Here is a 57,671-nt window from a genome sequence, read left to right as displayed (position 1 = left end):
GATGGGCGTCATCACCGCGCGGCGGCTGTGCATGCTGTTCGACGATCCTGACGACTATCCCTGGCTCATTCGCGTTCCTACTTCCCTTGTGATCCGAGAGTCTACGTAGCTCCAGGCAAATGGATTTTTGAACGATGCATATTTCACGATTGTTTCATCCGGTCCAGTGATATGAACACTGCACGCACTCCACACTTCAGGATTTCCGATACCCAGTTCGGCATCCTGCTGGCGCTGCCGGCGCTGGCGCTGTTCGCGGCGATCACCATCTACCCGCTGCTAAGTTCGATGTACCAGGGCTTGCTGGACAAAAGCCTGCTCTATCCGGGCCAGGAGTTCGTCGGCCTGGATAACATCCAGGCGATTCTGCAAGACGACTTCACGCCGCTGCTGCGGACCACCCTGACGTTCACTATTTACGCCACCATCCTGCCGTTCGTCGTCGGCTTCGCCATCGCGCTGATCATGAACAGTTCCATTCGCGGGCAGGCGCTGCTACGCAGCCTGTTCCTGCTGCCGTGGCTGCTGCCGACCGTCGTCGTGTCGTTCCTGTGGATGTGGATCTTCAACGCCAACTACGGCGTGCTGAACGGGCTGCTGCGAGTGACGGGGCTTATTCAGGAAAACATCAACTGGCTGGGCCATCCTCAGCGGGCCATGATCGCCGTCATCATCGCCAAAACGTGGAACACCTTCCCGTGGATCATGGTGATGCTGCTGGCGGGGCTACAGACCATCCCCAAGGAGCTGCACGAAGCGGCGGCCATCGACGGCGCGGGACGTATGCGCACCTTCCGGCACGTCACCCTGCCGCAGCTGCGCGGCATCATCGGCACGGTGCTGCTGCTGAGCATCATCTGGAACTTCCAGCACTTCGAGACGATCTACGTCATGACCACCGGCGGACCGGCCAAAGCCACGACCACCTTTTCCGTCGCCGTCTATAAAGCCGCCTTCCAGAAGTTCGACCTGGGAGAAGCGGGCGCCATCGGCATCCTGTGGATGATCCTGCTGTCAGTCGTCGTCGCCATTTACCTGAAATTCGGAACCGATAACGACTGACGCCGGAGGAACGATCATGCTTGCATCAAAAGCCGCCGAAACATCATCACAAATGGCCAGCTCCCAGCAGCAAAAATGGGCCGACCGCCTGCTGCTCTACGGCAGTTTTGCCGTCGTCGCCCTGTTCGGGTTCTTCCCGATCTACTGGATGCTGGTGACGTCGCTGACGCCGACCGACAGCGTGTTCCAGTTCCCGCCGCGTTTCTTCCCGGCGCACATCACGCTCGAACACTACAAAGGCTTCTTCGATAACCCCGAGCTGCTGCGCTACTTCCGCAACAGCCTGATCGTGTCGCTTTCGACCGCCGTGGGCAGCATCTTTATCTCCTCCTACGCGGCCTATTCGTTCTCCAAGTTCCGCTATGCGGGGCGGCGCGCGCTGATGTTCCTGATCCTATCGGCGCAGATGTTCCCCCAGGCGCTGCTGCTGATCGCGCTCTACCTGATGTTCGACGAACTGGGCCTGCTGAACAGCTACTGGTCGATGATCTTGGCGTTCACCACGTTCACGCTGCCGCTGTGCATCTGGATGCTGAAAAGCTACTTCGACACCATCCCGAACGATCTGATCGAAGCGGCCAGGGTAGACGGCGCGAACCAGCTTCAAATCATTCACCGCATCATGCTGCCGATCTCGGCTCCGGCGCTCGTATCGACCGGGCTGTTCGCCTTCATTCGCGGCTGGAATGACTTCATCTATGCGCTGACACTGGCCGGGCCGAAGAAAATGACTCTGCCGCCGGGCCTGGTGCTGCACTATATCGGAGAGTTTCAAACGTCGTGGCCCGAGCTGATGGCCTCCTCGTTCATCGTATCGCTGCCGATCATCATCGCATTCCTGTTCATGCAGCGTTACATCGCGGGCGGGCTGGCAGCCGGGGCCGTCAAAGGGTAATTGTGTGCACAACGGTGGAGTTCTCCACCCGCAAAGTATTTTTCGTCTTATGGAGGATACAGGATGTCTCGCAAATCACTTAGCAGTCTGGTCATCTTGATCGTCGTGTTGGCCTTCGGGCTTGCTCCGGTCCTCGCACAAGGGGACGGGGGAAAGTTCACCTTCACCGGCTGGTCGCTGCAAGAAGGCTCCACCCGTGACGTGATCATGGGCGCGGTGGATGCCTACAGCGCGGACACCGGCGCGGAGATTGAGCCGGTCGCGTTCCCCTACAACGAGTACCTGAATCAGGTCCTGCTGCAGGCGCGCGGCAGCAACATCACCGGCCTCGTGCAGCTCGACATCGCGTGGCTGGCCCCGATGGCCGCGATGGGCGTGCTGAAGGATCTCGGCCCCGTCGCGTCTGAGGTCGATTACACCGATGCGGCCCTCAGCAGCGGTCAGGTCAACGGCGTGCAGTACGGCCTGCCCTGGACCACCGCCTCGATCGGCATGGTCGCCAACATGGGCCTGCTCGAAGAAGCCGGTGTGACCGAAATCCCGACCACCATCGAAGAATTTGAAGCGGCTCTCGAAGCGCTGAAGGCCTACGACCCGGACGTGATCCCCTACGCCGCCATGACCGACACCGCCCAGTTGAAGGACATCATCCCCTGGATCTGGACCTTCGGCGGCACGGTGATCGATGACGAAGGCAGCGTGGTGCTGAATGACGAAGGCACCATCGCCGCGGTAGAATGGTACGCCAGCCTGCTCGACCGCGGCCTGATCGCGGCGGACATGGACCGCTTCGACGCGCGCCAGCTCTTTGCCGAAGGTCGCGTTGGGTTCTACGAAGACGCGATCGTTGCGCGCGCGCTGGCCGCCGGAACCGCCCCGGACAGCGGCATTGCTGAAAACGTCGTGCCCGTCCCGCGCCCGGTCCTCAACGAAGGCGATGCGCCCCAGGCGCTGCTGTGGGGCCATATCCTGGTCGTGATCGATGACGAAAACGGCGACGATGCCGCCGCGTTCGCCAAGTATCTCACCTCCGACGAAGACACGGTGCTGAACTACTTCTCGCAGCTGGCCCTGCCGCCCACGACCGAAAGCGCCCTGGCGAGCGACACCGTCCAGAGCGATGAGTACGTCGCCCAGTGGAGCAGCGGTATCACGGCCACGGCGCGCACCAACCCGTTCTGGCCCTACACCGAAGCGGCTGCGATGGAAACGGCGATGAACGAGCAGGTTCAGGCCGTCCTGACCGGCTCCGCCAGCGCTGAAGACGCCATGAACGAAGCGCACGACGAAATCAGCGATCTGATCGACTGATCGCCCAGGCACACACCAGGGGCGAAGGCTGACCTCCGCCCCTAATAGATCCCGGCAGTAAAAGGGGCGATTCACGGATCGCCCCTTAACCAAACATCCGCCTGACCTGAATACTGAGGTTAACCATGCGTATCGAACCGCCCGCCGAACAGCGTCCTTTGTTTACCCGGCACATCGACTGCGATCTGGCGATCGTCGGTGGCGGCATGGCAGGCTCGTGCTGCGCCATCACCGCCGCCCGCGCCGGAATCCGCGTCACGCTGATCCAGGACCGCCCCGTGCTGGGTGGCAACGCATCGAGCGAAGTCCGCCTGTGGATTCTGGGCGCAACCTCGCACATGGGCAACAACAACCGCTGGGCGCGCGAAGGCGGGGTCATTGACGAGATCCTCGTCGAAAACATGTACCGCAACCCGGAGGGCAATCCCCTCATCTTCGACACCATCATGCTCGAAAAAGTGCTCGACGAGCCGAACATCACGCTGCTGCTCAATACGATGGTGTTTGACGCCGAAAAATCCGCGCCGGACATGATTCGCTCGATCCGCGCGTTTTGCAGCCAGAACTCGACCATGTACGAGGTCACCGCGCCTCTGTTCTGCGACGCCTCCGGCGACGGCGTGCTGGGCTTCATGAGCGGCGCCGCCTTCCGGATGGGCGCAGAAAGCACGGACGAGTTCGAGGAAAAGCTGGCCCCCAGCCACGAATATGGCGAGCTGCTGGGGCACACCATCTACTTCTACAGCAAAGACGTGGGCAAGCCGGTGCGCTTCGTCCCGCCCCATTACGCCCTGGACGACATCACCAAGATCCCGCGCTTCCACAGCTTCAACGCGCGGGACTACGGCTGCCGCCTGTGGTGGATCGAGTACGGTGGGCGGCTGGACACCGTGCACGATTCGGAGCGCATCAAGTGGGAGCTGTGGAAGATCGTCTACGGCGTGTGGGATCACATCAAAAATTCGGGCCAGTTCCCCGAAGCGGAGACGCTCACGCTCGAATGGGTTGGCTACATCCCCGGCAAGCGCGAAAGCAGGCGCTTCGAGGGCGATTATATGCTGCGCCAGCAGGATCTCATCGAGCAGCGCTCGCACCCCGACGCGGTATCGCTGGGCGGCTGGGCGCTCGACCTGCATCCCGCTGACGGTGTTTACAGCGAAAAACCGGGCTGCAACCAGTGGCACTCGCGCGGCGTGTACCAGATCCCCTACCGCAGCTTCTACAGCCGTAACGTCCGCAACCTGTTCCTGGCGGGACGTATCTTCAGCGCGACGCACGTCGCGTTCAGCTCGACGCGCGTCCAGGCGACCCTGTCTTCTGCCGCGCAGGCAGTCGGCATGGCGGCGGCAATGTGCATCCGCGAAAATCTGCTGCCCGCCGACCTCTCGCGCGCGCCGCACATTCAACAGCTTCAGCGCGATTTGCTGCGCGCGGGCCAGTTCATTCCGCGCGTGCGGTTGGACGACCCCGACGACCTCTCGCGCCGCGCCACTGCGATCGCATCGAGCACATTCAAGCTCGGCGTTTTGCCCGACGGCGGCCCACTGGTGTCTCTCGATCAGTCCTGGGCGCAGATGCTTCCGGTCACGCCGGGCAAGATGCCGCATGTGACGTTCACGCTCGATGTCCGCGAAGCAACCACCCTGAACGTCGAACTGCGCACAAGCGACCGTCCGGACAACTACACACCCGACGTGATCCTGGGGCGCAAAACCGTCGCGCTGGAAGCAGGCCAGAATCAGGACGTCACGCTGCAGTTCGACGCCGCGTTTGACGAGGCGCGCTATGTGTTCGTGTGCTTGATGAAAAACCCGGCGGTCGCGGTCCACACCAGCGAACAGCGGGTCACAGGGATCCTTTCGGTCAGCAACACGCAGAATCCAGCGGTGTCGAACTACGGCGCGCAGACGCCTACGCAGGACATCGGCGTCGAAGCGTTTGAGTTCTGGGTCCCGCTGCGCCGCCCGAATGGGCAAAACCTCGCGGTGCGCGTCGAGCCGCCGCTGGTCGGGTTCGGCCCATCCAACGTGACGAACGGCTGGCTGCGCCCCACGACCGGCCCGAACGCCTGGGTCGCCAGCCCCGACGATTTGCAGCCGGGGATCACGCTCGAATGGGAGCAGCCACAGACGATCCAGCGCATCGAGCTAACGTTCGACACCGATTTCGATCACCCGATGGAATCGACGTTGATGGGCCATCCCGAATCGGAAATGCCGTTCTGCATCCGGCGCTACCGCGTACGCGATGCCGCCGGGCGCGTCCTGGCGGAATGCAGCGACAATCACCAGACGCGCAACGTCCTGACGTTCGATCCGCCGGTCGTGACCGACTGCGTGCAGTTCGATCTGCTCGAAACGCACGGGCGCGCGCCCGCCGCGCTGTTCGACGTGCGCTGCTACGCGCCCGCCGAAAGCTGAACCACTCCGCCCTGATGCACCAACGCCCGGCGCTGTGGGATGGCCGGGCGTTTTTGATCCTCTCCGCGCGCCGGAAGCCGCACGACGCGACATCACATGAAACAGGCGGGGCATCCTGTGATATGATGCGATTGCGCGTTGTATTCACAGTGGGGAGAAGTACACATGAAACGTATGCTGCACATCGCTGTCGCAGTCGCTGCGTTGTGGATCGTACTGGCGTCGGGCGCGGTCCTCGCTCAAGGAGGCGAGCAGGGCACACCCACGCCAACTCCGTCAGGCCTGGAATCGTTCCTATCCGCCACAGCCACCCCCAACACCGCCCTGAACTTGATACCCCGTCAGACTGGCACAGCCTTCACGTTCGGAGCCTACCAGTTTACTGTTCCTGACGGTTGGTTACCCTGGCAGTACGATGCCGCCTTGAGCGAAGCCGCCAACGAACAAGCGCTTGAGGCGATGGTCGTCCAAATCGACCCGGAGCTGGTCGAAGATGCCAGCGGGGTGATCGAACAGATCGTGCCACCGATGATCGCCGCGGCCCTCGCGCCGGATACGCCGGGGGGCGATCTGATTTTCGTGAGCGTGCTGGAGTTCGGCTATCAGGCGACTCTGGACGATATGCAGCTCCCCGCGACGACCGATCCCGCCCAGGTCATGACCACGTTGGGATTCCCCGAAGCGCGGACCCAAAACGGACTGACCGCCGGGTTCTCGCTCGAAGAAGACAGCGATCAGGTGAGCTATATAGGCGGCTTCGCCCTACCGGAGCACGATCGCTTCATCCTGCTCAACGGCACCTGCGATCCCGCCAGTTGGGAGACCTACGGCCCGCTTCTGACCGGAATTGTCGACTCGTTCCAGTTGAGCGAAGCGGACGGCAGCGCGCCTACTCCGGTCAAGCCCACGCCCGGCGCGTCCGACGCGCTGCCCGCCGGGTCTTACGATCTGTCCCAACTCCCCCTGCTCACGCCGATCAACATCCTGTACCAGCAGCCGTATCACTTCAGCCTGCCCCTCGTGCAGACGGGAACGATCGATCTGGCCGGGCTGGAACTGGATCCCGTGCTGGAGAAAATCGAGGGCACGGATTATTATCCCCCCGTCACCGGCTACGTTCAGGCCGCACCAGCGGTGGTCTTTTACGCGCAGCCAACCACCACGGTAGGCGTCGTGTTCGCCGGAGTCAACTACGTGGACACCGTGCTACTTGTGCGCGATCCTGAAGGTGGCTGGCATTTTGCCGACGACGTAAAGCGCGCCAATCCCGATCCGGCGCTGGCGGTCAATGCCGCCACCGAAGGCGTCTACGAAGTCTGGATTGGGGCCAAAGTGCCCAATCAGGTGGTCGCGGGCGACCTGTACGTGATCGTCGAGTAAGCCCGCACGGAGCGCGTCAGCATTCTCGGAACCCGACCCGGCGGCGGAACCGTCGCCGGGCCTTAGCGCAGGACAATCGCATGTCACGTTTTAACTGGATGTACTCCGTTTTATTCCAGTTCGCGTCGCTGATTTACCGCTGGATACTCAGCCTGATCGTCGTGCTCGGCGCGGCGTTCGTCTTTTTGGAACTGGCCGAAGACGTCTGGCTCAAGGAGGGCTTCTCGTGGGATGTCCCGCTGATGCGTGATGTCCACCACCTCAGCGCGCCGTGGCTGGACACTCTCATGCAAGGCGTCACTCTTACGGCGAGCGCTCTTGTCGTCACAGCCGTCGCCGGGATCGCCATATGGTTGTGGCGCTGGCGGCGCAACAAGCTGGACGCGCTGACGATGATCGCCACGCTGGCGGGTTCCGTGATCATCAATACGCTGCTCAAGCTGGTCTTTGCGCGCCCACGTCCGGATGTATTCCAGCCGCTGACGGTCGAACACAGCTACAGCTTCCCCAGCGGCCACACCAGCACCGCGATCGCGTTTTACGGCCTGCTGGCGGTGCTGCTGTGGCGCGCGAATCACCGTGGAGCGGCGCTGCTGCCCGGCCTGTGGGTGCTGGCGGTCGCTTTCAGCCGCGTTTACCTCGGCGTGCACTACCCCAGCGACGTCCTGGGATCGCTGGCGCTGGGCCTGATCTGGCTGTCCGCCGTGATGTACGTCCACGACCGCTACTGGGACAGAGCACGGCGCAGAGCGCTCGCGGCCTAACCGCACAAAAAGAGCCAGAGGATCGCTCTGGCTCGGCTGTATTACGGTAAGGCTCAGAAAGCGCGCCGCTCACCCTTGCGCGTATGCTTCCTTCAGGCGTGCGATGTCGAGCTTTTTCATATCGAAGATGGCCCCCATCACCCGGTTAGCCTGTTCCGGCGTCGAATTGAGCATCAGGTCGTCCAGGATGGACGGCACGATCTGCCACGACAGGCCGTACTTATCGGTCAGCCAGCCGCACATGTCTTCTTTGCCGCCGTCGGTGAGCGTTTTCCAGAAGCGATCGATCTCGTTCTGCGAGTCACAGTGCACCATGAGTGAGATCGACGGGTTGAACTTGAACTCCGGGCCACCATTGAGGGCCACGAAGCGCTGCCCGTCCAGCTCGAACGTCACCGTCAGCACGGTTCCGGCGGGCATCGGCCCGGCCTCTGTGTAGTGTGAAACGCCGGTGATGCGCGAGTTCTCGAAGATCGAGACGTAAAACTTGGCTGCCTCTTCGGCCTGGGTGTCGAACCACAGGTGCGGTGTGATGGATGGCATGTCAGTCTCCTTTGGTTATCGACAGTAGTTTGCAGTGCAGTACGATTTCACTTGTTTTTTGCAAGCAAACATAGCATAATCATAAACGAATTCCGAACAAGAGTCAAGAACATATTTTCTAATTTTCCCCTTGCCTATAGCGATGATCGCAGACAATGATGATGAAAAACAACACGTCCAGACGGTCTGACTGCCCTATCAATTTTTCTCTGGAGACGTTCGGAGATATGTGGTCGCTGCTCATCGTGCGCGACATCGTGTACTTCGGTAAGCGGACGTACGGCGAGTTTCTGGCATCCGACGAGGGCATTGCCACCAACATCCTCGCCCGGCGTCTGGCGCATCTGGAACAGAACGGCATCCTCATCAAGACGCCCCACCCAACGGATCGGCGCAAGGAAATTTATACGCTGACGGAAAAGGGGCTGGACCTCATCCCCGTGCTGCTGGAACTGGCAAACTGGGGGGCGCAGCACGATCCCGATACGTCCGCGCCGCCAGAGTGGATCGCGCTGGTGCGCGCCGAGCGTGACAGGGTGATCGCGCTGGTGCGCGCCACGGTGCAGCGCGGCGGCTCGATTTTCGCCGGGGCGGGCAGCGTTATCGAGCAGATCGCTCAGGGAAGATAACGTACCACCGGGCGACACCCTGTTCAGCCAAACGACCGCACCATTTCAGCAAAAGCGCTTGACTTAGAGCGCGCTCTAAGATGTAGACTTAAAATGATTTAGTGGGCGGCAGCCGCCAGATGGCCTCCGCCCGCTCGCGGATACCGCAAGCTCGAGGAGGAGCGCACGGTTTCATCGCAGCCCGCCGGACGCAGTGGTGTTCGGCTTTTTCCGCGTATTACTTTTGAGGAGAGCACACATCATGCCAAGTATCGTTTACTGGGGATCGCCCCGTCAGGCGCAGTTAGCGGCCAACGAAACGCTGCCCGCCAAGCTGGACCTGATTCTGGAAAAGCTCAATATCCGCGAGCGCGTCAAGGATCGTCAGGTGGCGATCAAGATGCACCTGGGCACGAATGTCGGCTATTCGGTGATTCATCCCGTACTGGTGCGCCGGGTGGTCGAGGCGGTAATCGAGGGCGGCGGCAAGCCGTTCGTGACCGACCTGCCCTGGTGCGTGGAAGGCGCGCACACACGCGGCTACACCACCGAGACACTCGGCTGTCCGCTCTATCCCAGCACCGGGTTCAACGACAGCATGGCCGTTTCGAAGCCGTTTTCGTTCCGCAACTTGGAAGCGTTCGAGATCGGCACGCCCATCGTCGAGGCGGACTTTCTGATCGATCTGGCGCACGTCAAGGGCCACCCGATCTCGGGCTACGGCGGCGTGATCAAGAATCTGGCGCTGGGCTGCATGACCGGCACCACGCGCGGGACCATGCACGACGTCGTGCACCAGGACCCCTCCTTCTTCAAGGATCGCTGCCCCGACGAAGCGACGCGCGTCGCCATCCGCGACTCATGCCCGTACGGCGCGATCGTGGACGATCACGATGATCCGGACGGGCTGCACCTGCACGACTACAAGTGCAACCAGTGCATGCGGTGCACCGAGGTCGCGCCGGGCGTCTTCGAGCCGCAGATGAGCAACTTCCATGCATTCCTGGAAGTGGTCAACTTTGCCACGCAGCAGGTCATGGCGACGTTCGAGCCGGGCAACATGACGTTCATCAACATCGCCAACAACATGACCCCCGTGTGCGACTGCTTCGGGTTTACGGGCATGCCGGTCATGCGCGACGCGGGCGTATTCGGCTCGGACGACATCGTGGCGGCGGAACAAGCCGTGCTCGACCTGACGGCCAACTCGCCGCTGATTGAAGACGCGCTGCCGACCATGATCCAGGTCGTGCGCCGCGAGGGGCATCCCTGGCAGTGGATTCACGGCCAGTACAAAGACCCCTACTACCAGACCGAGCACGCCGAGAAGATCGGCATGGGGTCGCGCCAGTACGAACTGGTGGACGTGCTGCCGGTCGCCATGCCCGACTTCAAGCAGGACACCTACGTGCCCGCCTCGGCCTAACGGCCCGGTCCGGCGATCCGCCAATTTACGCACTACAACAGCTCCGGCATCCAACCGCCGGGGCTGTTTTCGTTGATCCGGTTCCCGCGATGACCCGATAGCAGATCGCCCGCATGGCGCGTTACAATGACGCGGCACGCGCTTTTGATGGTCTCCGGCGCACAAGGAGCGGTCACGGTGACAGCACTTCAGCTCAGCATCTTCCACACGAACGACATTCACGGCCACGTCGAAAATCTGCCGCGCCTCAGCGCCTTCGCACGGCGGCTGCGCCAGGACGCGCGCGACGCGGGCCGCGAGACGCTGTTTTGGGACGCGGGCGACGCCGCCGACCGGCGGATTTTGCTGTGCAGCCTGACCAAGTGCGCCGCGTTTTATCCCATCCTGAACGCGATGGACTACAGCCTGCAAACGCTGGGCAATGCGATCGCGCTGCCCTACGGGCCGCAGGTGCTGCCCGCCGTCGCACAGCGCGCCGCGTTCCCGATCCTGGCGGCGAATCTGCGCGACGGGCGCGACGCCCCGCTGGCGGACGGCGTGATCGAATCGGTCCTCATCCCCCTGCCCGGCGGCGTGACGATGGGTGTGTTCGGCCTCACCGCGCCGTGGGGGCCTGTGTACGAGAGCTACGGCTATCACCTGCCGGACTCGATCGAGACGGCGCGCGACATGACGGCGGATCTGCGCGCGAAGGGTGCGACGCTCGTGATCTTCCTCTCGCACCTGGGCCTGGAAGACGACCGGGCCGTGGCGCAGGCTGTGCCGGGCATCAGCGTCATCATCGGCGCGCATTCGCACGATCTGCTGCCGGAGGGCGAATGGTGCGGCGATGTGCTGATCGCGCAGGCAGGCGAGTATGGGCAGCACGTGGGCCGCGTCGATCTGACCATCGACCCCGCATCCGGCGCGGTCAGCGACCGAACCGCGCGCGTGTTCCCGGTCCCCGCAGACGAACCGGACGATCCGGCAGTGCTGGCAGCGCTGGCCGCGGCGGACCAGGAAATCGAGAGGGTCAAAAACCAGGCGATCGGGGAGTCCGAGGCGGCGCTCTCGCTCGATTACTACGCGGAATGCGGCATTGGAGACCTGACGGCAGACGCCTTCCGCGAGCGTATGCACGCCGAAGCCGCGATCCTGATGAGCGGCCTGTTCCATACCGGGCTGCCCGCCGGGACCATCACGCGCGGCGCCCTGGCGTCCGCGTGTTTTTCAGCGGCGAATCCCTATGCGTCCGATCTCACCGGCGCGCAGATCGTGGAGGCGCTGGAACGCGGGTTGATCCCCGAACGCGCCAGCTACCACCACCATGCGATGCGCGGCGCGCCCATCGGCACCCCGCAGGTCAGCGGATTGAAGGTGTTTTACGATCCCGATGCGGCGGACGGCCAGCGCATCCGGCGCGTTTTGATCAACGGCGAGCCGCTCAACCCTGCCCGCACGTACCGCATCGCACACTCGGACGCGGAATGGATGCGCGAGCGCGGCTATCTGGTGAAGGCCGAGGCGCAGCGCTACGAAGGCGAAGTGCCGACCATCGTCAACGAGGTGATCGAGGACTACCTGCGCGCGCATACGCCGGTCCAACCGCCGGAGGGCGACCGCTGGGTGCGCGTCAACCACGCCTGACACGACAGCGCCGCGCCGCCAACCGGATCAGCCGCCTGCGGGTGCGGAGAACGCTGCCGGGACTGCCAGCGCCAACCGCGCCCGGACCGGATGGTGATCGGATGTGCCCGCGTCCGGCCAGACATCCGCGTCAAGCGCGGTGAAGCCGGACGTATACCACACATAGTCGAGCCGCAGCATGGGGAACGGACGGACCGGGTGGCTCAGCCCCAAGCCCCACCCCTGCGCGCCAAACGCATCGTCCAGCACGCCGTCCAGCACGTCGTACTGGCGGCTGTGAGGCGTGCTGTTGCAGTCGCACAACACCAGCGCTGGCATCGCCTCCGCCGCCACGAGATCCGCGATATGCCGCATGTGCGCAAGCTGCAACCCGTCGTCGTACTCGAACAACGCGTAACGCAGACCTTGCAGGTAGCCCGCCAGCGAATAACTGTCGATATAGTGGATGGGCAGCGGGGTATGGATCACGTATACGGCCATGCGCTGCCCGTCCACATCCAGCACGGCGCGCAGGTAGCCCGGCACGCGGCGGCCAGCGGGGTACCAGTCTACGTCCATGACGACGCTCGACTCCACAACGGGGAAGCGGCTTAACAGCCCGAAGCCCTCGTACCCCTCCACGGCCTCCATCACCTGATACAGATATTGATCGTGAAGCGTGGCATCGAGCCGGGCCTGCAAAGCGGGATGTAGCTCTTGCAGCCCGACGACATCCGCATTCATCGCAGCGATGACCGGGACGATGCCGGCGGGGTCCGCCGCGCCCCACATATTGACGTTGTACGTCGCGGCGGTGACGGTCGTGCCGGAGACGTCCGGCGCATGGCGCGGCCACCACGCGGGCAGAAACCAGATCGTGAAAGCGATCGCGCCGGGTGCAAGCCACATCCGCAGGCGGGTGGAACCATTCAGAAAGACCCCCGCCGCGAATGCCAGCAGGCCCAGCAGCGTGATCCAGTGCGCGGCCTGATTCATCGCAATAAACGGCGCGTGATAGGGTGCGATCAGAGTGCCCGCCAGAAACAGGTTGGTGAAAGCGCCGTATAACACCAGTTCCAGGATGACCATTCCACGGCACACGCGTAACCAGCGCTGCATCCTCTGCTCCTGACTTGTCCTCACCCCCCGGACACTTCCCCCGGCTTCATTGAAACGCAGCCCGGCCCCACCTGCTCTACCGCTCGATAACGCTTCCCTGACGGCAGAGTCAACAAAATCTACCCGGCGGCACGATTCGGCGTTCTTTAGCGTACCGTCTATACTCAGCCGTACTGTGACTCACACCGGACGAGACAGCCCCACGCCTTCATCCCCGACGCTCGCACTCGTCCCAACGCAGCGCTCATTTACCGCTCATGAGGGAGACATGCACGCCACACCAATCATCCAGATCCGCGGCCTCAAAAAACAGTTTAACCCGCCGGAAGGACCGGTCGCCGTCAACGGCATCGACCTCGACATTTACGAGGGCGAGATCTTCAGCCTGCTCGGCCCCAACGGCGCCGGAAAAACGACCACTATCAGCATGATCAGTGGGCTGCTGACACCCACTGCGGGGGAAGTCCACATCGCGGGGCACTCGATCCGCGAAGATCCCATCGCGGCCAAACGCGCGATCGGCATCGTGCCGCAGGAACTCGCGCTGTATCCCACCCTGAGCGCGCGCCAGAACCTGACCTTTTTCGGCAAGATGTATGGCCTTGCCGGGAAGGAACTCAAGCAGCGCGTGGCCGAGGTGCTCGACTTCACCGAGCTGAACGACCGCGCCGACGATCCCGTACAGGAGTACAGCGGCGGCATGAAACGCCGCGTCAATATCGGCGTGGGACTGCTGCACCGCCCGCAGGTGATCATGCTCGACGAGCCGACCGTCGCCATCGATCCGCAGTCGCGCCGCAACATCCTCGACGCGGTGATCGAACTCAACCGGCGCGGCACGACCGTGCTGTATACGACGCACTATATGGAAGAGGCGCAGGAGCTTTCGCACCGCGTCGCCATCATCGATCACGGCGAGATCATCGCGCTGGGCACGCAGGAGGAACTCACCCGGTTGGTGGGCGAAGAAGACACGCTCATTCTGGGCGTGCCCGACGCGCCCCAGGCGGTGATCGACCGGCTCGCGCAGGTGGACGGCGTACACAGCGCCACGCTTGAGGACGGCGAGATCCGTGTGCTGGCGAAAAACGGGCGCAGCGCCCTGGTCGAGCTGATCGGCGTGATCAATGCGGCAGGGTTGGCCCTGCAAAGCGTCGAGGTCCGCGAGCCCACGCTCGAAGCGGTGTTCCTGCACCTGACCGGGCGCGCGCTGCGCGACTAAAGGAGCCAGGACCATGCTCGCCAAGATTTATGCGATCGCCTGGAAAGACATCTATACGGCCTTCAAGGACCGCAACGCCATCCTGCTGATGCTGGCGATGCCGCTGATACTCAGCGTGATCATCGGCCTCGTATTCGGGTCGGGCGGCGACGTGAGCATCAACCCGATCCGCGTCGGCGTGGAGAACGAAGGCGGCGCGCTGGGCGCGATGATGCAGTCGGCCTTCGTGCCCGGCGACGGCGCAGCGAATGCGGACTTTCAAACCATCCACGACCTGACCGACGGCGAAGTCGTGACCGACCCCGACGCGGCCCGCCAGCAGGTCGAAGACGGCGACCTGACCGCCCTGATCACCGTGCCCAACCTGGACGCCTATCTGAGCGCGACTCCCCCCGACGCAGCCCCGCCGCCAATCACGGTCTACTACGACAGCGGCAGCAGCATCGGGTCCAGCGTGGTGCGCAGCATCGTGCAGTCCATCGCGGACGGCTGGAACACCGTTTTTCTGGCGCAGCAAGTCGGAACGGACGCGCTCGCCAGCCTGGGCGAACAGTCCGGCATCGACACGCAGAACGCGCAGCAGGCGCTGGCCGATACACTTCAGAACAACCCGATGGCTGTGGCGCAATCCACCACCATCACGCTCAACGAAACCGACCTGCAAGGCGAAACGCGCGACTATGACGCGCTGCAATACTTCGCCCCGTCGATGGCGATCCTGTTCATGACGTTCACGATGGCCGCGGGTGGACGGAGCATCCTCAACGAGCAGAAAGACTGGACGCTCCAGCGCATCATGACTACCGCCACCCCGCGCGGAACCTTCATGATCGGCAAGCTGGCCGGGACGTACCTGACCGGCGTGATCCAGATGGTGATCCTGATCGTCGCCACGACGGTCGTCGCCAAAATGATGGGCCGCGAAGCGTCCGTCTGGGGCACGCACTACGTCGGGATCGCGCTGCTGGTGCTGGCCGTCTCGTTCGCCGCCACCAGCCTGGGGCTGCTCATCGCGGCGGCGGCAAAAACGGCGGAACAGGCCGACGCCTACAGCACGGCGGCGCTGTTCGTGCTGGGAATGCTCGGCGGCTCGTTTGTCCCGATCGAGGGCCTGCCCGACGCGCTAAGCTGGCTGCCCAAGATCACGCTCAACTACTGGGGCATCCGGGGTTTCTTCGCGCTCGCCTACGACAAAGCGCAGCTTTCCGACATCAGCACGCACCTGCTGGCGCTGGCCGGTATGGGCATCGTGCTGTTCGCCATCAGCCTATGGCGCTTCAACAAGCGCCTGGACATCTAGGGGAGGCATGGCGACATGAAATCCATCATCACCATCGCGCAGTACGATCTACTGCGCAGCGTCAAAGAGCGCGAATCTTTCCTGATCGGCCTGCTGATGCCTGCCCTCATGATGCTGCTGTTGGGTCTCGCGCAGAGCAATAACAGCGCCACGATTTACATCGACGTGGTGGACAACGACCACAGCGACCTGTCGCGGCGGCTGGTCGCGCTGTACCAGGAGCAGATGAGCGGTGAAGATGCTTCCTTCGTGATCTGCCCCTATGACGGCGGCGCGCCGGATGGCTGCGGTCTGCCGGAAACCATCACCAGCTCGACCGCGAACGACCGCCTGGAAAACATCGAATCATCCGGCCTGCTGGTCATCCCTGCCGGATTTGGCGATGCGCTGAAGGCGGGCGAGGATGCAGCCGTGGAATACCGGCGCAGCGGCGACCTCAACGCGCCGACTCTGGCCGAGCAGCAGATCCAGTCCGTGCTGAGCCAGATGAACGGATCGCTTGCCATCGCGCGCGTCACGCTCGACACGCTGCCCGCCGATCAACACGACGCCGCTTTCGACATCGTGCTGGATCGCGCCGACGCGGCATGGCAGCAGCGCCCGGTGGCCGTGCAAACCGAAGCAACCACCGAGGACGCCACCACCAACGGCTTCAACCAGAGCGGCCCCGGCATGGCGCTGATGTTTGTGTTCATCTTCGTACTGAACGCCGCTACGATGCTGGTCGCGGACCGCGAGATTGGCACGCTGCAGCGCCTGTATACCCTGCCGATGGGCAAGTGGCACATCATCGCCGGGAAGCTGCTGGGGCGCTACCTGTTCGGCGTGCTCCAGTTCACGATCCTGATCGTCGTCGGCACGATGATGGGCGTCGAGTGGGGCAGCAACGTGCCGGGCATCGTGCTGATCGTGATCGTCTTCACCTTCACCTCGACCGCGCTCGGCCTGCTGCTGGCGACACTCGTGAAGACCTCCGCCCAGGCGGGTAACATTGCCCTGCTGATGGGCCTGACGCTCGCGCCGTTGGGCGGCGCGTGGTGGCCGATGGAAATCGTGCCGAACTTCATGCAGATCGTCGGGCATCTCTCGCCGATTGCATGGGGCATGGACGCCTTCGGGGAATTGATGTATTACGGCGGCGGCGTGATCGACATCCTGCCGCAGATGGGCGCGCTGCTGCTGATGGGCGCGATCTTCTTCGCGCTGGGCGTGCGCAGCTTCCGTTACGAGTAACGCCCCGCGCCCACACGACACAAAAAAAAGCCAGGAGCGCATCCTGGCTTTTTGCTGTACCGCGAACGCACGGTTTACAGCAAGCGCTCGTCGCAGCGATCGAAAAAGCCGCAGGACGCGCACACGCGGGGATTCTGGTGGCTGCGATGTGCCTCGGACCGGGAGCGCTGCTGGCGCATGGCGTTCAGGGTATCCGCGAGCACCTGCTCGTAGTCGCGCGTGAAATCGATCTCGAACGACTTACCGGATTCTTCAAACAGGATCACGCCGTAGGGCGGCCTGATGCCGGTGTTCTCCTCCACCAGCGCACAGTACGCGATGACCTGCATGATCTGGCTCCAATAGGGCGACTGCGGCGTGCGGCCCGTTTTGACCTCGACCGGGATGTAAAACCGCCCGTCCCAAAAGACGTGATCCGGTCGCCCGGTCAGGTGATAGCGGCGCGAATAGAGCGTCTTGTCCAGCCGCGCGGCGGTGTCCTGGTAGACCAGATCGCCGGACGGAATGCCGCGCTGTTCGCGGCGGCGGATCGCCTGCCGTTGAGCTACCAGGAGCAGCACCAACAGCAGCACCAGCGCGGCCAGAACCGGCGCGCCGTTCACAACAGCCCCGTCGCAAGCCCGATCGCCGCCAGGACGATTGCGGCCAACACGAGCCAGATCAATACGCGCAGCCCGGCGCGCACCCGTTCCGCCAGCCGCACTTCCCCGGCGAAGGCTTCGTGCCGCTGCGCCCCGCGCTCCAGCGCCTCAAGATGGCTGCTTTCCTCGCCCTGCACGCCGTACCACCACGCGCGCTCGCAGTATAAAAAGCGGCCCAACTCGCTGGCGGAGATTGGTTTCCCTCGTCGCTGCTTGCGTTCCACGGCCTCTATCCTGGCGAAACTCCGCGTATCAACCACGTGCGGAGATTTTAACAGCGACGGCGGCGCGGAACACCTGTGCTATGCCATTTGCGGCGCGCGAGCAGCACTGCATGGGTGCATGCAGCCGCTCGAAGACGCGACTGGTCGAGGAAACAGGCGCAGAAACGGATGACCGCGCAGCGCCGGATTTGGGCTGCGCGGTCATTTTTGTTTTTCGCGGGAGACCGGATCTATCCGCGCTCGTAGGTCGCGCGCAGATACGTGTCGATCAGGTAGGCCGGATAGCCGATCGTGCGCAGGTTGTTCTGGCAGTCTTGCAGCGTCGCGCCGTGGTCGCGCCAGAAGGGAACACGCTTGATCAACGTCTCCACGCGCTCGCGCGGGGTGATGATCCAGGTGTCTTTTGGCACGATCCCGAAGAAGATCACGTCCATCTCGTCAACGGCTTTTTTGAGGTAGGGCGCGATCAGGATGATCTTGCGTGCCTTACGTTCTTCCATGAGGTACTGCGACACGAACCGGGCCGTGCCGCCCAGATCGACCAGATCCTCGACCACACCCACCACGCGATCCTCAACCTCGATGGACAGCGGGTGGATGATGCGCGGCTGGTCGAGCGGCTGCCCCGGACCGGCATAATACTTGACGCCCATCGTGCCGAACTCGATCGGCGGGATGTTTTTGTTGAGCGTCCACGCCAGATGATCGTGCAGCAGCACGCCCGGCAGCAGCCCGCCCATCGTGATCATCACGGCATGCGTGATCTGTTCTTTCGTGCTGATGTTGTCGATCTGGTAGCGATAAACTTTATGGGCCAGCCGGGCGGCGATATAAGCGGAAACGTGGTCGGGAATCAGCAAAAACTTAAGCGTGTCGTACTCGACATCAACGCCAAAAGGCTCTTTCCAGAACTCCGGCTCGATGTGCTCGTCATGGCACTGGATTTGCTCGCTATATGAAAACATTCTCTTGTTCTCTCGTCGAGTTAGGCGCTCAAACAAGCGTGCTGCGCTGTACGAAGGCAAACCGGGTATAGAGTAGCATTGAAGCGGATCAGAATCTATGAGTGAACTGCACCAAATCACGGTTTAATGTCTATCATATCAGACTATCGCCATCCGCACTTGTCGGCATAAGAAACAGAAACCCGCCCCGCCCACCGGGCACGGATCCATACATACGCCTGTGGGAGTGCGTGGGCAGAGGCTGCGGCCTTGTCGAGTTGGGATCAGGTGGATTGGGAGGCGAGCGCAAGCTGCTGCGCGGGTGTCATCCCCACAAAACGCTTCATCGCGCGCGTCAGGTGCGGCTGGTCGAAGTAGCCCAGCGTATACGTCACATCGAGGATCGGCACGCCCTGCGCCAGAAGCCCGGCGGCTCGCTCGGCGCGGATCGCCTGCCGGATGTGATTTTGCGAAAGACCGGTCGCCCGCAAAAAGTGATCGCGCAATGTGCGCGGCGAGATATCCTGCGGTCGATCGTCCAACGCGGACGAGATCACCGGATCGTGCACCAACACATCCTCACGCACGAGCCGGTCGACAAACGTCTCGACGTTGTCGTAGTCGGGATACTGCCAACTGATGCCGTCGAGCCAGAAGGTCCGCCACGCCCCGTTGGGCAGGGTCGTTTCCAGATTGAGGATGCGCCTGACCGGCAGATGAGGCATAAACGTGCCGAGCGGAAACCGGACCCACAGCAGCTCGGCGTCTTTCAGGTATGACGTCACCCCGGCAGCGGACCACGGCCCGACGACCAGCGCCTGAACGCCGCCCGAATGCCGGACGATCACCATGTACCAGTGCGTTTCGGCAGGCCGGATCGCAGGCCCGTCCGCCACCGTCCAGCCGCGCATGACCGTATCGACATAGGGGGAATCCGACGTTCTGGCTTTGAAGAGGATCGTCACGCGTCTGTTCTCCCGACTCGGTTGCAGGCCGCACGTCCGTTCGATCTGTCCAGGTTCTAGCAAACACGCGGGGGCAGAGTCAAGTCTTGAGGCGGCGCGGGCCGGAAGCATTTGCCGCCCCGGCCCGCAGATCATTCAACATCCACTCGTGGCAGTACGCCCGGTTACGGAACCTCGGTCGCCTCGACCGCCATGGTCTCCTCACCGGACGGAACCGGCAGATCGGTGTCGAGCGACACCGGCTCGCCAAAATTGGGCGTGCCGTCCTCGTTCCACGTGAACGGCTGCGCGCGCGTCGTGCGTTTATTGTCGCATCCGCCGAAGATCACGTCGTTCGCATGGTAGACGATCCAGTTTTCGCTGCCGTCGGGTGAGGTGAAAAATCCGTTGTGGCCGGGGCCGAACACGCTGTTTTCCACGGACTGCCTGAAAACCGGATCCTCGTTTTTCGTCCACGCCGCCGGATCGAGCACATCGTCGCCTGTCAGCGTAAGCATCCCCAGCGCGTAATCGGGCGTCGCACAAGAGCTGGCCGAATACGTAATGAATAGATTGCCATCATGCTCCAGCGCGACGGGGGCTTCGTTAATAGCCGAATCCATCTGCTCCCACGGCAGCGTTGGCGACGAGATGCGCACCTGATCGCCGCTGATCGTCCAGGGATCGCTCATCGGCGCAATGTAAATGCTCTGCCCGAACTCATCCCACACCGACGCCAGGAAGTACAGTTCGTCCTGCCACTGCATGACGCTGGGATCGAGCTGCCCCATATCGTGATCGGGATCGTATACGCGCGCCTTGTACGTATACGGCCCCAACGGATCGGTCCCTTCGCTTTCGAGCACGTGCGTATGCTGCGTCGCGTGCGTATCCTGCGACACCGGGCCCGCCGTGTAATACAGGTACCAGCGCTCGCCATCCGGCCCGTCCAGCAGATGCATCTCCGGCGACCACATGTTGCAGCAGCGATCGGGCGTCTCGTCCTGCCATACCTGGACCGGTTCCGCGTCCTTCAGGCCCGCCAGCGTTGGGGATTGGCGCATGAGCAGCCCGGAGCCGCCGCTCGTGGTGGTCAGATAATAGCTGCCCTCGTAGTAGACAAGCCAGGGGTCGGCCCCGTCAGACAACTGGATCGGGTTGTGGAAGGTAGGCGTGTCTTCCTGCGCGAGAGCCAGCGGCACGGCGACCACCAGCAGCGCGATCACCACTGGAGCCGCCAGAACCCTGCGAACGGATCGGTGAAGTTGGAGCAGGGCTGGAATAACGTGGGCGAGCTTCATGGTCATCAATCCTTTCCTAGCCGAAAAATCGCTCTACGGGTGGACAGACACGGCACAGCGGCGCGCAGGCAAATCAAATCCGCTCCAGCGGCAGCGGCAAACGAATGTTTCTGGTTCAAACAATGAGCACCCGCGCAGTTAAAGATACCACTGGCCCCCACGACCCGCGCCTTGATTCAGCGGTTACCTGCTCTCATACACTACTGTACACCAAGTCCGCCACATCGCACCAATCATTCTTTCAGATCGGCGCGCTCAGCCGGGAAAAAACGCGAGGAGAACAGGCGCCCTCCTCGCCGCACCAGATCCGAATCGAGTTGCGCGGCGGCGCGATCAGGTGATCACCTTCAGCCAGCCGCCATCCACGTAATACGACGAGCCGACACAGTAGCTCGCGCGCGGCGAGCACATGAACACGAAGAAGTGCGCCACTTCTTCCGGCGATGCGAACCGCCCGATCGGCGCGTTGCCTTTGGCGATCTTGTCCAGGTACTGCTCCGGCGTAATCGGCTCGTTTTCGGTCAGCAATGTGGCCGTTTTCATCCAGTCCGGCGTCAGGACGAGACCGGGGTTGATCGTGTTCACGCGGATATTGTCGCCCACCAGCTCGTTCGCAAGGCACTTCGAGAACATCACCAGCGCGGCCTTGGTCACGTTGTAGATCGGCTCGTAGTACAACGGCTGCGTGGCACAGATCGAGGCGTTGTTGATGATCGCCCCACCGCCGCGCTTGCGCATCAGCGGCACAAGCCCGCGCGACAGCCGCACCGCCGCCATGACGTGTAGATCCCAGTAGTACTGCCAGCGCTCGTCGGACGCGTCCATGATCGTTTCTTCGCTGCCCGTGCCCGCGTTGTTGATCAGGATATCCACGCCGTCGCTGAACTCCGCGCCGATAGCCGCCACCAGCCGGTCGATGTCGTCGCCATTGGCGACATCCGCGTGAATGCCGACCGCTTTCACGCCATACTGATCCGCGATCTCCTGCGCCCTGGCCTTGACGCGCTCCTCGTTGCGCGCGCACAGCACCAGATGAACGCCTTCGCGGGCCAGCCCTTCCGCCACCGCGAGGCCGATGCCAACGCTGCCGCCTGTAATCACGGCCACTTTATCTTTCAGTTCGAGGTCCATAAGTTTTAGCTCCAAAGAAGTGATTTGTGGGCAAATATCCGATGTCCCTCATTGTCAGGTGGAATGGGTTTGCGGTCAAACGGTTAGCGCGGCGCGGAAGAGGTCGCCAAGAGAAAGACGGCGCGGAAATTCACCCCGCGCCGTCTCGATTTTATCCGTACGGGAACTGGCTTTCGTTAGTCCGCGCTGCCGGGATCGCGCGCGGGCACGGCGTTGCGCTCCTGCGTCGAGGTTGCGCGCGGCGTGGGCGCAACCCGCCCCGGCCACCACGTCCAGCGCCCGAACAGACTTGCCAGTGCCGGGTCGAGGATGGTGCGCACCACGAACGTATCGATCAGGATGCCGACGCTGACCGCAAACCCGATCTGCGCCAGACCGAGGATGCTGCCTGCCATCATCGCGCCGAACGTACCCGCAACGATGATGCCCGCCGAGGTGATGATCGAGCCGGTCGACTGCACGGCGTCGTGGATGCCGTCATGGATGCCGCGCCGCCCCACTTCTTCCTTGATACGTCCGAACAGGAAGATGCTGTAGTCGATGCCCAGCGCGACCAGGAACACGAACATGAAGAATGGAACCCACCACGTCAGTTCGTCCGTGCCCCACAGCACGCTCGACGCGAGGCGCGTGATGCCCAGGGTCGTGCCGTAAGACAGCAGGATCGTGCTGATCAGGTAGACCGGGGCGACGATGCTGCGCAGCATCAGCATCAGGATGATGAAGATGCCCGCCAGCACCAGCGCGATCGTGTTGCGCTGGTCCGTGTGCAGGTAGTCGCGGATGTCCGCGTTGACGGCGGTCGAGCCGTACACCGCGCCCTGCCCGCTGAGCACGCCCTTCAGGTGATCGACGGTATCCATCGCCGTGGCGCTGTAGGGCGCGTCCGCCAGGACGATCTCGAAGCGCGCCGCGTTGGTCTGCGTGTTGAGGAAGCTGTCCACAAACGCCGCGGCCTGTTCGCCGCCGAACAGCGCCGCCACGCCCGCCGGAAGCTGCGCGAGGTCGATGTGCTGGTCCGTGCCGACCTGAGCCAGCGCGCCGAGCGCGTTCGCCAGATCCGCCACACTGGCAGTCCCTTCACCGATTCCTGCCAGGGTCGCCATCACCGACGCATATTCATCCGACTGCGCCAGCGCAGGGGCACGTTCCGCCACAAGGGTCAGATAGGCGGGCAAGTCCGCGAAGAAAGCGTCCATCATCGCCGCCTGTTCGGGCGTCGGTTGGGCAGCAGCGCCTTCTGCCGGGGTCAGAATGGCCGCCAACGTGCCAAGCTGCCGGTCGATGCGGGTGATGCCTGCCGTCTGCGCGTTGTCCGCGCCCAGCGGCTGCGTCGCGCTGCGCACCGTCGCCACACCGTCCACGGCCTGAAGCCGCTGCGTCATGGCGTCCACGTCCGCCAGCAGATCGCCGCCCTCGAACACGGACACTGCCGTCAAAGGCTGCATCTCGCCCGCGCCGATGTGCGTTTCGAGCACGCGGAAGCCCTCCACCGATTCGGTGTCGTCGGGCAGGTCCGCCAGGAAGTCATACGTCACCTGCATCCGGCTGCCCCAGTACGCAAAGGGCGACATCAGCAGCGCGATCACGATCACGGTCAGCAGCGGGCGCTCCGCGACCAACTGCGAGGTGCGCCGGTAGAACGCGCCCGCGTTGCGGTGCTGGGCACGCGCCGGCCAGAAGGCCCGGCGTCCCAACAGGCCCAACAGGGCGGGGGTGAGCGTCAGCCCGGCCAGCAGCGAGACGACGATACCGATCGCCAGCGTCGGCCCGGTCGTGTTGAACAGGCCCAACTGCGCCATGGTCATCGCCATGAAGCCGACGACGACCGTGCCCGCGCTGCTCGAAATCGACTCCCCGACGCGCCGCACGGTGCGCCGCACCGACTCGCGCGAATCGTCGCGGTCGGCCATTTCCTCGCGGAAGCGGCTGATCAAAAACAGGCAGTAGTCGGTTCCCGCGCCGTACATCACCACGATCAGCAGCATCGAGGCCGTATCGGTGACGGTGAACACGTCCTGCGCCAGCCACGCGACAATGCCGCGTGCGATCATGAAGGCGATGGTCACCACGCCCAGCGGGATCAGGGGGCTGACCGGCGAGCGGTAGATCACCAGCAGGATAATCACCACCAGCGCCAGCGTGACGAAGATCGTGCGATCGACGCTTTCCGTCAGCGTCGCGTTATATTCCGCGCCGATGGCGGTCTCGCCCGTGCGGTAGACGTTCAGGCTGGCCGGAGCATCCTCGACGCGCTGGCCGATCGAGTCGAGCACGGCCTCGCGCTCGTCAAGCAGGGTCGTATCCAGCGTGACGACGATCATCGCCGCCTGTTGATCGGGCGCGATCAGGCTGCCCGCCGCCTCAGGCGTCAGGCTGGGCGAAAGCACGCTGTGGATATGCGCCGGGGCATCGGGACCGGTCAGCCACGTGCTGATCTCGGCCATATATCCGGCGTCGGTGTCGTTAGTGATTGGGGTTCCGTCGGCGGATTCAAACACCAGGACAAGGCTGCCCTGGTCGGCGTTTTGCGGAAAGTGCTGTTCGATGAGCGCCTGCGCGGTCAGCGCGGACGCGTCGTCGGGCAGGAAGTTGCGCTGGTCGTTGTCAGTGACGTCGTCCAGGTTCGGCGCGACCAGCGTGACAATCACGGCCAGGGCCACCCAGGCGATCAAGAGTTGAAGACGGTAACGATCCGCGAAGCGACTGATGGTAGCGAACATGATCCTTCCTGTGGTATGATCTAAATGAACAGGCATGACTTACTGCCGCGATCCTGGCAGATGGGGCGGTAAGATTGTGCGGAAGCGGGTTGCCCATTGGGCAACCTTTTCGTTTGTCGATGCGTCCCAGCGATCCTGGCAAGATGGTGAGACGTATCGCTCGCTAACTCCTCATGACGTGCAGCACAGCGTCGATCCTATACGCGGGCCTCTTCTTTCGCGGCTATCGCTGCCGCTTTTTTCTCCTGGTCGAAGTTGATTTCGATGTTATCGAACAATACGGTCGCGCATATCGCAGCCATATCGTTCGGGCTGTAATTGTGCTCGTGGCGGCACCACCAGTGCAGAAGCTGGATGATCACGCCCGCAATCGCATTGCCCAACACGGTGGGCGGCAGCGGCGCGTTTTCGTTCCAGAAGCACTTGCGCAGCATATTCTCTTCGAACGCTTGGGCCGTAAAGTCACGCACCATCGCCTGCAAGCGGAACGAGCCGCCCGCGCCGAAGATGATCTGCATCATGTCGCGGTTTTGCTGTGCATATTCGAACACCATCGTCGCGATGCGGGAGAAGCCCATGCGGAACGTTTCCGATTCCTCGTCATGCATCTCGCCTGCTTCGACCCGATCGCGCAGCGCCTGGAACTCACTCAACGCGAGGGCTTCGATGATGGCTTCTTTGTCGTTGAAATGCAGGTAAAACGTGCGCTTGCTGACGTTGGCAGCCTCGGTGATGTCGAGCACAGCAGCATCCTGATATCCCCGCTCGCTGAAGACGCGCTTGGCGGCATCCACCAGCTTGCGGCGGGTTTCTAAGCGTCGCTGCTCACGCCGGTCTACCACAATTACTCCTCTCCATTCACGATATGGATATTATTGCACACTGCGTATACCAATGCCCAGATGGTATACCTGTTTCACATCCCTGTCAATATTACAATGTATAGAAACCCTGTAAAAACTTGTTGCAGCCCGCCCCAGCGCCGCCTGATTCAGCTCGCGCAGCCGCTTGACACGCGATCCGAAGGGGCGTATAACTAGACTGACCGGTCAGTCTAGACTAATTAGTCTACTACAAGGACAGCGTATGAATCCCAAACCCTCCAAAGACGACAGCCGCGAGTTGATCCTGGAAGCCGCGTTCGAAGCCTTCGCAGAAAACGGCTACGACGGCACCAGCATGGACGACATCGTCAAGCGCAGCGGCCTCAGCAAAGGCACGCTCTACTGGCACTTCAAGAACAAGCACGACCTGTTCGTTGCCACGCTGAATGCCGCGATGGGCGGGCTGGACGCGATGACCGCCGACGCGCTGCAAGAGACGGATCGCCCCGTGCACGTGCACCTGCGCGAGCTTTTCATCGCGACCGCCGAAGCCTTCACCGCCGATCTGCGCTGGACGCGCCTGCTTGCCAATGCGTTCTTCCAGTCGGCCCAAAGCGAAGAGGCGCAGCAGATCCTGCTGGAAATGTACCAGCAGTACATCGACATGGTGGCGGACGCGCTTCAGCTTGGCATCGACCGGGGCGACCTGCGGCCCATGGACACGCGCAACGTCGCTATCTCGCTGCTGGCAGGCGGAGACGGCATCGTCTTTCACCGGCTGCTCAATCCCCCCTGGGAGATCGGCCCGGTGATGGAAACGTTTGTGGATTCCATACTCGGTGGGTATGTGAAGGAGCACCCCAATCATGATTCATCTGGAGCACCTGGGGCGGACGTTTAAAGAACGTCTGCGCCACAGGTCGGTTCAAGCCGTGCACGACCTGACGCTGGACATCGCGCCGGGCGAGTTGTTCGGGCTGGTCGGGCCGGACGGCGCGGGCAAAACGACCACGCTGCGTATGCTGGCCGGAATCCTCAAACCGACCGAAGGCCGGGCGGAAGTCGCCGGGCACGACGTGGCGCAAGACCCCGAAGCGATCAAGTCGATCCTGGGCTATATGCCGCAGCAGTTCGGCCTCTACGGCGATCTGACCGTAGACGAAAACATGGCGTTCATGTGCGACGTCTTCGACGTCACCGGGGAAGAACGCGAAGCGCGCATCCGCGACCTGCTGGCGTTCACCGGGCTGGGCGCGTTCCGCGCACGGCGCGGGCGGGCGCTTTCGGGCGGGATGCAGAAAAAGCTCTCGCTGGCAGCCTGCCTGATCCACCGCCCTCGCCTGCTGCTGCTCGACGAACCCACGACCGGCGTCGATCCCGTCGCGCGGCGCGAATTCTGGGACGTGCTGACGACGCTGCACGCGGACGGCTCGACCGTCATCGTCAGCACGCCATACATGGACGAGGCGGAGCGCTGCAACCGGGTCGGCCTGATGTACGACGGCCACCTGATGATCTGCGACACGCCCGCCGCCATCAAGCGCATGCTGCCCGGCGACGTCTTTGCGCTGCAAGCGCCCGATCTCAACCACGCGGCGGACGTGCTCAACGCCATGCCGGGCGTGAGCGACGTGCAGTCCTACGGCGACCGCCTGAGCGTCATCATGGAGCGCGGCAGCGACATCGAGCGGCTGCGGCGCGATCTGGCGCACGAGGGCATCGAGGCGATCGATCTGCGCCCCGTCCCGCCGCGCCTGGAAGAAACCTTCATCTACTTCGTCCGGCGTTACGCGGCGGAGCCGCAGCAGGCGGCAGCCTCATGAAAGCGCGACACGTATGGGCGATTGCCCGCAAAGAATGGCTGCACATCATCCGTGACCCGCTCAGCGTCTTTTTGCTGGGCATCGGCCCGGTCCTGATGCTGATCCTGGTCAGCTATGCGATGGCCGCCGACGTCAAAAACGTCCCAACCGTGATCCTCGACCAAGACGGCTCCCCGCAGGCGGCGGCCCTGATCGAGCAGTTGGACGCCACGCAAACCCTGAACGTCACGGGCAGCGTGCCCGACGAGGGGGCCGCGAACGACAAATTGGAGCGCCGCGAGGCCAAGCTGGTGGCGATCATCGAGCCCGGCTTCGGCGCGCAAACGCAGGACGTTGACGCACTCGCCAGCACGGACGCTCAAGCTTTCCAGCCGCATCTGCGCTTCATCATCGACGGGACCGATCCGGTATCCGCCGAAACCGCGATCGAAGCAGCGCTGAACGAAAGCGAGCGCTTCATCACCGCCCAGATGAACGCCACCCTCGACGCCCGTCTGGCCGCCGGAGCCGATCCCGCCCGGATCGCGGCGCTGCGCCAGCAGCTTCAGGTCCCCATCGATACGACGGTCGAAAACCGTTACAACCCGAATCTCAAAGCGATCTGGAGCCTCGTGCCCGCGCTGATCGCGGTGGTGCTAACCCTGCCCGGCATGAGCATCAGCACCGTCATCGCGCGCGAGCGTACCCTGGGCACGTTCGAGGGGCTGGTCGCCACGCCGATCCACAAGCAGGCGATCCTCCTTGGCAAAGCGATCCCCTACATGGCGCTGGCGCTGGTCAACGTCGCGTTGATGCTGGTCGTGGCGCGCGTGGTGTTTGGCGTGCCGTTTCGTGGCAGCCTGCTCCTCTACCTCGCGCTGTCCGGCCTGTACGCGTTCGCCACGCTGGCGGTCGGCATGCTGTTCAGCATCCTGATCCACAACAGCGAGGCGGCGCTGTGGGCATCCATGTTGTTCTTCCTGTTTCCGGGCATGCTGCTTTCGGGCATGTTTTTTCCGGTCGAGGTCTTCCCCTTCGTGGTACGGATCGAAACGCTTGAGCTGCCCGTCGTCAGCGGGGTGATCATCAACCGTGGCATGTTCCTGCAAGGCACGGGTCTGCGTGAACTGTGGTGGAACATCCTCCTGCTGCTGATCATCGCCGTCGAAGGTTTCGAGATCGCCGGGCGGCTGTTTAAGAAAAGGATCGCGTGATGCTCAGTCGAATCCTCAACATCGCCTGGAAAGATATGCTGCACCTGTGGCACAACCGGCTGCTGCTCATCCTTGCGATCTTCGGCGCGGCCTCGGAGCTGCTGCTGATCGGCTGGGCGACCGGCTCGCAGATGGACGATCTCAAGATGGCCGTGGTCGATCACGACCAGTCCGCGACCAGCCGCGCGCTGATCGAACAGTTGGACCAGACCCAGACCCTGACCCTCGACAAAGACGCCAGCACGAGCTTCGCCGCGAATGTGGAACACGGCAGCCGTGGAACGGCGCTCGACAAGCTGTTCGCGCGCGGCAACATCATTTTCGATCCCGGTCCGGTGCTGCTGATCGAGATCCCGGCGGGCTTTGAAACCGATCTACTGGCCGGGAACCCGCCCGATATCGAGATGACGGCCAACGGCGCGAATTCGCTGCCCGCCTCCACCGCGCGCCGCGCCGCCGAGGAAGAAATCTACGCGTTCGGCGCGATCACCCTGGCGCAGCATCAGGCCACCGCCGCGCTGCCGTCGATCACCGCTGCCGGGCTGCAAACCGTCGCGCAGCAGGTCCGCCAGCAGATCGCGGCCAGCCAGCCGCCGGTCACCGTGCGCTACAACGAAGAACTGGATCGCGCCCACTACACCACGCCCAGCGAAGCGGCCTTCGTGCTGTACATCATCACCATCATGATCGCCGCGTTTATGCTGGCCCGCGAGCGCGAGCTGGGGACCTTCGAGCAGCTTCTGGTGATGCCCGTTCGCCCGCTGGAGATCATCGCCGGGAAAGCCATCCCCGCGATGGCCGTGGGTTACGCGAACTTTCTGCTGGTGCTGGGCATCATGAACGTCGTGTTTGGCATCCCCGTGCGCGGATCGCTGGCGCTGCTGCTGATTCTGGCCGCAAGTTATCTGCTGGTCGAGCTGGGGCGCGGTTTTTTCGTCGCCATGATCGCCCGCACGCAGAATCAGGCACTGTTGATCATCATGCTGATCGCGTTCGTGGATATCACGTTTTCCGGTTATGCCGTCCCCGTCGAATCGATGCCGCCGCTGATGCAGGCGCTCTCGAACCTGTTCCCGATCCGCCACTGGATGATCATCCTGCGCGGCATTCTGCAAAAGGACGTGGGGCTGAGCGTGCTGTGGCCGCAGATCGCGTGGCTGGTGGTGCTCGGCGTGCTGATCAACAGTGGAACGTTATGGTTCTTCCGCCGCAGCCTCAGCGAGCAGCGTTAAACGAGAAGGAGAAGTCCTAATGGTCAAGTCGAGAATACACGGCGTCGTGAGCCTGGGCACGACCGTGATCGCCGCCGGAATCAGCGCGCTGGCGATGGGCCGAGACTCGTGGGCGCTGGCTGCCCTCTACGGCGCGATTTACATCGCGAGCGGGGCCCTGATCATCGGCGCGTTTTGCGCCAAATGCCCGTGCAAAGCCCACTGCGGGCACGTGCTGCCCGGCAAGCTGGCCGCACGGTTTCCACACCGCCAGCCCGGACCGTACCGCCCCCTGGACTATACCCTGCTGGGGATCGGGCTGGCGGCGTGGGTCCTGGTCCCGCAACCCTGGCTCGTCTCCCACCCCGGCCTGTTGATCATCTACTGGGTGCTGATGGGCGCTGCCGGGCTTCAGATTCAACACTTCGTGTGCCGCGCCTGCCGCAACACCTACTGCCCGATCCGCCAGATGCAGATCCGGCAGGCATCCGGCCAGTAAAGAGAGAAGCGTTATGCGCAATCACAACACACACGACGAAACGGTAATCGACGTCCAGGGCCTGACCCGGCGCTTCGGCAGCTTCACGGCGGTCGATCACATCTCCTTCAGCATCCCGCGCGGGCAAATCTTCGGCTTTTTGGGCCCTAACGGATCCGGCAAGACCACGACGATCCGCATGCTGCTGGGGCTGCTGTCCCCGTCGGAGGGCACGGCATTGGTGCTCGGCCACGATGTCCGGCGGCAGGCGCTGAGCATCCGCGCGCGGATGGGCTATATGTCGCAGAAGTTCACGCTCTACAACGATCTCACCGTCGAGGAAAACCTGAAGTTTTACGGCCACGGCTACGGACTGCACAACCGCCACCTGCGCGAGCGTATGGCGAGTGTGCTGGCGATGACCGGGCTGGAAGGGCACGAACATCTCACGCCGCCCAAGCTGTCCGGCGGGTGGCGGCAGCGGTTGGCGCTGGGCGCGGCTATCCTGCACGAACCGGACATCCTGTTTCTGGACGAGCCGACCGCGGGTGTCGATCCACTGTCGCGGCGGGCGTTCTGGGAGCTGTTGTACGAGATCTCCGCGCGCGGCACGACGATCTTCGTCACCACGCACTACATGGACGAAGCCGAGCACTGCGAAAACCTTGGGTTCATCTACCAGGGCAAGCTGATCGCGCAGGGCGCGCCGAGCGCGATCAAAGCCGAGCACCTGCCCGGCGAGGTCGTCCAGCTCACGCCCGCGCATCCCGCCGCCGCGCTGGACCTGTTGAAGTCCGCGCATCAGGCGGGGCGGTTGGGCGCGAGCATGGACGTCAGCCTTTACGGCGCGCAGATCCACGTCACCACGCGCGATGCCGCCGCAACGCAAAGACGCGTGCTGGCGGCGTTGGACGATGCCCACGAAGCCTACAGCGATGCGGACATCATCCCGCCCTCGCTCGAAGACGCGTTCATCCAGTTGGTGCAGGAGCAAAAACGCCAGGCAGCGGCGGGGTAGGATCCGCCGCCTTACCTGGCGATGCTGGCCGCGAAATCATCCTGGAAACTGGCAGGCACACGCATCGGCAGGCCGGTTTCCAGGTTGACGAACACCCACACCGTGCGCGCCTGCGTGATCAGCGCGCCGTCTGAGGCCCGCGTAATCAGGTAGTGGCGCGTGGCGCTGGTATGCCGCACGTTCGAGAGGTAGGTCGTGATCGCCAGCTCCTCGCCGCGCGGGGCCTGCTGGCGATACTCGATCTGGTGCCGCCGCGCGAAGATCGCAAAGCCCTCGCCGCGCATCCGCTCGATCGTCCAGCCAACCGACTCCGCCGCCAGGATGCCGCATTCCTCCATGTAGTTCAGGTACGCGGCGTTGTTGACGTGCTGCGCCGAATCGATGTCGCGCCATTCGACGCGGCGGTGCATGGTAAACGCGCCGGGGGGAGCGGGCAGGGCTTCGGGGAAGTGCTCGCGCGGCATCGTCTCCAGCCGCGTATCGTCGCCCACGCCCGGCGGCGCGAACGCCTCGACCATCTCCGGCGGTACGCCGATGGGCCGCGCGCTGCTGCGGTCCAGGTACACCCAGTCGGTGTTGGCCCGCGCCACGAGTTCGCCCGTCCCGGTATGGCGCATCTCGTAGAAACGGCGCGACCGCACGCGGCGGAAGTCCCCAACCCAGGTTGTGACCTCGACCTGATCGCCATACAGCAGCGGGCGCAGGTACTCGATATCGGTTTCACGGATCAGCCAGAACGTGCCCAGCGCGATGTAGCGCGCCTCGTCATAGCCGACCGTCGCAGAAGCATCCATTGCCGCTTCCTGCATATAGCGCAGGTAGTTGGCGTGATTGACGTGCCCGTACGCGTCGCACTCGTAATGGCGTACGCGGAAGACACGACGGTGCGTTAAAGGCATGGCTCTCCCTCGGAGTGACAGAGTTTGGCGTATTGTAACGCCAACAGGGCCGGATCGGGCGCATGCGGTACAGAAGGACCACAAAGCCGCCCCGTTACCGGCGCTCCCGTTCGCCGCCCGGAAGCAGTTTCTTGGAACGCCCGCGCAAATAAGCCGCTTGACATAACGCGATTAGTCGCTTTACAATGAAACTCAAGAAATCGTTCTCTCAAACACGTAAGATTTTATTCCCTCACCGACCGATCTAGTCGTAAACGTCAGCTAGAAACGAGAAATCGTTCCCAGGGTTTTGCAGCCCATTCCCGTTTCTCCAGGTCGTCCGCTCAGCCAGGTTCACGGGTCAGAACCGGGCATAGATCCATCATCTCGTTCGTTTCACAAAACCATATATCACGTCCGGCAGTCCTTAGAACACGTTTAAAACGTTCCGTTTCCTGTGCCCCTTGCGGCTGGATCGGAATGCCCTAAACAGTCATTAAGTGTTCCCAAGAGACTTTGCTATGTCGGCTCCCACCCTCAAGGATGTTGCGGAACATGCGCATGTATCACGGGCAACTGTGTCGCGCGTGCTGAACAACAACCCCAACGTCGCCAGCGACCTGCGCGATCGAGTCCTCGACGCGATTCAAACCCTGGGCTACCGCCCCAACCGCGCGGCGCGCCGGCTGCGGGGCAGCACCAGTGACGTGTTGGGCCTCATCATCTCGGACATCGAAAACCCGTTTTTTATCTCGGTCGTGCGCGGCGTCGAGGATGCGGCCTACCAGCAGCAGATGAGTGTGGTGCTGTGCAACTCCGACGAAGACTCGACCAAGCAGGCGATGTATCTGCGAGTCATGCAGGCCGAAAATGTCGCCGGGCTGATCATCTCCCCTACCCACGTCAACGAAAGCGCGGAACTGGCCGAACTGAGCGCGGCGGGCATGCCGATCGTGCTGCTCGACCGCTTCACCAAGCGGTTCGATGCCGACGCCGTGCTGGTCGATAACGTCGGCGGAGCCAGCACCGCCGTCAAACATCTGATCGACATCGGCTATACGCGCATCGCCACCATCGCCGGGTCGCCGCAGCTCACCACCGGGCAGGAGCGCCTCGAAGGCTACCGTAAGGCGCTGGAAAGCGCGGGCATCCCGTTCGAGCGCGCGCTGGTGCGGTCGGGCGACTTCAAGATCGAGAGCGGCTATCGCCTGATGCGCGACCTGCTGACCACCGCCTCCCCACCCGAAGCGGTGTTCGTCGCCAACAACCTGATGACGCTGGGCAGCCTGCGCGCCGCGCACGAACTGGGCGTGCGCATTCCCCACGACGTCGCCATCATCGGCTTCGACGATATGCCGTGGTCCGGGCAGTTATGCCCGCCGCTGACCGCCGTCGCACAGCCCACATATGAACTGGGCCAGGAAGCGGTCCGGCTGCTGCTGCGCAGGCGGGCTGACCCCGGCGCGTTTTATCACACGGTGGTTCTCCAGCCCCGTCTCGTCGTGCGCGAGTCGTGTGGCGCGGTTTTGCGCCAGGAGAGGAAATGAATTGGTAGAGCAACCGATGCACATGCAGGCCACTGCTGAGGCACATACCGCGCCGCCCATCCTCAGCATGCGCAGCATCACCAAACGTTTTCCGGGCGTTATCGCGCTCGACGGCGTGACGTTCGACGTCCACCCCGGCGAGGTGCACGCGCTGGTCGGTGAAAACGGCGCCGGCAAATCGACGCTGATGAACATCATGAGCGGCGTCTATACCGACTTTGAAGGCCAGATCGTGCTGAACGGCGAGACGGTTCACTTCCACAACCCGCGCGACGCGCAAAAAGCCGGGATCGTCATGATCCACCAGGAACTCAATCTCGTGCCGGAACTGACCGTCTACGAAAACATCTTCCTGGGCCGCGAGCATAAGTCGTTCGGCTCGATCATCAACCGGCGCAGCATGCGGCGCACCGCGCAAAAGCTGATGTTCGATCTCGGTCTGGACATCGACCCCAACCGCCCCATCAACCGTATGCGCGTGGGGCAGCGCCAGCTCGTGGAAATCGCCAAGGCGCTCAACCTGAACTCGCGCATCATCATCATGGACGAGCCGACCTCCGCCCTCAGCGACGCCGAGGTGGAATACCTGTTCAGCGTGATCCGCAATCTGCGCGCGCACGATGTCGGTGTCATCTACATCTCGCACCGCCTGGACGAAATTTTCTCCATTGCGGATCGCATCTCGGTCCTGCGCGACGGCAAAGTGGTGGGCACGTCAATGGCGAAAGACATCTCGCGCCAGGAGCTGATCAACAGCATGGTTGGCCGAAGCCTCGACGTGCTCTATCCGAAGGAAGCGGTCGAGTTGGGCGACACGATCCTCAAGGTGGATCACCTCAGCTTGCGCCAGGGCCGCACTCAGGTGCTGGACGACATTTCGCTGGAGGTGCGACGCGGGGAAATCGTCGGCGTAGCCGGGCTGATGGGCGCGGGCCGCACCCAACTGCTCGAAACGATCTTCGGTGTCTACCCGCACGGGCAGGCCAGCGGCACGGTCTGGTTCGACGGGCAGCAGCGCGACATCCGCACGCCCAAAGAAGCGATCGAACTGGGCATCGGTCTGATCGCGGAGGACCGGAAGGGCCAAAGCTTGGTGCTCGAACAGCCGGTCACTGAAAACGCGACGCTGGCCGCGCTGCGCGAGTTTTTCTATTTCCTCAACATCATCGATCACCGCGCCGAGCGCAAAGCCGTGACCGAGATCGTGGACGACCTCAACATCAAGACGCCCAGCATCCGCACGATGGTCGCCAACCTCAGCGGCGGCAACCAGCAAAAGGTCGTCATCGCCAAGTTTCTGCTGGCGAAGATCAAGCTGTTTTTGCTGGACGAACCGACGCGCGGCATCGACGTCGGCGCGAAAGCCGAGGTCTACCACTTGATTGGGGAACTGGCGCAGCAGGGCACGGGCTTTTTGCTGGTATCGAGCGAGCTGCCGGAACTGCTAGCCGTCTGCGACCGCATCCTGGTGCTGTGCAATGGGCGCCTGACGGGCGAATTTCCGCGCGGCAGCTTCGATCAGGCGGCCATTATGGAAGCCGCCACACGGTTTAATGACGCTGAGAATGGGCCATCTCAACAACAAGAATAGGGAAGAGAAGCGATGGGAACTGTCACCTCTACGCCCGCCACGCCAAGCGCCACGGATCAGGCGCGGCGCACGCTCAACCGGGTTTTAAGCTTCATTTTTCGCTTTCAAAGCTTTTTTGGACTGATCATCGTCTTCATTCTGGCGATCGTCTATTCGCCCGTGCGCAACGGCGACAACATTTTCATGAGCGAGCGCAACCTGAGCAACGTCGCGCGCGACGTCGCGGAAACGGGCATCCTGGCGACGGGGCAGCTCCTCGTGATCCTGATCGGCGGGATCGATCTGTCGGTCGGCTCGGTCGTGGCGCTGACCGCCACGGGGACGGCCTACCTGCTGATGCGCGAAGGCTCGCTCAGCCTGCCGCTGCTGGGCACGCTCGACGTCTCGCCTATGTCTGCCGAAATGGCGATCGGCGTGATCCTGGTCCTGGGCCTGATCATCGGCTGGTGGAATGGCTGGACCTCGGAGCGGTTTAAGATCCCCTCCTTCGTGACGACGCTCGCCATGCTCAGCATTGCGCGCGGGCTGGCGCACATCTGGTCCGACAACATCGCCGTGCCGATCTCGTACCGCGCGGGCGGGGCCGATCCGTCCTTCGAGATCCTGCGCGAACGGATCTACAACAACATCATCCCCGTACCGGCGATCATCATGTTTGCCGCCGCCTTCGTCATGGCGCTGGTGCTGCGCTACACGTCGTTTGGGCGGCACCTGTACGCCATCGGCGGCAACCAGACCGCGTCGCGCCTATCGGGTATCTCGGTCACGCGCATCAAGATCGCCGCCTTCATGTTATGCAGCTTCTTTGCGGCGATGGCGGGCATCGTGCACGCGGCGCAGCTCAACCAGGGCAGCCCCAACGAAGCCGTCGGCTACGAGCTGAACGCGATCGCGGCGGTCGTGATCGGCGGCGCGAGCCTGATGGGCGGCAAAGGCACGATCATCGGCGCGATCGCCGGGGCGTTCATCCTCGGCATCCTCGATAACATGCTCAGCCTGAACAACGTCGACAGCAATACCCAACTGGTCGTCAAGGGACTGCTCGTCCTTGGCGCAGTTGCCCTTCAACAGTTCCGCCCCCGTGATGTGGAGTAGCCTGGAAGGAGGACGCGCACCCGGTTCCAGTGCAGGCCAAAACGTCAGATCCGCTAAAAGAGTTTTTAGGAGCGAAACACATGAAAATCACCAAAATGATCGGTTTATGCATCGTCATCGCCGCTATTTTGCTTGCGCCGCAGGTCGCCCCCCAACGGACGGCGGCCCAGGACGGCGGCGGCTGGGTTCCCTACACGGACGATATGCTCGGCGGCGGGACGGTCAAGGAAGATGCCCGCGCCGAAGGTCCGCTCCCGGCGGATTGCCCCGTGCCTGAAGCGAAGGATCACTACGTGATCGGCATGTCGCAGGCCAATCGCGCCGAACCCTGGCGCGAGGCGATGGACAGCCAGATCGCCGCAGCCGCGGAAGATTATTCTGACATCGAGGTGATCTTCCAGGACGCCGCGCAGGACAACGCCGATCAGGTCAGCGACGTCGAAAACCTGCTGACGCAGGGCATCGACCTGCTGATCATCTCACCGAACGAAGCCGCCCCGCTGAACGAAATCGTGCGCGAAGCGTGGGAAAGCTGCGTGCCGGTGATCGTGCTCGATCGCAATCTGGTCGATCCCAACTACTCGATGTTCATCGGCGCGGACAACGTCGCCATCGGTCAGGCGGCAGGTGAATACGCGGCCAAGTGGTGCGCCGACAACGGCCACGATCCGTGCGAAATCGCGGAAATCCGTGGGCTGGAAGGCGCACCGCCTGCCAAGGACCGGGGTGACGGCTTCCGCATGGGCCTCGAAGCGCAGGGTATGGACCCCGACGCAACGATCATCTTCTCGCAGAATGCTGACTGGCTGCGCGAGCGCGCGGTCCCGGCTGCAGCAGCGGCCTTCCAGGCGTACCCTGAAGTCAACGTGCTCTACGGGCACAACGATCCGATGGCCGAGGGCGCGTACATCGCCGCGCAGGACGCGGGCGTGGACGTGAGCAGCATCCTGTTCGTCGGCATCGACGCGCTGCCCACACCGGATGGCGGCATCATGTCCGTGCTCGAAGGACGCCTCGGCGTGACGTTCGTCTATCCGACCGGTGGACGTCAGGCCATCGACTGGGCGCACCGCATCCTGGCCGATCACGTCAATCCGCCGCTGTGGGAAGTGCTGCCGTTCGATACCGTCTCGCCGGATAACGCGCAGGACGTGTGCAACGCCTTCAACTGCCCCAACGCCGAAACCGGAACGCCCGCCCCGACCGAAGAGGCTGGTGAGGCGATGGCCCCCGCCGCCGCGGAAGGCTGGACGATGTACACCGCCGATATAGTGGACGGCACGGTGCTCGAAGGCTGGGAATACCCGGCCAACGGCTCCCCGCTGCCCGATGGCTGCCCCGCGCCCGAGGCGAAGGATCACTACGTGATCGGCATGTCGCAGGCCAACCGCGCCGAACCCTGGCGTGAAGCGATGGACAGCCAGATCGCTGCCGCCGCTGAAGATTATCCCGACGTCGAGGTAATCTTCCAGGACGCCGCGCAGGACAACGCCGATCAGGTCAGCGACGTCGAGAACCTGCTGACGCAGGGCATCGACCTGCTGATCATCTCGCCCAACGAAGCCGCCCCGCTGAACGAAATCGTGCGCGAGGCGTGGGAAAGCTGCGTGCCGGTGATCGTGCTCGACCGCAACCTCGTCGATCCGAACTACTCGATGTTCATCGGCGCGGATAATGTCGCCATCGGCAAGGCGGCGGGCGAGTATGTCGCCAAGTGGTGCGCCGACAACGGCCACGATCCGTGCGAGATCGCGGAAATCCGTGGGCTGGAAGGCGCGCCGCCTGCCAAGGACCGCGGCGACGGCTTCCGCATGGGCCTCGAAGCGGGCGGTCTGGATCCTGATGCCGCGATCATCTTCTCGCAGAACGCCGACTGGCTGCGCGAGCGCGCCGTGCCAGCCGCCGCCGCTGCATTCCAGGCGTACCCTGAAGTCAACGTGCTCTACGGGCACAACGACCCGATGGCCGAAGGCGCGTACATCGCCGCGCAGGACGCGGGCGTGGACGTGAGCAGCATCCTGTTCGTCGGCATCGACGCGCTGCCCACACCGGACGGCGGCATCATGTCCGTGCTCGAAGGTCGCCTCGGCGTGACCTTCGTTTACCCGACTGGCGGGCGTCAGGCCATCGACTGGGCGCACCGCATCCTGGCCGATCACATCGTGCCGCCGCAGTGGGTGGTACTGCCGTTCGATACCGTCTCGCCGGATAACGCGCAGGACGTGTGCAACACCTTCAACTGCCCCAACGCGCAGTAACCCGCCTCACCGTTTGACGCAAAAAGAGAGGGTCGCCAGTTGTGCGGCCCTCTCCGTATTTCTATTCCCGGCGCGTACCAGAGTTACGGCATCACCCACATCACCGGACCCCACTGTGGCAAGGGCCGGTGATAGCGTCCCACCTCGATCTGCTCGTCAGCGGACTGCACGATCACCGTATCTTCGTAGTAGCCATTGGCCGGATTCAGCTCGTCGCGGCAGTACGCGGCCCACTGCCCGTCCCGTGAGATCCCGCACGGCACGGTCCGGCTGCCGAGATCCTGTGGAGACTGCCCCGGAAGCGCCAGCATCCACGTTTCGCCGGTGTAATAGAACTGCGCGCCGTCGGGCGCGTTCGGGCTCACCAACCGGGGAGCCTCGTCCAGCGCCTCGATCTCGCCCGTTTGCCAGTCCATCCGCCCCTTCCCGTACTGCGCGTCGAACAGGTAATCCTGATCGCCGTCCTGAAGCCAACTGGCGGAATAGACCCACGAGGGCGTAAAGTCATCGAGATCAGTTTGTGCCAGCACCTCACCCGACGCCGGATCGTAGACGCGCAGCTCGCGCGGATAATCCGCCTGCGGCAGTCCGATCCTCAGCGCAATGCCGGGACGCCCCCACGCCACACCGTAAAAGTCCAGCACAGCATTGTCTTCCGTGAGGGGAAACGACACCACGACGTGTTTGGTCCCACTCGCAAAGTCGTACGTTACGAGCTGCCCCGTGCCTATTGACTGATCCCCTGTGGCGGTGACGGTATCGAGTGCCAGCTCGAACCATGCAACCTGCTGGCCGTCCGGCGACCACGACAGGCCGGTGCGAAGGATATACCGTCCCGGCGCGTCGGGCCCGTCATAAACCGCGTCCGCGGGCTGATCCGCGATGCGGTAGGTTTCGCTGGTGGGGACATCGAGCACCCAGATATTTTCGGGATAATCAAACCCACCCGCGCCGTTGATCGTCTGGAGCCAGTCCACGAAGACCTGCGCCCCCGATTCATATGCCGCGCGGGTTCCATCGGGGGAGAGCAGAGGTGCCCGGTTCAATCCCCACGAGGTCAGCTGCGTCAGCGGTTGATCGGCCCCTTGCCACGACCACAGATCGCCGTCGATATGCAGCAGAAGCGGATCGTCAGGCGGCTGAGCCAGCACCACAGCCCGACCCGGTATTCCCGACAGCAGCAAGACCGACAGCAGCAGTCCTGCGATCCATGCATGACGCACTCGTTGTGCCATAAGATACCGACCCTTTCGCGCCATAGCGCCCGTCATGTTGATGCCATCCGCTAAGAAGCATTGTAAAGGGTAAGCCAGTTTAATAATAGTAAAATCGATATAATTTCTTGTTACGATTCTTGATCGTTCTCCACCGCTTGTGCCCACCGCGTACGGAGCAAATCTCGAGCAACTGCTTGACACGCATCAGGGTTTTGACTATTATGTTGGATAAAGCGCTTTATCACGCTGGTAATGACGTAAATCTTTGGTTATTTGGATTCCGACAGACTTATGCCACCCAAAAAACGCCCGCGTCTGGCCGATGTCGCAAAAATGGCCGGAGTTTCAGAAGCTACCGTCTCCGTGGTGCTCAACAACCGCGTGGGCGAAAGCGTGCGCGTCAGCGAGCAGACGCAGCAGCGCATCTGGGACGTGGTGCGCAAGCTGGGGTACGTCGCCAATCCCGTGGCGCGCAGCCTCGCCGGGGGACGCAACAATATTCTGGCGGTCTTCACCTTCGATCCGGTCTTCCCCATCGGCTACCGCAACTTCTACTACCCGTTCCTGGTCGGCATCGAAGAACAAGCCGCCAGCCTGGGCTATAACCTGCTGCTGGTCACCAGCGCCGACGATCTATCCGGCAAGCGGCACATCTACCGCGACGGCGTAAATACGCTTCAGGCGGCGGACGGCGCGCTGCTGCTGGGCTACGAGAACAAGGCCGAAGTCGTGCGCCTGCTGGACGAGGGCTTCCCGTTCGTGTTCGTAGGACGGCGCGAATCGCCCAACGACACGATCTCGTACGTCGCGTGCGACTACAAACAGGGAACCATCGACGTGATCGAGCACCTGGAATCCTACGGGCACCGGCGAATCGCCTACATGCAGAGCAGCAGCGAGACGGAATCCAGCCAGGATCGGCAGGCCGGTTACGTGGAAGCAGTCGAAGCCTCTCAGCAGACCATCGATCCCGCGCTGATCTGGAAGGGCGCGCCCCAGACGTTCACGCAGGCCGATTTTAAGCGACTGCTCGAAGCGGGCGTGACGGCTCTGGTGGCGGAAAACGACGAATGCGCCGAGCGCATCCTGACCCTGGCCGGGGCGCTGAAGCTTGACTGCCCGCGCGATTTTTCGCTGGCCGTGCTGGGCGATCCGCTCACGCCGACCGAAACCGATCACGCGTGGACCATGTTCAAAATTCCGCGCCGCGAAATGGGCAGCGAATCCGTGCGCCTGCTGCACCAGATCCTGACCGCACCCGATCAAACGCTCGAATTACCGCTGCGGCAGTCGCTGCCGTGCGAATTTAAACCGGGCAATTCCGTCGCGCCGCCTCCATAACCCATTGCGTGAGACTGGCGTTATAGCCTCGTGAAGTTTTTTTTGCCGGGTTGATAAAGCGATTTATCGCAGAAAGGAAACGCACCATATCCACCACGCCGTTAAGAAATCAGTCGCTTTTTTTCGAAAACATGTCTGGGAAAGGACTCTTGAAATGAAGAAGCTCGTCATCCTGGTTCTGCTCGCCGCCCTCATCCTGCCCGCGGCCAATTTCGCCGCCGCGCAGAGCGATGAGCCGGTTACCCTGCGCTTCACGTTCTGGATCGCGCTCGATCATCCGGCGGCGGTCGAAGTCTTCCAGCCGCTCGCGGACGCCTACATGGCCGAGCATCCCAACGTCACCATCGAATTCAGCTTTATCCCGTTTGCGGACTACGAAGAAACCATCGCCACGCAGCTTTCGGGCGACGAGCCGCCGGACGCCGGTTGGATCGTGGAAAAGTCCGGCCCGGCCTTCGAAGACGCGGGCGTGCTGCTCGACCTGTCCGAAACGCTGAAATCCGACGAAGCGTACAACTACGCCGACTTCTCCGAATCCGCGATGGGCCTGTGGACGGTTGATGACGCGGTGTACGGCATCCCGTTCTCCAACTCCCCCATCATCACCATCTTCAACAAGACCCTGTTCGATGAAGCGGGCCTCGATACCCCGGACGTGCTGAGCGCCAACGGCGAATGGACCTGGGAAGCACTCGCCAGCGCCGCCAAGACGATCAAGGACGAAACCGGCAAGGTTGGCTTCGTGGGCAACGACTCGTCGCTGTACCTGACCACCGGCCTCGAATGGGGCACGATCGTGCCGCTGCTGCGCGCCTACGGTGCGGATATGTTCACGCCCGATAACGTCTGCACGCTGAACTCTGAAGAAGCCGTCACCGCAATGACCCTGCTGCACAACATGATCTTCGTGGACCAGAGCGTGACCCCGCCCGGTTCCGAGACCGTGTTCTGGGGTGGCGAGGTCGGCGTGACCTTCGGGCAGCTCAGCCGCCTGAGCAACCTGGACGACGCCGAATTCGAGTGGGGCATCGCGCCCCTGCCCAGCGGTCCCGCCGGGGACGTCTCGGTGATCGGTCAGGCCGCCATCGTCGCCTTCAACGGCGCGAACAACAAGAATCAGGCCGCTGCCGCCGACTTCGTGAAGTACCTGACCACGCAGGAAGGCATCGGCATGCTGTCGAAGTACTTCCCGCCTGCGCGTCTGTCCGTGTTGGAATCGCCGGAATTCCTGGCGAGCAACCCGCGCGTCAGCGAAGAGGACATGCAGAACGTCGTCGCGGCGGCCATCGCCAACGGCAGCGTGCTGACCTCGCACAAGAACTTCCCGGAAATCGAGCTGATCGGCGCGACGGCGCTGGACATGCTGTGGTCGCCGGATGCGGACGTGGCAACCACGCTTGAGACGTACTGTCAGTTGATCGCGCCCTCCCTCGAAAAATAACTAAACGGTCGAAGGCGCTCGCTGCCCGGCGGCGAGCGCCCCTTTCCCCACCCTGAATACAGCACCCGGCCAGACGGATGAAGAGGACAGGCCAATGGTAGGTTCACGTGTGTTATCGGGAAAAGTCTCCAACAAGCTCACGCTGTCATGGCGCGACGCCCTGATGGGGTACGCCTTCGTCGCTCCGCAAATCCTCGGATTCCTGCTGCTGGTTCTGGGGCCGCTGGTCGCCGTCATCATCTTCAGCACGCAGGACCGCAACTTGCTCAGCGGCGCGGTGACGAACGTCGGGCTTGAAAATTACCGCTTCATGCTGAATGACGATCCGTTTTTCACCAAGGTGTTGGGCAACACGGTCGCCTTCTCCGCGGGACTGGTGCCGTTCAATCTGGCGCTGGCGCTGGTATTGGCCCTGCTGCTGACCCAGCCCGTGCCCGGCATCGTCATCTTCCGCACGCTGTTTTTCGCGCCGGTCATCACGTCCACGGTGGCGTGGGCGGTGGTGTGGCGCTTTTTGTTCCAGGGCGAGGCGGGCATCAATTCCTTCCTGGCGCTGATCGGCATCGACGGGCCGAACTGGCTGCGCGAGCCGCATTGGGCGATGGTCGCGGTCATTTTCGCCCAGGTGATCAAAAACGTCGGCCTGAACACGTTGATCTTCATGGCCGCGCTGCAGAATATCCCGAAGGACTACAGCGACGCCGCCAGTGTGGACGGCGCGAACCTGCTCCAGCGCGTGCGTCACATCACCATCCCGCTGCTGTCCCCGACGATCATGCTCGTGCTGATGCTGACCCTGATCGGCTCGCTGAAGGTGTTCGACCTGATCATGCTGATGACCAACGGCGGTCCGGCCAACGCGACCAACGTCCTCGTCTATTACATCTATTTCCGGGCGTTCCAGGTCTTCCAGACCGGCTACGCGAGCGCCCTGGCGTTGATTTTGTTCGGCGCGGCCCTGGTGATCACCATCGCGCAGTGGGTCGTGCGGCGGAGGCTCGTCTACAATGAGCGTTAATGTGCAGCGGCTGCACCTTTCGCAGCCCAAAACCAGGACACTGGCGATTTATGCCGCCCTGATCCTGCTGAGCGTACCGTTCGTATTCCCGTTCTGGTGGATGGTGACCAGCTCGTTCAAGTCCTATTCCGAGATCTTCGCCTACCCGCCGACGCTGCTGCCGCATACGTGGCATTTCGAGAACTACCAGCACGTCTTCGACCTTCAGCCGTTCGTGCGGCAGTACTGGAACAGCTTCTACATCGCCACCATGGTCACGCTGGGCACATTGTGCTTCTCGTCGCTGGCCGGGTACGCCTTCGCGCGCATCAATTTCCCCGGCAGCAGCCTGCTGTTCCTGATGCTGCTCAGCGCGATCATGATGCCGTCTGAAGTCACCATCATCCCGTTGTTCCACTACATTCAGGAATTGGGCCTCACCAACTCGCACATCCCGCTGATCATCCTGCCCATGTTCGCCGGGCCGGGCATCACGGCGGTGTTCATGACGCGCCAGTATTTTCTGGGACTGCCCACCGAACTGGAAGACGCCGCCTTTCTGGACGGCCTGACGCGCTGGGGCATCTACTGGCGCATCGCGCTGCCGCTGGCGCGCCCGATCCTTGTGGCGGTCGGCATTCTGACCTTCCTGGCAAGCTGGAACCTGTTCCTTGAGCCGCTGGTGCTGCTCAGCGATCAGGCCAAGTTCACGCTGCCGCTCGCGCTGCGCGGTTACACCGATCCCTACGGGCAGCCGCTGTGGGGCGAGCAGCTCGCCGCCACGACGCTCTCGGTCATCCCCATCCTGGCGATCTACGTCTTCGCGCAGCGCCAGGTGGTCGAAAGTTTTGCATTCTCAGGCACCAAGGGTTAAGTGACCCAGGGTTAATCGACACCTTCAAGGACACACGATGAAAGACACGCAGACAGATATCCTGATCGTCGGCGCAGGCATGGGCGGGACCGCCGCCGCGCTGGCGGCCCTCCGCCTGGGACGCCGGGTGATTTTGACCGAAGAAACGGACTGGATCGGGGGCCAGCTCACGGCGCAGATCGTACCGCCCGACGAAAACCCGTGGATCGACACGCACCACACCGGCTGCACGGCTAGCTACCGCCGCCTGCGCGACGGCATCCGCGACGTGTACCGCCGCAGCTACCCCATGCTGCCGGAGATCAAAGCGCGCCCGTTCCTGAACCCTGGCAGCGGCAACGTCAGCCCGCTGTGCCACGAGCCGCGCATCAGCGTTGCCATGCTGAACGAGATGATCCTGCCCTATCTCGCCAACGGACAGCTTACCCTGTGGCTGCGCACGATCCCGGTCGGTGCGGAGACGGACGGCGACACCGTGCGCGCCGTCACGCTCGAATCGCTGGAAACGGGCGAGCAGACCACTGTGCATACGCCGTATATCATCGACGCGACCGAGCTGGGCGACCTGCTGGAGCTGGCAGGCGTCGAGCACGTCATGGGCGCGGAGAGTCAGGCCGAGACCGGCGAGCCGCACGCCCTGGAAGGCAACGCCGATCCGATGGACCAGCAGTCGCACTCGTGGTGCTTTGCGCTGTCCTATTATCCCGGCGAGGATCACACCATCGACAAGCCGGAAGAATACGACTTCTGGCGGCAGTACAAGGCCGACTTCTGGCCGGACCGCATGTTAAGCTGGACGACGTCTGATCCCGAAACGCTCGCGCCGATCGTGCGCCCGATCTTCTCCGGCCCCACCGACGACGCGGCGGGCACGGACCTGTGGCACTACCGCCGCATCGCCTTCCGCAAGTTCTATCCCGCTGGTTTCCACCGCAGCGATATCGTGGTGGTCAACTGGCCGCAGCTCGATTACTGGTTGGGGCCGTTGGTCGGCGTCTCGGACGAGGAGCGACAGAAGAATCTGCGCGGTGCGCGCCAGCTCAGCCTGTCGCTGATGTACTGGATGCAGACCGAAGCGCCCACCCAGGACGGCGGCCAGGGCTACCCCGGCCTGCGCATGCGCGGCGACGTGACGGACACGCCGGACGGGTTAGCGAAATACCCCTACATCCGCGAGAGCCGCCGCATCAAGGCGGAGTTCACCGTGCTGGAGCAACACGTCGGCGTCGAGGCGCGGGGCAGTTTGCAGGGCGCGGAACAGTTCGCGGATACGGTCGGCATCGGCAGCTACCGCATCGACCTGCACCCCAGCTACCGCCGCAACTACGTGGACATCACCAACTGGCCCCACCAGATCCCGCTCGGCGCGCTCATCCCGCAGCGCGTCGAAAACCTGCTGCCGGGCAACAAAAACCTGGGCGTGACGCACATCACCAACGGTTGCTACCGCCTGCACCCGGTCGAGTGGACCATCGGCGAGGCCGCGGGCGCGCTGGCCGCGCACTGCCTGAACACGGGCCTCGTCCCGCGCCAGGTGCGCAACACGCCGCAACACCTCGCGGACTTCCAGGCGCTGCTGGTCGAGCAGCTCGGCTTCGTGCTGGAATGGCCCGAAGCGCTGCGCCTGACGCCGCGCGTCAAGTTCGACCCGATCGGCATCTAACGTAACTCTTTTCCCGATTCTCGACGCCCTTTCCGCCCAGCGGAGAGGGCGTTTTTTTGTGCCCTTACCCCGTCGCGCTGTCTGCCTCACCCCGGACGTATTTCAGTGTGAACAGGCCACCGCCCGCGCCCTGGTGCAGCACGGTGAAGCTGCCATCGGTTTCCACGTCCCGCCCTTTCCATATGCAGATTGTAAATAAGCAGCAAAAATTAAACTTTAATGCGCCTTTTAGGACGTTTAAATGGCTCCGGCATACATTAATAACGAAGATGAAAATCTTCGATACATCACATTCCCCCCAGATCGTGAGGCAAGACGTGAACAACCGAGGCTATAAGAAGCCAACCGCAGTCGCAGCAGAGTTGGCAGCATCAGGCAGTACGTTTCGTGTGAGCAGGGACAGCCGTGCGCGCGCCGCCGTCCTCATGGCCACGCCGGACCCGGAACTCGAAACGATGTTCGTCCCCTTGCCCGACTTTCTGGTGGAACGCACGCCTCTCATATGGCAGCGAGCGTTTGTTGTGGCCGCCCTGGTCACGCTGATACTCGTTGCAGTGGGCGCGTGGTGGTACGAAGGAATGTTCGGGTTAGTCGCCGCGGGAGCAGTAGACAGCAGTCTCCTCGTCTTAGTCGCAGCAAGTGGTGTCCAGGAAGACAGATAAGCAGCCCCAATTCCACACAGCTAAATAACACGCGGGCATCAGGCTAGCGCCTGTATCCCCGCGTCCTTGTGCGCCGCACGCACAAGGGTAGGCCGATCGCGCCCCACCGCCGCTCGGAACAGCACTGCGTCAGAGCCAAGCTGCCGCCAAGTTTCTATCCGCACGCCACCATCACAACCCAACTTGGAAGGATCACCCCTATGTTCCCGCTGCTCCCCACCTGCGCCGGTCCCGTCGTGCTACTTTTTGCACTGTGGCAGCCCAACACGCCCGCCAACTGGCAACTTCCCGTCGCGCAGACGGCTAACACCCTGGCCTACTACCGCGCTGGCGAACTCAATCCCGCGCCGGATGACATCGATCTCGACACGCTGCTTTCGCTTCAGTGGGACATCAAAGCCGATTGGAACTCGGTTGATGGCATCGTGCCGCCTAAGGGATCGCTGGGCATGCACTTCCCGCAGCTCGAAGTTGCGTACCAGTGCGGCAGCGTGTTCCGCTGGGTCTTCGTCGGTTCGACCGCGCTGCACGATGGGCACTACTGGGCGATGGTCTTCACCAGCGCAAACAGGGGAACAGACGGCCAGCCGCACTTCACCGACGCGCAGTGGTCCGGCGTCTTCCGGCTGAGCGACGAAGGCGCAGCCGCGCTGCTCCGGGGCAACCCGTATGGCGCACCGGAAGCATCCGAAAATCTTGTGGCAATGGGAACCACGCAGAGCAGTAGCTAAAACCCCTGTGCCCGCGGGAAACGGGATCGTGCGCGACAAGTCGGTATGCCAGCGCTGCACGATCCCTTATCTGCCGGGGGCACTATAAAATCTGGGAGCCGCGCTGCTTCTCGATGGCGTTGGCGTTCACTTCCACCCTCACCAATCGACCCAGCAGCGACAGCAGCACCTGAACCCGCTCCGACCCGTTCAGGCGCGCGTCAAAAATCGCGTCGTATCCGGCCAGTGGACCGCGCATGATGCGTACCGGATCGCCCTGCTTGAGATCGTTGAACAACAGGCCGCCCGCCGCGTCGATTTGCTCGACACGCCGCCGCAGTTGGTGAATGATGGGATCGGGCACGGTCGCCGGGTAATCATCGAAATGCACCAGCCCGATCGCACCCGGCAGCCATTGCAGCGCGGACATGCCCACTTCTTCGAGATCCGTATGTACGAACATGTACCGGGGGAAATAGGGGCGAATCTTCGCTGCGCGTGCCGTTGCGGGCTGCACGCGTAGAACCGGATAAAAAACTTCGAAGTCCTGTGCTTCAAGATAGGCACAGACCTGATTTTCCTTATGGGGCTTACTCTGGATTACATACCATGCCAGTGCGCTCATGTTTCCCCGCCTTCATTGCCAGCCACGATGTCAGCGTGATCTGTCCGGCCCACGCGCCTGGGACCTGACCCAACGATTCGATTCCTATTCTGCGATCAGCATCGACTCCGCCATGTGGATCACCGACTGCAAATCGCCCAGCACCTCGTCTTTCGAGTAAAAACCCACGTTCAGCAGCTTCTGAACCCGGTCCATAAACGCCACCGTCTCAAGGCCATTCTGTCGGTTGACAAGCTGCACAATACCGGGATGCACCGTTGATTGAAGATCCTCCTCCGACGAGTGCAGTTCCTCATGCAACTTTTCACCGGGTCGTATGCCCGTAAAGGTAATCGGAATGTCGACGTAGGGCCGCAGGCCGCGCATACGGATCATGCGCTCGGCCAGATCCACGATCCGCACGACTTCGCCCATCTTCAGCATGAACAGGTCGTCGCCCGTCGTCACGCACGCCGCCTGAATGACCAGATTCACGGCTTCGGGAATGCTCATGAAGTAGCGCGTCATCTCTTTGTCGGTGATCGTCACCGGACCGCCCGCTTCAATCTGGCGGTGGAAAATCGGCACCACGCTGCCACGGCTGCCCAGCACATTGCCAAAGCGTACCGCGGTGAACAGTGTGGAACGATTCCGCGCCGACAGGGCATGCATCAACAGTTCACAGACGCGCTTACTCGCGCCCATCACGCACGACGGGTTGACGGCCTTATCGGTCGAAATCAAGACAAAACGCTCCGCGCCATAGTCCTGCGCCAGCCGCGCGACGTGCAGCGTGCCGCCGATGTTGACGCGAATCGATTCGCGCGGATAAAGCTCCAGCATCGGCACGTGCTTGTATGCCGCCGCGTGAAAGACGACCTGGGGCCGGTAGGTTGCGAAGAGATGCTCCAGCGCGAGCTGGTCGGTGATATCCACCAGCGCCAGCGAGAGATCCTCGGGGTTTGTCTTCAAACTGAGTTCGGTAAAGAGGTCGTGCAGCCCGCTCTCGTTATTGTCGAGCAGGATCAACCGGGTGGGTTCGTAAGCCAGCATCTGGCGGCATAGTTCCGAGCCAATCGATCCCGCTGCGCCGGTCACCAGCACCACCTTATGCGAGACGTGCGCCGGATTCACGTTCGGGTGCCACGCTATCGTCTGGCGACCGAGCAGGTCCTCGGGCGAGATATCACGCAGCAGCGGCACGTGTTTGTTGGCGTTAATCGCCGCCAGCACATCCGGCACGAGCTTGATGCGGGCCTTCGTGCGCTCGCAGTGCGTCAGAATGTCTCGGAATTCCAGGCCGGAGATATTGTGAATGGCGACGATAATCAGATCGATATTGCGCGTCTCGACCAGACGGGCGATGTCATCGCGCGTGCCCAACACCTGACAGCCCTCGATGTACATCTTCTGCTTGGACGGATCATCGTCTACGAACCCGATAACTTTATAGGTACTGCCCGGCGCGCGGTGCTTCAAGCGCCACGCCGTGACCTGCCCGGCATCCCCTGCGCCGACGATCAGCACGCGTTCCGCCTGCTGGGGGAACTCCTGGTGCCAGATCGCGCGCCACCGCCATTCCGCGCCGCTGAGCAGGCGCGAGCGATAACGAACGGCCACGAAGCCCGCAAATGCAAGGCTGTGCCCCACCAGCACCACACTCAACGGAATGGGGCGTGGACGCAGCACGAAATCGATCAGCGCCAGCACCACGCCGGACGCCACCGACGCCCGAACCAGCACGATCACCTCATGCCCGCTCGTCCGTGACCACAGCCGGTGATACGCGCCCTGAAAGTAAAGTGCCAGCACTGTACCCACCGCGACGGTGGCAAAAAAGCTCAAAGCCCATGAAGTGTCGAGCGGTGTGGTCAGCGCGCGAACGGCATACGTCAGCGCATAAGCGCACGCCAGAATAATAAGGTCGGCTGAAAGAAGAGGAACGATGCGAATAAACTGCCCGGCTGTCCGGTGATACGTCGTCGTTTGTTGTGGCAACCCCATAAAATCCCCCCCGCTGCCTTCTAGCGCGATCCCCACAACCTCGCTGCCCGTTAGCGGTAACAATATCAGTCTATCTTACTTTCATATTCTACACAACTCTATAAATCATATTTTTATCATGAATTAAAATAACAGATATATATGTTCAATATGATGTGCCTTAAAAATCCTCAAGGGATTAATAATCACTCGTACGTGCGTTTGTTAATTGGACGGAATGGGATGAAAAGTGCTGCCGGGCATAGAGACGCTCGCCATGCCCACAATACCGGGCATAAAGTGCCCGTCAGGTCGATAGGTACCCAACCTCTAGGGCTGGGTGTAAATGACCTCAATCCACTGATCAGTCAACAGGTCAACACGAAACTCGATAATCGACTGATCTAGCTCGTAGTTGGCAGCAGGCTCGGGAGACATGCTGATCGGTTTCGCGCCCGGAGGCAGCGTAACTTGAACGTTCGCCAGTTCGCCAATGGTGCCGGGCTGCTTTTGCAGCAGCAGCTTATAGCGCCGGTAGGGACCCATCGTTTCGACCAGGACGGGCGTCGTATACGAGAACTGGTAGCGTTCACTCTGGTTATACTCGATCCGAACCAGTGAGGTAAATAGGGTATGAGTCGGGGTCGAGACGACCGTGGGGGCAGGATCAAGATTGTTCGTTTCCGTCAAAACACTTTGTGCCGGCACAAAAATCTGGAACAAATTGTTGTAGTTGATGTCGCTCCCATAGTGTGCGGGCCGCACTGCCGGATCTTGCTCGGCAACGCGCGCCGAAAAATCGTAGGCCACTGATGCACGGCCCTGCACCGTGCCGTCGGATAGGATCTGCACATCATACGTGATCTGGCGTGTCACCGAGTGGCTGGACTTGCTGCCCAGGTTTGCATCGGCCACCATCAGATAGTCGTGGCCCACGCCGTCGTCCTGCTCACCGCTCCACCCCAACAGCGACGCGGCCCGGTTCAGGTCTTCGTCGTTGAAGTACACCATAATGTGTTTTTCTTGCAGCGCGCGCAAAATGGACCCGCGCAGCGTCTGATTTTGTTCCTGGCTGGCATTCTGCCAGTCCGAAATGATCTGGCGGTAGAGCGCGGCGACAAACTGCTTGTGCTCGAGATCTCCCGCACCTTCCGCGCGGATGCGATAGACCGCTTCGCGGAAATTCTCCGGCGTCACCGTCTCGCGGTATTCCGGCACGGTCACGCTGCCGAGTCCTTCGAGCAGGTACTCGAACCCGACGATATCGATGCTGAGCACGCCATCGACAGGAGCTTCGGGGTTGTGCCCGTTGTCATAGTACCAGGACGCCATCGATGCGGTGGAGGGGAAATCGGCATACCAGCTTCCGTCCCAGGCCGCGTAAATCGGCTCGCCATACCGCAGCCACCAGTCCGGCACGCTGATCTCGCTCGCCATCGACGCCGGGGGCGGATTGGGGCTGGTGGTGGTCGTCGCGCTGTAGTTGTAATTGATCACGCGCCCGTTCCGCACGGTCATCCAGCCGTACGTGCTGATATAACCGCCCGAAGGCCGGATCTCGTCGCTGTTCTGCGACAGCACGAGGTACGTCCGCGTTTCTTCGGTGCCCAACGCAACCGTCAGCAAGTCCGGCGCTTGCAGCAGCATATCGTTCACTTGCACGAGGTAATCGTACTGCTGCCGCATGCCATCGACGGTGATCAACAAATCGGGCGATAACCTGTCCGGGTCGAGAGCAGCGAGCTGCTGCTGGGCCAGCGCGAGGTGATTTTGCGCGCTGATGAATCGCCCGCGCCCCAACGTCAACAGCTCGACAATACGTTCACCGGACGACAGTTGAGGCACGACCGCCTCGTCTTCTTCGCCTTGCGTCAGGAAGAAGAGCACCGGCTGCATACCGGTCAGCACGTCGTCGGCGGCCAGCGTCAGTTCCTGCGCAACGTCCAGGGACTCCATCGATCCGTGAAGATCCCCCGACAGCGGCGCGAAGGGGCGCAGGAAGATCGTCTGGCGGCGCGCGCTGGCAAGGCTGCGGTTCAGATCGTTCACGCCAAGCTGCAGGCGTTCGAAATCAGCCAGGGTGAGATCCGTCCCGGGCGTGTTGTTGACTGTACTGAGGACACGTTTGAGGCTGGACCACGAATCGTTGACCTGATTGCGGGCGTTGCTCGCCAACACCATACCGCTCATCACGAGCACGGCCACGATCGCCAGGAAGACGGCAGACAGGGCGCGCCAATTGAGCTTGCGGATCGGGCGTGTTATCCGGCGCAGAAAACGAAATCGGTGGTGGCGATGACGCCGGTGTGAACGCGTGCGCGTTGGCATAATATCTGGCGCTGTGGTCGAGTCCAGGTCTGCCATTCCCTATTTGCCGATCGTCTATTTGGACTGTTTCTGCCGCTCTTTCGGTGTCAGCTTGGGATCTTCATAATAATAGTACCCATAGCCGTATCCGTAGCCGCCGTGATTCTTGGGGCTGATGGCGTTCAGGACGACGCCCTTGATATTGATGCCAAGCTGCACGAACTGGTCTTTCGCGCGCAGCACCGCCGCCCGGCGAGATTGGCCCGCCTCGATCACCAGCACCACCGACGCGTCCACCGCCGAGCACAGCACCGAGCTGTCGGCAACGACCAGGGCCGGAGGGGTATCGAACAGGATCACGTCAACGTTAGCCGACGAGCGAAATTCCTGCACCCAGCGCTTCATGACCGCCGATCCGAGCACTTCGGTGGGGTTCAGCGGGATGTACCCGCTGGTGATCACGCGCAGGCCGGGAATTTCCGTATTCTGCAAGCACGATTTGAGGTCGGGATCGAGGCCGCGACCGCCGTTCATGTGCGCACCGCTCGGCTCTGCCGACAGCAGCGTAGACAGGCCGCAACTGTTATCCAGCCCAAACAGTTCGTGCACGCGTGGGCGACGCAGGTCGGCATCCACCAGCAGGACGCGCCACCCGGCCATCGCCATCGTCACGGCCAGATTCGACGCCGTGACACTTTTACCTTCCGACGGCCCCGGGCTGGTGACGACCAGCACATCCTTTGCTTTCGTCGCGTGCCCGTTAGAGGCGAACATCAGGTTGGTGCGCAGCGTCCGGTATTCCTCCGAAACGTGCGATCCTGGCTCATTGAACGTGATCAGCCGCTGTTGGTAGGTATCGCGCTGCTTGCCAAAGCGCGTGATCGCCGCCAGAACGGGCAGTTCCAGCATTTGCACGGCTTCTTCCGTCGTCTTGATGGTGTCATCCAGGTACTCGATCAGCAGCGCAATACCGCCCGCCAGTGCAATGCCCACCATCGCGCCCAACAGTGTGGTGGAAATCACACTCGCGCCCGTGGGGCTGGTGGGGATGCGCGCACGCTCCACGATATCCAGCGAATTCGTGCGGCGCTGGAGCGTCGTGATCGTGCTGGAAAAGTTCGCAATCGTCGCGGACTTCTCGTTGATCTGGCTGGTTAGCGTGTTACGCTGCTCCGTCAGGCGGTCGATTTCGGTCGGATCGGTTTCAGACGCCAACTGCGCGTCGATGTCGGTGAGCTGCAAGCGCGCCTGCTGAAGCTCCTGATTCAGCCGCTCGATTTCCGTCGTCGCCAGATCGAGCTGCTGCTGCTGGTCGGGCGTCAGGTTGCTGGGGCTGTTCAGAATCAACTGCTGCGCCAGTTCGTTCGCCATATCGGCGGCCAGCACCGGATCGGTGTAGGTGATGGTGAGTTCCAACAGCGACGTATCGGGGATGACGCGTGTGCTCAGTACGCTCCGCAGCTCGGCGGCGGTCACGGGGAAATCGCCCGCTTCGACCGTCGCTTCAAGCACGTCGTAGGTCGTCGCCAACACCGCGTAAGTTTGCGCCAGCTCAACACCGGTACGGATCTCGGACGAATCAGGATTCGGGGCTTCGATGAAGTTACCAACGGAGATCGTCACGTGGGACTGGTACTGCTTCGCCTGTTGGCTGCGAAATAAAAACGCTGCGCCTCCGGCCAAAAAAGCGCCGAGCAGCAGCAGCCAAAACCACTTGCGAACCAACTGAATATAAGCAATGAGTTCCATGCACCGTCTCTAATTCATGCTGAGAGAGCGTCGCAGCCGATTATCAAGATCCCCAGAGAGGCTTGAAGTAATACGGAGAGCTTCACCCACGTTTAAATTTCACCCCAGGTTTGGCCCATTCTGAAAACACCGGCCAGTCACCGTATTCACCCCGTTTAAACTCATTGTACTTGGCACACCAAAGCTGCGCAAACCAGGGGATGTAAAAACCGATAAATTAATTGTCAAGATTACTAAATTGAACCACCCGAATGTTGCATACGGGGAAACTAGTGTATAGTGGTAATGTCATCCACCTTGCAGCGCAAGGTTCTCGTGGGTGGGGAATTAAGGAGTTACGAAAAATGCGTACCATTCATATCATACTGGTGATTGCACTTATTGCAATCGGACTCGGCCCGTCCGTTCATCCCGCCCTGGCGCAAGGCGATGAGGACACCAACACGTGCACCCAAATGGTGCAGCAAGTTTTGACCGATCTGGGAACCAACTGCGCAGACATCGGCCCCAACAGCGCTTGTTACGCCAACAAGCAGGTCAGCCGCATGTTCATGGACGAGACCATCGAGGATGACATCTTCACGGAACCCGGCGACCAGATCGATCTGACCTCACTCGCAACGATTTCGACCTCACCGTTTAATCTCGAAGAAAAAGAGTGGGGCCTGACCGTTGTCAGCACTCGCGCCAACATCCATAATGCCCTTGACGACGAAGTGACCTACATCCTGTTCGGGGATGTCGAAGTCGAGAGCCGGGTCCAGCCCGAAGACGCGCTCCAGCCGGTCGAGCCCATCACCGCAACCACCATCACAAACGTGGACGTTTACCGCGAGCCTGACGCCACCTCGGAACTGTTGGGGACGGTTCTGGAAGGCGCGGAAGTCCAGGTGGATGCCGTCAGCCCGGACGGTGACTGGGGACGGATCCTCTACAACGACGAAGTGCTGAACTACGCAGCCTGGATTCAAAACGTGGCGCTCGACGCATCGGTGGATCTCGACGGGCTGCCCGTCATCGACGAAGACAACTTCGCGCCGATGCAGGACATCCTGCTGCGCAACGGCTACGACGCGCCGGAATGCTCGGAAGCCATCGCCCCCATGATGCTCATTCAGGCCCCCGAGAACACGCAGGTCGATCTGCGCATCAATGGCATCGACATGCGCCTGGAATCCAGCGTGCTGCTGCGCATCCTCACGCCCGGCGACCGGATCGAAGCCATTACGCTGGACGGGCTGCTCTATCTGTTCCCGGGCCGCGACCGTCAGGTGATCGTGCCGCCGGGCCACCGCTCGGTGGGCTGCTTGAGCCGCCCGGGAAATTACGGCGGTCTCGACGGCATCGACAACGACCGGATCAATTCGTGCCCCTTTGGCCCGCCCGATCCGCTCACCGAAGCCAACCTGCAAATTCTGGTGTTCCTGAACCTGCTGCCGATCAATATTCTGCACTACCGCATCATCATTCCCATCGTTATCACCGGATCGGGCATCGGGACCGTCATCATCACTATCATTCTGCCGCCTTTGTCCCTGGCCCCGGCGTGCCGTCTGTGCAACCAGGGGAACCTGCCGGATAACATCTGCCAGCGCTTCCGCTGCCCGACGCCCTGACCTGACGCGTACACAATCACTTCCCCGGCCACCGACCGGGGAAGTGTCTTTTTTACGCGCCGCATAACCTGACCGCACCGCCAGCGTTTAAAAACACACCAGGGTGAAGCATGCCCCCCACCCTGGCGTTTTCCGCTCCCGGATTACCGGAACTTACCCTTCGTGATGGTACACATCCCAGCCGAAGTAGATTTCGAACGCCTCGGCCAGCACGTCCGCCGAGTGTGATGCGTTCATCGCGGCGTGATGCTCGAACCCGTTGCGGCACACGTACTGCATCAGCTTTTGCAGGCCGGGCACTTCGACCACGGCGCGGCTGCCGAACGTGTCCAGCGGATCGTCCACATACTGCCCGTCGCCCACGTAAGTGCGGATGCGCCCATGCGTGTCGTCGGTGGTCAGGCGCGCATAGCTGAACGGGCCGGACGGCGTGCGCCCCGCGACCGTGCCATACGTGTTTTCCGTGCCCAGTGTCGTCGCCAAAATTTCGGCGTTCGCCATCTGCACGTCACCGAAGAAGCTCTTGGCCCAGTTGCCGCAGTGGAACAGCACGCACTTGTCGGGATCGTCGGCGTAGTTGTTGTTCCAATCCACCAGCGCGCTCGGCTGCCCCGACGCGAGCTGGAGCGCGTACATCGACACCGTGCCGGTGATGTCCACCTCGCACGCGCTGGGCATCAGGCCCTCGCTCATCATGCTCATCACCGTGCAGACGTTCACGCCGTAATTCTGCTGGATCGAGTTCCAGCACTGGATCGCCGTCGCGTCGAGGTCGTTTGCCGCCATCCAGTCGCCAATCACCACCGCGAGCTTGGCCTGCCGCACGACCGCTTCCGACGGCACGCCGCCCGTCGGCACGTAGGCGCGGATCGCGTCCAGGCGTTCCTGCACGCGGGCGTCGTCATTGGCGAGCTTGCCCGCCCAGCCGAACACCTCGGACAGATCCAGCGTCGTGACGCTGATGCCGCTCGCTTGCAGCAGTTTTTCGCTGAAGCGCGTCGTGTTGAAGTTGCCGGGCCGCGCGCCGATCGCGCCCAGGCGCGCCGTGCGCAGGCCGTTGACCACGCGGCACACCGACACGAACTTCTTCAGGTCGCGGCGGAACGAGTCGCTGTTGGGGCGGATCGTATGGCGTTCGGTCAGGCTGAACGGATAGCCGTACTGCACGAGGTTGTTGCACACCGAAATCTTGCCGCAGTACGCATCGCGGCGGCGCTCCACCGTGAACTGGCCGAGGTCGTCCGGGTACGCCTGGACGAGAATCGGCACGTTCAGGCCAGAGAGCTTGATCGTGTCCGCCACGCCGCGCTCGTCACCGAAGTTCGGCAGCGTCACCAGCACGCCGTCGATCTCCTCGCGGTGCTGGCGGAACAGCGCCGCGCATTCCTTGGCGTGCTCCCACGTCTCGACCGCGCCCAGCTTGGTTGCGTTTTCGTTCAGGATCACCGGCTCGATGTCCATCTCCGCGAACAGGGCGAGGATGTCCTGCCGCCCTTCCGTCACGAGACGATCTGGGAAAAAATCGCGGTTGCCGACGATCACAGCCAAACACATTTTGCCGTTCTTCATGCCTGTCAATCCTTTCAAGGAGGGGTTTGAAGTGTCTTTAGCTCACAAATTCCACCTGGAATAAATCAGTCCGTCCTAGTGCAGCGCGTGGCTGATCGCTTTCACCGCCGGGTACACCTCGCGGTACAGCGCGTACCGCTCCGAGTAGCGCGCGTGCCGGTCTGCGTCCGGCGCGACGTGGTGATCGAACCGCACGGAAGCGTCCGCCGCCGCGCGCACGTCCGCG

Annotated in this window: 47 protein-coding genes (1 of these 47 running past the window's edge); 30 read left to right on the top strand and 17 right to left on the bottom strand. The window is 62.4% G+C overall.

Going from position 1 to position 57,671, the window contains the following annotated elements:
• The 7 genes from V7116_RS08330 to V7116_RS08300 form a co-directional block, all read left to right on the top strand.
• Positions 1–109: the 3' portion of a LacI family DNA-binding transcriptional regulator gene (locus V7116_RS08330; protein WP_324391441.1), read on the top strand. Its footprint begins 899 nt before the window's first position; only the last 109 of its 1,008 coding nucleotides appear in the window; its start codon lies beyond the left edge, outside the window; it ends in the stop codon at positions 107–109.
• Between the two features lie 62 nt (positions 110–171).
• Positions 172–1,062: a carbohydrate ABC transporter permease gene (locus V7116_RS08325; RefSeq protein WP_324391440.1), complete on the top strand. Its 891-nt coding sequence runs from the start codon at positions 172–174 to the stop codon at positions 1,060–1,062.
• 16 nt (positions 1,063–1,078) lie between these two features.
• Complete coding sequence (locus V7116_RS08320; RefSeq protein ID WP_324391439.1) at positions 1,079–1,957, top strand: carbohydrate ABC transporter permease; 879 nt, start codon at positions 1,079–1,081, stop codon at positions 1,955–1,957.
• Positions 1,958–2,020: 63 nt separating this feature from the next.
• Positions 2,021–3,268, top strand: a complete 1,248-nt coding sequence (locus V7116_RS08315) for an ABC transporter substrate-binding protein (RefSeq protein WP_324391438.1) — start codon at positions 2,021–2,023, stop codon at positions 3,266–3,268.
• A gap of 125 nt (positions 3,269–3,393) precedes the next feature.
• Positions 3,394–5,688, top strand: coding sequence for an FAD-dependent oxidoreductase (locus tag V7116_RS08310; protein WP_324391437.1), 2,295 nt, complete (start codon positions 3,394–3,396; stop codon positions 5,686–5,688).
• 165 nt (positions 5,689–5,853) lie between these two features.
• On the top strand, positions 5,854–7,068 hold the full coding sequence (locus V7116_RS08305; protein WP_324391436.1) for a hypothetical protein: 1,215 nt from the start codon (positions 5,854–5,856) through the stop codon (positions 7,066–7,068).
• An 80-nt stretch (positions 7,069–7,148) separates the two neighbouring features.
• On the top strand, positions 7,149–7,832 hold the full coding sequence (locus V7116_RS08300) for a phosphatase PAP2 family protein (protein ID WP_324391435.1): 684 nt from the start codon (positions 7,149–7,151) through the stop codon (positions 7,830–7,832).
• A gap of 69 nt (positions 7,833–7,901) precedes the next feature.
• Here V7116_RS08300 and V7116_RS08295 read toward each other — a convergent pair whose 3' ends face one another.
• A complete protein-coding gene (locus V7116_RS08295) occupies positions 7,902–8,375 on the bottom strand; it encodes a VOC family protein (RefSeq protein WP_324391434.1) in 474 nt (157 codons plus the stop codon).
• A 227-nt stretch (positions 8,376–8,602) separates the two neighbouring features.
• Here V7116_RS08295 and V7116_RS08290 point away from each other — a divergent pair, with 227 nt between their 5' ends.
• From V7116_RS08290 to V7116_RS08280, 3 genes are all read left to right on the top strand, one after another.
• Entirely contained in the window at positions 8,603–9,004 is a 402-nt protein-coding gene (locus tag V7116_RS08290) for a winged helix-turn-helix transcriptional regulator (protein ID WP_324391433.1), read from the top strand.
• A 241-nt stretch (positions 9,005–9,245) separates the two neighbouring features.
• Positions 9,246–10,409 (top strand): DUF362 domain-containing protein, encoded by a 1,164-nt coding sequence (locus V7116_RS08285; protein ID WP_324391432.1) that lies wholly within the window; start codon positions 9,246–9,248, stop codon positions 10,407–10,409.
• A gap of 177 nt (positions 10,410–10,586) precedes the next feature.
• A complete protein-coding gene (locus V7116_RS08280) occupies positions 10,587–12,035 on the top strand; it encodes a bifunctional metallophosphatase/5'-nucleotidase (RefSeq protein WP_324391431.1) in 1,449 nt (482 codons plus the stop codon).
• 27 nt (positions 12,036–12,062) lie between these two features.
• On the opposite strand, the gene V7116_RS08275 is transcribed toward V7116_RS08280, so the two are convergent.
• Positions 12,063–13,133, bottom strand: a complete 1,071-nt coding sequence (locus tag V7116_RS08275) for an endonuclease/exonuclease/phosphatase family protein (protein ID WP_324391430.1) — start codon at positions 13,131–13,133, stop codon at positions 12,063–12,065.
• 268 nt (positions 13,134–13,401) lie between these two features.
• On the opposite strand from V7116_RS08275, the gene V7116_RS08270 reads away from it, so the two are divergent.
• Genes V7116_RS08270 through V7116_RS08260 form a run of 3 tightly spaced genes read left to right on the top strand, consistent with a single transcriptional unit; the run spans position 13,402 to position 16,888 of the window.
• Complete coding sequence (locus V7116_RS08270) at positions 13,402–14,355, top strand: ABC transporter ATP-binding protein (RefSeq protein WP_324391429.1); 954 nt, start codon at positions 13,402–13,404, stop codon at positions 14,353–14,355.
• A gap of 13 nt (positions 14,356–14,368) precedes the next feature.
• Positions 14,369–15,655, top strand: a complete 1,287-nt coding sequence (locus V7116_RS08265; RefSeq protein ID WP_324391428.1) for an ABC transporter permease — start codon at positions 14,369–14,371, stop codon at positions 15,653–15,655.
• Positions 15,656–15,670: 15 nt separating this feature from the next.
• Complete coding sequence (locus V7116_RS08260; RefSeq protein ID WP_324391427.1) at positions 15,671–16,888, top strand: ABC transporter permease; 1,218 nt, start codon at positions 15,671–15,673, stop codon at positions 16,886–16,888.
• Positions 16,889–16,962: 74 nt separating this feature from the next.
• Here V7116_RS08260 and V7116_RS08255 read toward each other — a convergent pair whose 3' ends face one another.
• The 8 genes from V7116_RS08255 to V7116_RS08220 all read right to left on the bottom strand — a co-directional run bounded on the left by V7116_RS08255 (position 16,963) and on the right by V7116_RS08220 (position 25,638).
• The gene (locus V7116_RS08255; protein ID WP_324391426.1) at positions 16,963–17,490 is read right to left on the bottom strand and encodes a CRISPR-associated protein Cas4; all 528 of its coding nucleotides are present in this window, start codon (positions 17,488–17,490) and stop codon (positions 16,963–16,965) included.
• Positions 17,487–17,753 carry a hypothetical protein gene (locus V7116_RS08250; RefSeq protein ID WP_324391425.1) on the bottom strand — a complete coding sequence of 89 codons (267 nt, stop codon included), beginning with the start codon at positions 17,751–17,753 and terminating at the stop codon, positions 17,487–17,489. Before V7116_RS08250 ends, V7116_RS08255 begins: the two co-directional genes overlap by 4 nt.
• 230 nt (positions 17,754–17,983) lie before the next feature.
• Positions 17,984–18,718, bottom strand: a complete 735-nt coding sequence (locus V7116_RS08245) for a phosphoribosyltransferase (RefSeq protein ID WP_324391424.1) — start codon at positions 18,716–18,718, stop codon at positions 17,984–17,986.
• A 263-nt stretch (positions 18,719–18,981) separates the two neighbouring features.
• The gene (locus V7116_RS08240; RefSeq protein ID WP_324391423.1) at positions 18,982–19,662 is read right to left on the bottom strand and encodes a helix-turn-helix domain-containing protein; all 681 of its coding nucleotides are present in this window, start codon (positions 19,660–19,662) and stop codon (positions 18,982–18,984) included.
• 164 nt (positions 19,663–19,826) lie between these two features.
• Entirely contained in the window at positions 19,827–20,942 is a 1,116-nt protein-coding gene (locus V7116_RS08235; RefSeq protein ID WP_324391422.1) for a glycoside hydrolase family 43 protein, read from the bottom strand.
• A gap of 333 nt (positions 20,943–21,275) precedes the next feature.
• The gene (locus V7116_RS08230) at positions 21,276–22,073 is read right to left on the bottom strand and encodes an SDR family NAD(P)-dependent oxidoreductase (RefSeq protein ID WP_324391421.1); all 798 of its coding nucleotides are present in this window, start codon (positions 22,071–22,073) and stop codon (positions 21,276–21,278) included.
• 176 nt (positions 22,074–22,249) lie between these two features.
• The gene (locus V7116_RS08225) at positions 22,250–24,796 is read right to left on the bottom strand and encodes an MMPL family transporter (RefSeq protein ID WP_324391420.1); all 2,547 of its coding nucleotides are present in this window, start codon (positions 24,794–24,796) and stop codon (positions 22,250–22,252) included.
• A gap of 197 nt (positions 24,797–24,993) precedes the next feature.
• Positions 24,994–25,638: a TetR/AcrR family transcriptional regulator gene (locus V7116_RS08220; RefSeq protein WP_324391419.1), complete on the bottom strand. Its 645-nt coding sequence runs from the start codon at positions 25,636–25,638 to the stop codon at positions 24,994–24,996.
• Positions 25,639–25,882: 244 nt separating this feature from the next.
• On the opposite strand from V7116_RS08220, the gene V7116_RS08215 reads away from it, so the two are divergent.
• From V7116_RS08215 to V7116_RS08190, 6 genes are read left to right on the top strand one after another with little or no spacing between them, the layout of a single operon-like run.
• Positions 25,883–26,521: a TetR/AcrR family transcriptional regulator gene (locus V7116_RS08215; RefSeq protein ID WP_324391418.1), complete on the top strand. Its 639-nt coding sequence runs from the start codon at positions 25,883–25,885 to the stop codon at positions 26,519–26,521.
• Positions 26,487–27,443 (top strand): ABC transporter ATP-binding protein, encoded by a 957-nt coding sequence (locus V7116_RS08210; protein WP_324391417.1) that lies wholly within the window; start codon positions 26,487–26,489, stop codon positions 27,441–27,443. The genes V7116_RS08215 and V7116_RS08210 overlap by 35 nt, the downstream gene beginning before the upstream one ends.
• A complete protein-coding gene (locus V7116_RS08205) occupies positions 27,440–28,636 on the top strand; it encodes an ABC transporter permease (protein ID WP_324391416.1) in 1,197 nt (398 codons plus the stop codon). Before V7116_RS08210 ends, V7116_RS08205 begins: the two co-directional genes overlap by 4 nt.
• Positions 28,636–29,868 (top strand): ABC transporter permease, encoded by a 1,233-nt coding sequence (locus V7116_RS08200; RefSeq protein WP_324391415.1) that lies wholly within the window; start codon positions 28,636–28,638, stop codon positions 29,866–29,868. Before V7116_RS08205 ends, V7116_RS08200 begins: the two co-directional genes overlap by 1 nt.
• Before the next feature lie 19 nt (positions 29,869–29,887).
• The gene (locus V7116_RS08195; RefSeq protein WP_324391414.1) at positions 29,888–30,346 is read left to right on the top strand and encodes a hypothetical protein; all 459 of its coding nucleotides are present in this window, start codon (positions 29,888–29,890) and stop codon (positions 30,344–30,346) included.
• Positions 30,347–30,359: 13 nt separating this feature from the next.
• Entirely contained in the window at positions 30,360–31,343 is a 984-nt protein-coding gene (locus V7116_RS08190) for an ABC transporter ATP-binding protein (RefSeq protein ID WP_324391413.1), read from the top strand.
• Between the two features lie 11 nt (positions 31,344–31,354).
• Here the strand turns inward: V7116_RS08190 and V7116_RS08185 are convergent, their stop codons facing one another.
• Positions 31,355–32,242: an acyl-[acyl-carrier-protein] thioesterase gene (locus V7116_RS08185; RefSeq protein WP_324391412.1), complete on the bottom strand. Its 888-nt coding sequence runs from the start codon at positions 32,240–32,242 to the stop codon at positions 31,355–31,357.
• A 500-nt stretch (positions 32,243–32,742) separates the two neighbouring features.
• On the opposite strand from V7116_RS08185, the gene V7116_RS08180 reads away from it, so the two are divergent.
• The 4 genes from V7116_RS08180 to V7116_RS08165 all read left to right on the top strand — a co-directional run bounded on the left by V7116_RS08180 (position 32,743) and on the right by V7116_RS08165 (position 38,712).
• A complete protein-coding gene (locus tag V7116_RS08180; protein ID WP_324391411.1) occupies positions 32,743–33,768 on the top strand; it encodes a LacI family DNA-binding transcriptional regulator in 1,026 nt (341 codons plus the stop codon).
• A 16-nt stretch (positions 33,769–33,784) separates the two neighbouring features.
• Positions 33,785–35,359 (top strand): sugar ABC transporter ATP-binding protein, encoded by a 1,575-nt coding sequence (locus V7116_RS08175; protein ID WP_442891798.1) that lies wholly within the window; start codon positions 33,785–33,787, stop codon positions 35,357–35,359.
• Between the two features lie 12 nt (positions 35,360–35,371).
• The gene (locus V7116_RS08170; protein ID WP_324391409.1) at positions 35,372–36,454 is read left to right on the top strand and encodes an ABC transporter permease; all 1,083 of its coding nucleotides are present in this window, start codon (positions 35,372–35,374) and stop codon (positions 36,452–36,454) included.
• 80 nt (positions 36,455–36,534) lie between these two features.
• Positions 36,535–38,712 carry a substrate-binding domain-containing protein gene (locus tag V7116_RS08165; protein WP_324391408.1) on the top strand — a complete coding sequence of 726 codons (2,178 nt, stop codon included), beginning with the start codon at positions 36,535–36,537 and terminating at the stop codon, positions 38,710–38,712.
• 83 nt (positions 38,713–38,795) lie between these two features.
• Here V7116_RS08165 and V7116_RS08160 read toward each other — a convergent pair whose 3' ends face one another.
• On the bottom strand, positions 38,796–39,947 hold the full coding sequence (locus V7116_RS08160; RefSeq protein ID WP_324391407.1) for a TolB family protein: 1,152 nt from the start codon (positions 39,945–39,947) through the stop codon (positions 38,796–38,798).
• A gap of 273 nt (positions 39,948–40,220) precedes the next feature.
• Here V7116_RS08160 and V7116_RS08155 point away from each other — a divergent pair, with 273 nt between their 5' ends.
• From V7116_RS08155 to V7116_RS08130, 6 genes are all read left to right on the top strand, one after another.
• Positions 40,221–41,270: a LacI family DNA-binding transcriptional regulator gene (locus V7116_RS08155; protein WP_324391406.1), complete on the top strand. Its 1,050-nt coding sequence runs from the start codon at positions 40,221–40,223 to the stop codon at positions 41,268–41,270.
• A 154-nt stretch (positions 41,271–41,424) separates the two neighbouring features.
• Positions 41,425–42,711, top strand: a complete 1,287-nt coding sequence (locus V7116_RS08150) for an ABC transporter substrate-binding protein (RefSeq protein WP_324391405.1) — start codon at positions 41,425–41,427, stop codon at positions 42,709–42,711.
• A gap of 94 nt (positions 42,712–42,805) precedes the next feature.
• Positions 42,806–43,729 carry a carbohydrate ABC transporter permease gene (locus tag V7116_RS08145; protein WP_324391404.1) on the top strand — a complete coding sequence of 308 codons (924 nt, stop codon included), beginning with the start codon at positions 42,806–42,808 and terminating at the stop codon, positions 43,727–43,729.
• On the top strand, positions 43,719–44,582 hold the full coding sequence (locus tag V7116_RS08140) for a carbohydrate ABC transporter permease (protein WP_324391403.1): 864 nt from the start codon (positions 43,719–43,721) through the stop codon (positions 44,580–44,582). The genes V7116_RS08145 and V7116_RS08140 overlap by 11 nt, the downstream gene beginning before the upstream one ends.
• A 37-nt stretch (positions 44,583–44,619) precedes the next feature.
• Complete coding sequence (locus V7116_RS08135) at positions 44,620–46,245, top strand: FAD-dependent oxidoreductase (protein ID WP_324391402.1); 1,626 nt, start codon at positions 44,620–44,622, stop codon at positions 46,243–46,245.
• Positions 46,246–47,107: 862 nt separating this feature from the next.
• Complete coding sequence (locus V7116_RS08130; RefSeq protein WP_324391401.1) at positions 47,108–47,638, top strand: hypothetical protein; 531 nt, start codon at positions 47,108–47,110, stop codon at positions 47,636–47,638.
• 82 nt (positions 47,639–47,720) lie between these two features.
• On the opposite strand, the gene nusG is transcribed toward V7116_RS08130, so the two are convergent.
• The 4 genes from nusG to V7116_RS08110 form a co-directional block, all read right to left on the bottom strand.
• Positions 47,721–48,242, bottom strand: coding sequence for a transcription termination/antitermination protein NusG (gene nusG / locus V7116_RS08125; protein WP_324391400.1), 522 nt, complete (start codon positions 48,240–48,242; stop codon positions 47,721–47,723).
• Positions 48,243–48,326: 84 nt separating this feature from the next.
• Entirely contained in the window at positions 48,327–50,225 is a 1,899-nt protein-coding gene (locus V7116_RS08120; protein WP_324391399.1) for a polysaccharide biosynthesis protein, read from the bottom strand.
• 309 nt (positions 50,226–50,534) lie between these two features.
• Positions 50,535–52,568, bottom strand: coding sequence for a DUF4012 domain-containing protein (locus V7116_RS08115; protein ID WP_324391398.1), 2,034 nt, complete (start codon positions 52,566–52,568; stop codon positions 50,535–50,537).
• An 18-nt stretch (positions 52,569–52,586) separates the two neighbouring features.
• A complete protein-coding gene (locus tag V7116_RS08110) occupies positions 52,587–54,260 on the bottom strand; it encodes a polysaccharide biosynthesis tyrosine autokinase (RefSeq protein ID WP_324391397.1) in 1,674 nt (557 codons plus the stop codon).
• Positions 54,261–54,604: 344 nt separating this feature from the next.
• Between V7116_RS08110 and V7116_RS08105 the strand changes: the two genes are divergently transcribed.
• A complete protein-coding gene (locus V7116_RS08105; protein WP_324391396.1) occupies positions 54,605–55,876 on the top strand; it encodes an SH3 domain-containing protein in 1,272 nt (423 codons plus the stop codon).
• 153 nt (positions 55,877–56,029) lie between these two features.
• Here V7116_RS08105 and V7116_RS08100 read toward each other — a convergent pair whose 3' ends face one another.
• Positions 56,030–57,445: an L-fucose/L-arabinose isomerase family protein gene (locus V7116_RS08100; RefSeq protein ID WP_324391395.1), complete on the bottom strand. Its 1,416-nt coding sequence runs from the start codon at positions 57,443–57,445 to the stop codon at positions 56,030–56,032.
• Positions 57,446–57,671 lie beyond the last annotated feature (226 nt).

It is taken from the genome of Aggregatilinea sp., assembly GCF_036822615.1.
Classification (GTDB): domain Bacteria; phylum Chloroflexota; class Anaerolineae; order Aggregatilineales; family Aggregatilineaceae; genus Aggregatilinea.
The sequence above is the reverse complement of the archived record's forward strand: the minus strand, read 5'-3'. Positions and strand labels throughout refer to the sequence as shown.

Bases quoted from the DNA above. Each gene is read 5' to 3' on its own strand.
- V7116_RS08320 (WP_324391439.1), top strand. From the start codon at position 1,079: ATGCTTGCATCAAAAGCCGCCGAAACATCATCACAAATGGCCAGCTCC.
- V7116_RS08150 (WP_324391405.1), top strand. From the start codon at position 41,425: ATGAAGAAGCTCGTCATCCTGGTTCTGCTCGCCGCCCTCATCCTGCCC.
- V7116_RS08235 (WP_324391422.1), bottom strand. From the start codon at position 20,942: ATGAAGCTCGCCCACGTTATTCCAGCCCTGCTCCAACTTCACCGATCC.
- V7116_RS08180 (WP_324391411.1), top strand. From the start codon at position 32,743: ATGTCGGCTCCCACCCTCAAGGATGTTGCGGAACATGCGCATGTATCA.
- V7116_RS08165 (WP_324391408.1), top strand. From the start codon at position 36,535: ATGAAAATCACCAAAATGATCGGTTTATGCATCGTCATCGCCGCTATT.
- V7116_RS08215 (WP_324391418.1), top strand. From the start codon at position 25,883: ATGAATCCCAAACCCTCCAAAGACGACAGCCGCGAGTTGATCCTGGAA.
- V7116_RS08120 (WP_324391399.1), bottom strand. From the start codon at position 50,225: ATGGGGTTGCCACAACAAACGACGACGTATCACCGGACAGCCGGGCAG.
- V7116_RS08270 (WP_324391429.1), top strand. From the start codon at position 13,402: ATGCACGCCACACCAATCATCCAGATCCGCGGCCTCAAAAAACAGTTT.
- V7116_RS08245 (WP_324391424.1), bottom strand. From the start codon at position 18,718: ATGTTTTCATATAGCGAGCAAATCCAGTGCCATGACGAGCACATCGAG.
- V7116_RS08205 (WP_324391416.1), top strand. From the start codon at position 27,440: ATGAAAGCGCGACACGTATGGGCGATTGCCCGCAAAGAATGGCTGCAC.
- V7116_RS08265 (WP_324391428.1), top strand. From the start codon at position 14,369: ATGCTCGCCAAGATTTATGCGATCGCCTGGAAAGACATCTATACGGCC.
- V7116_RS08290 (WP_324391433.1), top strand. From the start codon at position 8,603: ATGTGGTCGCTGCTCATCGTGCGCGACATCGTGTACTTCGGTAAGCGG.
- V7116_RS08225 (WP_324391420.1), bottom strand. From the start codon at position 24,796: ATGTTCGCTACCATCAGTCGCTTCGCGGATCGTTACCGTCTTCAACTC.
- V7116_RS08260 (WP_324391427.1), top strand. From the start codon at position 15,671: ATGAAATCCATCATCACCATCGCGCAGTACGATCTACTGCGCAGCGTC.
- V7116_RS08285 (WP_324391432.1), top strand. From the start codon at position 9,246: ATGCCAAGTATCGTTTACTGGGGATCGCCCCGTCAGGCGCAGTTAGCG.
- V7116_RS08185 (WP_324391412.1), bottom strand. From the start codon at position 32,242: ATGCCTTTAACGCACCGTCGTGTCTTCCGCGTACGCCATTACGAGTGC.
- V7116_RS08300 (WP_324391435.1), top strand. From the start codon at position 7,149: ATGTCACGTTTTAACTGGATGTACTCCGTTTTATTCCAGTTCGCGTCG.
- V7116_RS08115 (WP_324391398.1), bottom strand. From the start codon at position 52,568: ATGGCAGACCTGGACTCGACCACAGCGCCAGATATTATGCCAACGCGC.
- V7116_RS08325 (WP_324391440.1), top strand. From the start codon at position 172: ATGAACACTGCACGCACTCCACACTTCAGGATTTCCGATACCCAGTTC.
- V7116_RS08130 (WP_324391401.1), top strand. From the start codon at position 47,108: ATGTTCCCGCTGCTCCCCACCTGCGCCGGTCCCGTCGTGCTACTTTTT.
- V7116_RS08160 (WP_324391407.1), bottom strand. From the start codon at position 39,947: ATGGCACAACGAGTGCGTCATGCATGGATCGCAGGACTGCTGCTGTCG.
- V7116_RS08210 (WP_324391417.1), top strand. From the start codon at position 26,487: ATGATTCATCTGGAGCACCTGGGGCGGACGTTTAAAGAACGTCTGCGC.
- V7116_RS08275 (WP_324391430.1), bottom strand. From the start codon at position 13,133: ATGCAGCGCTGGTTACGCGTGTGCCGTGGAATGGTCATCCTGGAACTG.
- V7116_RS08190 (WP_324391413.1), top strand. From the start codon at position 30,360: ATGCGCAATCACAACACACACGACGAAACGGTAATCGACGTCCAGGGC.
- V7116_RS08230 (WP_324391421.1), bottom strand. From the start codon at position 22,073: ATGGACCTCGAACTGAAAGATAAAGTGGCCGTGATTACAGGCGGCAGC.
- V7116_RS08100 (WP_324391395.1), bottom strand. From the start codon at position 57,445: ATGAAGAACGGCAAAATGTGTTTGGCTGTGATCGTCGGCAACCGCGAT.
- V7116_RS08315 (WP_324391438.1), top strand. From the start codon at position 2,021: ATGTCTCGCAAATCACTTAGCAGTCTGGTCATCTTGATCGTCGTGTTG.
- V7116_RS08195 (WP_324391414.1), top strand. From the start codon at position 29,888: ATGGTCAAGTCGAGAATACACGGCGTCGTGAGCCTGGGCACGACCGTG.
- V7116_RS08295 (WP_324391434.1), bottom strand. From the start codon at position 8,375: ATGCCATCCATCACACCGCACCTGTGGTTCGACACCCAGGCCGAAGAG.
- V7116_RS08135 (WP_324391402.1), top strand. From the start codon at position 44,620: ATGAAAGACACGCAGACAGATATCCTGATCGTCGGCGCAGGCATGGGC.
- V7116_RS08305 (WP_324391436.1), top strand. From the start codon at position 5,854: ATGAAACGTATGCTGCACATCGCTGTCGCAGTCGCTGCGTTGTGGATC.
- V7116_RS08140 (WP_324391403.1), top strand. From the start codon at position 43,719: ATGAGCGTTAATGTGCAGCGGCTGCACCTTTCGCAGCCCAAAACCAGG.
- V7116_RS08105 (WP_324391396.1), top strand. From the start codon at position 54,605: ATGCGTACCATTCATATCATACTGGTGATTGCACTTATTGCAATCGGA.
- nusG (WP_324391400.1), bottom strand. From the start codon at position 48,242: ATGAGCGCACTGGCATGGTATGTAATCCAGAGTAAGCCCCATAAGGAA.
- V7116_RS08155 (WP_324391406.1), top strand. From the start codon at position 40,221: ATGCCACCCAAAAAACGCCCGCGTCTGGCCGATGTCGCAAAAATGGCC.
- V7116_RS08170 (WP_324391409.1), top strand. From the start codon at position 35,372: ATGGGAACTGTCACCTCTACGCCCGCCACGCCAAGCGCCACGGATCAG.
- V7116_RS08200 (WP_324391415.1), top strand. From the start codon at position 28,636: ATGCTCAGTCGAATCCTCAACATCGCCTGGAAAGATATGCTGCACCTG.
- V7116_RS08175 (WP_442891798.1), top strand. From the start codon at position 33,785: ATGCACATGCAGGCCACTGCTGAGGCACATACCGCGCCGCCCATCCTC.
- V7116_RS08110 (WP_324391397.1), bottom strand. From the start codon at position 54,260: ATGGAACTCATTGCTTATATTCAGTTGGTTCGCAAGTGGTTTTGGCTG.
- V7116_RS08310 (WP_324391437.1), top strand. From the start codon at position 3,394: ATGCGTATCGAACCGCCCGCCGAACAGCGTCCTTTGTTTACCCGGCAC.
- V7116_RS08145 (WP_324391404.1), top strand. From the start codon at position 42,806: ATGGTAGGTTCACGTGTGTTATCGGGAAAAGTCTCCAACAAGCTCACG.